48 protein-coding genes (1 of these 48 running past the window's edge) are annotated in these 50,410 nt (G+C 67.4%); 21 read left to right on the top strand and 27 right to left on the bottom strand.

The window, feature by feature from the left end; translation table 11 throughout:
• From ACW11F_RS05425 to ACW11F_RS05410, 4 genes are all read right to left on the bottom strand, one after another.
• Positions 1 to 226: DMT family transporter (locus tag ACW11F_RS05425; protein WP_456995841.1), on the bottom strand; the 226-nt coding region annotated here is incomplete at its 3' end.
• A 605-nt stretch (positions 227 to 831) separates the two neighbouring features.
• Positions 832 to 1,077: a hypothetical protein gene (locus ACW11F_RS05420; protein ID WP_456995840.1), complete on the bottom strand. Its 246-nt coding sequence runs from the start codon at positions 1,075 to 1,077 to the stop codon at positions 832 to 834.
• 22 nt (positions 1,078 to 1,099) lie between these two features.
• Positions 1,100 to 1,618 carry a hypothetical protein gene (locus ACW11F_RS05415; RefSeq protein WP_456995839.1) on the bottom strand — a complete coding sequence of 173 codons (519 nt, stop codon included), beginning with the start codon at positions 1,616 to 1,618 and terminating at the stop codon, positions 1,100 to 1,102.
• Between the two features lie 113 nt (positions 1,619 to 1,731).
• A complete protein-coding gene (locus tag ACW11F_RS05410) occupies positions 1,732 to 2,124 on the bottom strand; it encodes a hypothetical protein (RefSeq protein WP_146389488.1) in 393 nt (130 codons plus the stop codon).
• A 360-nt stretch (positions 2,125 to 2,484) separates the two neighbouring features.
• Between ACW11F_RS05410 and ACW11F_RS05405 the strand changes: the two genes are divergently transcribed.
• Positions 2,485 to 3,465: an integron integrase gene (locus tag ACW11F_RS05405; protein WP_456995838.1), complete on the top strand. Its 981-nt coding sequence runs from the start codon at positions 2,485 to 2,487 to the stop codon at positions 3,463 to 3,465.
• A gap of 24 nt (positions 3,466 to 3,489) precedes the next feature.
• Here the strand turns inward: ACW11F_RS05405 and mfd are convergent, their stop codons facing one another.
• From mfd to ACW11F_RS05385, 4 genes are all read right to left on the bottom strand, one after another.
• Positions 3,490 to 6,990, bottom strand: a complete 3,501-nt coding sequence (mfd, locus tag ACW11F_RS05400) for a transcription-repair coupling factor (RefSeq protein ID WP_456995837.1) — start codon at positions 6,988 to 6,990, stop codon at positions 3,490 to 3,492.
• Between the two features lie 32 nt (positions 6,991 to 7,022).
• A complete protein-coding gene (locus tag ACW11F_RS05395) occupies positions 7,023 to 7,580 on the bottom strand; it encodes an N-acetyltransferase family protein (RefSeq protein ID WP_456995836.1) in 558 nt (185 codons plus the stop codon).
• Positions 7,581 to 7,643: 63 nt separating this feature from the next.
• Positions 7,644 to 8,582: a DUF808 domain-containing protein gene (locus tag ACW11F_RS05390; protein WP_456995835.1), complete on the bottom strand. Its 939-nt coding sequence runs from the start codon at positions 8,580 to 8,582 to the stop codon at positions 7,644 to 7,646.
• An 80-nt stretch (positions 8,583 to 8,662) separates the two neighbouring features.
• Positions 8,663 to 9,517: a 23S rRNA (adenine(2030)-N(6))-methyltransferase RlmJ gene (locus ACW11F_RS05385; RefSeq protein WP_456995834.1), complete on the bottom strand. Its 855-nt coding sequence runs from the start codon at positions 9,515 to 9,517 to the stop codon at positions 8,663 to 8,665.
• A gap of 125 nt (positions 9,518 to 9,642) precedes the next feature.
• Here ACW11F_RS05385 and creB point away from each other — a divergent pair, with 125 nt between their 5' ends.
• From creB to ACW11F_RS05355, 6 genes are all read left to right on the top strand, one after another.
• Positions 9,643 to 10,323, top strand: a complete 681-nt coding sequence (gene creB, locus ACW11F_RS05380) for a two-component system response regulator CreB (protein ID WP_456995833.1) — start codon at positions 9,643 to 9,645, stop codon at positions 10,321 to 10,323.
• Positions 10,324 to 10,326: 3 nt separating this feature from the next.
• On the top strand, positions 10,327 to 11,763 hold the full coding sequence (creC, locus tag ACW11F_RS05375; protein WP_456995832.1) for a two-component system sensor histidine kinase CreC: 1,437 nt from the start codon (positions 10,327 to 10,329) through the stop codon (positions 11,761 to 11,763).
• 93 nt (positions 11,764 to 11,856) lie between these two features.
• Entirely contained in the window at positions 11,857 to 13,170 is a 1,314-nt protein-coding gene (creD, locus tag ACW11F_RS05370; RefSeq protein WP_456995831.1) for a cell envelope integrity protein CreD, read from the top strand.
• A 53-nt stretch (positions 13,171 to 13,223) separates the two neighbouring features.
• On the top strand, positions 13,224 to 13,826 hold the full coding sequence (locus tag ACW11F_RS05365; RefSeq protein WP_456995830.1) for a GNAT family N-acetyltransferase: 603 nt from the start codon (positions 13,224 to 13,226) through the stop codon (positions 13,824 to 13,826).
• The gene (locus tag ACW11F_RS05360) at positions 13,823 to 14,731 is read left to right on the top strand and encodes a carbon-nitrogen hydrolase family protein (protein WP_456995829.1); all 909 of its coding nucleotides are present in this window, start codon (positions 13,823 to 13,825) and stop codon (positions 14,729 to 14,731) included. Before ACW11F_RS05365 ends, ACW11F_RS05360 begins: the two co-directional genes overlap by 4 nt.
• Before the next feature lie 114 nt (positions 14,732 to 14,845).
• Positions 14,846 to 16,492: a M20/M25/M40 family metallo-hydrolase gene (locus ACW11F_RS05355; protein ID WP_456995828.1), complete on the top strand. Its 1,647-nt coding sequence runs from the start codon at positions 14,846 to 14,848 to the stop codon at positions 16,490 to 16,492.
• Between the two features lie 44 nt (positions 16,493 to 16,536).
• Here the strand turns inward: ACW11F_RS05355 and ACW11F_RS05350 are convergent, their stop codons facing one another.
• Positions 16,537 to 17,718, bottom strand: coding sequence for an NAD(P)/FAD-dependent oxidoreductase (locus tag ACW11F_RS05350; RefSeq protein ID WP_456995827.1), 1,182 nt, complete (start codon positions 17,716 to 17,718; stop codon positions 16,537 to 16,539).
• A 112-nt stretch (positions 17,719 to 17,830) separates the two neighbouring features.
• Here ACW11F_RS05350 and ACW11F_RS05345 point away from each other — a divergent pair, with 112 nt between their 5' ends.
• On the top strand, positions 17,831 to 19,921 hold the full coding sequence (locus ACW11F_RS05345) for a prolyl oligopeptidase family serine peptidase (RefSeq protein ID WP_456995826.1): 2,091 nt from the start codon (positions 17,831 to 17,833) through the stop codon (positions 19,919 to 19,921).
• A gap of 113 nt (positions 19,922 to 20,034) precedes the next feature.
• Here ACW11F_RS05345 and ACW11F_RS05340 read toward each other — a convergent pair whose 3' ends face one another.
• The gene (locus ACW11F_RS05340; RefSeq protein WP_456995825.1) at positions 20,035 to 21,921 is read right to left on the bottom strand and encodes a DEAD/DEAH box helicase; all 1,887 of its coding nucleotides are present in this window, start codon (positions 21,919 to 21,921) and stop codon (positions 20,035 to 20,037) included.
• Between the two features lie 83 nt (positions 21,922 to 22,004).
• Between ACW11F_RS05340 and ACW11F_RS05335 the strand changes: the two genes are divergently transcribed.
• The 3 genes from ACW11F_RS05335 to ACW11F_RS05325 all read left to right on the top strand — a co-directional run bounded on the left by ACW11F_RS05335 (position 22,005) and on the right by ACW11F_RS05325 (position 26,335).
• Entirely contained in the window at positions 22,005 to 23,561 is a 1,557-nt protein-coding gene (locus ACW11F_RS05335) for a protein adenylyltransferase SelO (protein WP_456995824.1), read from the top strand.
• A 31-nt stretch (positions 23,562 to 23,592) separates the two neighbouring features.
• Positions 23,593 to 25,485, top strand: a complete 1,893-nt coding sequence (locus ACW11F_RS05330; protein ID WP_456995823.1) for an ATP-binding cassette domain-containing protein — start codon at positions 23,593 to 23,595, stop codon at positions 25,483 to 25,485.
• Positions 25,486 to 25,606: 121 nt separating this feature from the next.
• The gene (locus ACW11F_RS05325) at positions 25,607 to 26,335 is read left to right on the top strand and encodes a DUF5666 domain-containing protein (protein WP_456995822.1); all 729 of its coding nucleotides are present in this window, start codon (positions 25,607 to 25,609) and stop codon (positions 26,333 to 26,335) included.
• Between the two features lie 18 nt (positions 26,336 to 26,353).
• Here ACW11F_RS05325 and ACW11F_RS05320 read toward each other — a convergent pair whose 3' ends face one another.
• The 4 genes from ACW11F_RS05320 to ACW11F_RS05305 all read right to left on the bottom strand — a co-directional run bounded on the left by ACW11F_RS05320 (position 26,354) and on the right by ACW11F_RS05305 (position 29,411).
• The gene (locus ACW11F_RS05320; RefSeq protein ID WP_456995821.1) at positions 26,354 to 26,800 is read right to left on the bottom strand and encodes a barstar family protein; all 447 of its coding nucleotides are present in this window, start codon (positions 26,798 to 26,800) and stop codon (positions 26,354 to 26,356) included.
• Complete coding sequence (locus tag ACW11F_RS05315; protein ID WP_456995820.1) at positions 26,797 to 27,225, bottom strand: ribonuclease domain-containing protein; 429 nt, start codon at positions 27,223 to 27,225, stop codon at positions 26,797 to 26,799. The genes ACW11F_RS05320 and ACW11F_RS05315 overlap by 4 nt, the downstream gene beginning before the upstream one ends.
• Before the next feature lie 40 nt (positions 27,226 to 27,265).
• Positions 27,266 to 27,448, bottom strand: coding sequence for a hypothetical protein (locus ACW11F_RS05310; protein WP_456995819.1), 183 nt, complete (start codon positions 27,446 to 27,448; stop codon positions 27,266 to 27,268).
• A gap of 172 nt (positions 27,449 to 27,620) precedes the next feature.
• Entirely contained in the window at positions 27,621 to 29,411 is a 1,791-nt protein-coding gene (locus ACW11F_RS05305) for a M14 family metallopeptidase (RefSeq protein WP_456995818.1), read from the bottom strand.
• Between the two features lie 164 nt (positions 29,412 to 29,575).
• On the opposite strand from ACW11F_RS05305, the gene ACW11F_RS05300 reads away from it, so the two are divergent.
• Positions 29,576 to 30,181, top strand: coding sequence for a rhomboid family intramembrane serine protease (locus ACW11F_RS05300; protein ID WP_456995817.1), 606 nt, complete (start codon positions 29,576 to 29,578; stop codon positions 30,179 to 30,181).
• A 6-nt stretch (positions 30,182 to 30,187) separates the two neighbouring features.
• Here the strand turns inward: ACW11F_RS05300 and ACW11F_RS05295 are convergent, their stop codons facing one another.
• The gene (locus ACW11F_RS05295) at positions 30,188 to 30,442 is read right to left on the bottom strand and encodes a hypothetical protein (RefSeq protein WP_456995816.1); all 255 of its coding nucleotides are present in this window, start codon (positions 30,440 to 30,442) and stop codon (positions 30,188 to 30,190) included.
• Positions 30,443 to 30,623: 181 nt separating this feature from the next.
• On the opposite strand from ACW11F_RS05295, the gene ACW11F_RS05290 reads away from it, so the two are divergent.
• The 4 genes from ACW11F_RS05290 (at position 30,624) to ACW11F_RS05275 (ending at position 32,836) form a co-directional block, all read left to right on the top strand.
• Positions 30,624 to 30,899, top strand: a complete 276-nt coding sequence (locus ACW11F_RS05290; protein ID WP_456995815.1) for a GNAT family N-acetyltransferase — start codon at positions 30,624 to 30,626, stop codon at positions 30,897 to 30,899.
• A 215-nt stretch (positions 30,900 to 31,114) separates the two neighbouring features.
• On the top strand, positions 31,115 to 31,324 hold the full coding sequence (locus ACW11F_RS05285; RefSeq protein WP_456995814.1) for a cold-shock protein: 210 nt from the start codon (positions 31,115 to 31,117) through the stop codon (positions 31,322 to 31,324).
• Between the two features lie 244 nt (positions 31,325 to 31,568).
• Positions 31,569 to 32,309: an RsiV family protein gene (locus tag ACW11F_RS05280; protein ID WP_456995813.1), complete on the top strand. Its 741-nt coding sequence runs from the start codon at positions 31,569 to 31,571 to the stop codon at positions 32,307 to 32,309.
• 95 nt (positions 32,310 to 32,404) lie between these two features.
• Positions 32,405 to 32,836 (top strand): CBS domain-containing protein, encoded by a 432-nt coding sequence (locus ACW11F_RS05275; RefSeq protein ID WP_456995812.1) that lies wholly within the window; start codon positions 32,405 to 32,407, stop codon positions 32,834 to 32,836.
• A gap of 73 nt (positions 32,837 to 32,909) precedes the next feature.
• On the opposite strand, the gene ACW11F_RS05270 is transcribed toward ACW11F_RS05275, so the two are convergent.
• The 3 genes from ACW11F_RS05270 to ACW11F_RS05260 all read right to left on the bottom strand — a co-directional run bounded on the left by ACW11F_RS05270 (position 32,910) and on the right by ACW11F_RS05260 (position 36,588).
• A complete protein-coding gene (locus tag ACW11F_RS05270; protein ID WP_456995811.1) occupies positions 32,910 to 35,117 on the bottom strand; it encodes a M3 family metallopeptidase in 2,208 nt (735 codons plus the stop codon).
• Between the two features lie 66 nt (positions 35,118 to 35,183).
• Positions 35,184 to 35,996: a ferredoxin--NADP reductase gene (locus ACW11F_RS05265; RefSeq protein WP_456995810.1), complete on the bottom strand. Its 813-nt coding sequence runs from the start codon at positions 35,994 to 35,996 to the stop codon at positions 35,184 to 35,186.
• 70 nt (positions 35,997 to 36,066) lie between these two features.
• Positions 36,067 to 36,588 (bottom strand): N-acetyltransferase family protein, encoded by a 522-nt coding sequence (locus tag ACW11F_RS05260; protein WP_456995809.1) that lies wholly within the window; start codon positions 36,586 to 36,588, stop codon positions 36,067 to 36,069.
• Between the two features lie 71 nt (positions 36,589 to 36,659).
• Here ACW11F_RS05260 and ACW11F_RS05255 point away from each other — a divergent pair, with 71 nt between their 5' ends.
• A complete protein-coding gene (locus tag ACW11F_RS05255; RefSeq protein WP_456995808.1) occupies positions 36,660 to 37,220 on the top strand; it encodes a DUF488 domain-containing protein in 561 nt (186 codons plus the stop codon).
• A gap of 15 nt (positions 37,221 to 37,235) precedes the next feature.
• On the opposite strand, the gene ACW11F_RS05250 is transcribed toward ACW11F_RS05255, so the two are convergent.
• From ACW11F_RS05250 to ACW11F_RS05240, 3 genes are read right to left on the bottom strand one after another with little or no spacing between them, the layout of a single operon-like run.
• Positions 37,236 to 37,979 carry an NYN domain-containing protein gene (locus ACW11F_RS05250; RefSeq protein WP_456995807.1) on the bottom strand — a complete coding sequence of 248 codons (744 nt, stop codon included), beginning with the start codon at positions 37,977 to 37,979 and terminating at the stop codon, positions 37,236 to 37,238.
• Positions 37,980 to 38,004: 25 nt separating this feature from the next.
• Positions 38,005 to 39,855 (bottom strand): ABC transporter ATP-binding protein, encoded by a 1,851-nt coding sequence (locus tag ACW11F_RS05245; RefSeq protein WP_456995806.1) that lies wholly within the window; start codon positions 39,853 to 39,855, stop codon positions 38,005 to 38,007.
• 51 nt (positions 39,856 to 39,906) lie between these two features.
• Positions 39,907 to 42,015, bottom strand: coding sequence for a TonB-dependent receptor family protein (locus tag ACW11F_RS05240; RefSeq protein ID WP_456995805.1), 2,109 nt, complete (start codon positions 42,013 to 42,015; stop codon positions 39,907 to 39,909).
• A 130-nt stretch (positions 42,016 to 42,145) separates the two neighbouring features.
• Here ACW11F_RS05240 and ACW11F_RS05235 point away from each other — a divergent pair, with 130 nt between their 5' ends.
• Positions 42,146 to 42,388: a hypothetical protein gene (locus ACW11F_RS05235; protein ID WP_456995804.1), complete on the top strand. Its 243-nt coding sequence runs from the start codon at positions 42,146 to 42,148 to the stop codon at positions 42,386 to 42,388.
• 73 nt (positions 42,389 to 42,461) lie between these two features.
• Here the strand turns inward: ACW11F_RS05235 and ACW11F_RS05230 are convergent, their stop codons facing one another.
• Positions 42,462 to 43,076 carry a trimeric intracellular cation channel family protein gene (locus ACW11F_RS05230; protein ID WP_456995803.1) on the bottom strand — a complete coding sequence of 205 codons (615 nt, stop codon included), beginning with the start codon at positions 43,074 to 43,076 and terminating at the stop codon, positions 42,462 to 42,464.
• 78 nt (positions 43,077 to 43,154) lie between these two features.
• On the opposite strand from ACW11F_RS05230, the gene ACW11F_RS05225 reads away from it, so the two are divergent.
• The gene (locus tag ACW11F_RS05225) at positions 43,155 to 44,696 is read left to right on the top strand and encodes a fumarate hydratase (protein WP_456995802.1); all 1,542 of its coding nucleotides are present in this window, start codon (positions 43,155 to 43,157) and stop codon (positions 44,694 to 44,696) included.
• A 69-nt stretch (positions 44,697 to 44,765) separates the two neighbouring features.
• On the opposite strand, the gene ACW11F_RS05220 is transcribed toward ACW11F_RS05225, so the two are convergent.
• The 3 genes from ACW11F_RS05220 to ACW11F_RS05210 all read right to left on the bottom strand — a co-directional run bounded on the left by ACW11F_RS05220 (position 44,766) and on the right by ACW11F_RS05210 (position 48,091).
• Positions 44,766 to 46,163 (bottom strand): mechanosensitive ion channel domain-containing protein, encoded by a 1,398-nt coding sequence (locus ACW11F_RS05220; protein ID WP_456995801.1) that lies wholly within the window; start codon positions 46,161 to 46,163, stop codon positions 44,766 to 44,768.
• 50 nt (positions 46,164 to 46,213) lie between these two features.
• Positions 46,214 to 47,479, bottom strand: coding sequence for a phospholipase D-like domain-containing protein (locus tag ACW11F_RS05215; protein ID WP_456995893.1), 1,266 nt, complete (start codon positions 47,477 to 47,479; stop codon positions 46,214 to 46,216).
• A 108-nt stretch (positions 47,480 to 47,587) separates the two neighbouring features.
• Positions 47,588 to 48,091, bottom strand: coding sequence for a DUF456 domain-containing protein (locus tag ACW11F_RS05210; RefSeq protein ID WP_456995800.1), 504 nt, complete (start codon positions 48,089 to 48,091; stop codon positions 47,588 to 47,590).
• Positions 48,092 to 48,314: 223 nt separating this feature from the next.
• On the opposite strand from ACW11F_RS05210, the gene ACW11F_RS05205 reads away from it, so the two are divergent.
• Complete coding sequence (locus ACW11F_RS05205) at positions 48,315 to 48,524, top strand: cold-shock protein (protein ID WP_456995799.1); 210 nt, start codon at positions 48,315 to 48,317, stop codon at positions 48,522 to 48,524.
• A gap of 122 nt (positions 48,525 to 48,646) precedes the next feature.
• On the opposite strand, the gene ACW11F_RS05200 is transcribed toward ACW11F_RS05205, so the two are convergent.
• Together ACW11F_RS05200 and ACW11F_RS05195 are read right to left on the bottom strand one after the other, a co-directional pair.
• Positions 48,647 to 49,108 (bottom strand): glycine zipper 2TM domain-containing protein, encoded by a 462-nt coding sequence (locus ACW11F_RS05200; RefSeq protein ID WP_456995892.1) that lies wholly within the window; start codon positions 49,106 to 49,108, stop codon positions 48,647 to 48,649.
• A gap of 207 nt (positions 49,109 to 49,315) precedes the next feature.
• A complete protein-coding gene (locus ACW11F_RS05195) occupies positions 49,316 to 49,774 on the bottom strand; it encodes a hypothetical protein (RefSeq protein ID WP_456995798.1) in 459 nt (152 codons plus the stop codon).
• Positions 49,775 to 49,840: 66 nt separating this feature from the next.
• Between ACW11F_RS05195 and ACW11F_RS05190 the strand changes: the two genes are divergently transcribed.
• On the top strand, positions 49,841 to 50,410 hold the 5' portion of the coding sequence (locus ACW11F_RS05190) for a tRNA threonylcarbamoyladenosine dehydratase (RefSeq protein ID WP_456995797.1). Its footprint extends 228 nt past the window's final position; only the first 570 of its 798 coding nucleotides appear in the window; its start codon is at positions 49,841 to 49,843; the stop codon falls past the right edge of the window.

Here is a 50,410-nt window from a genome sequence, read left to right as displayed (position 1 = left end):
AAGCGATAGCTGCCACAAGTACGATGCCGAGGCCAGCCCAAACAGCATAAGCAATGCCGACCGGGATGGACTTGATTGCGAGAGAGAGGAAATAGAACGTAAGCCCGTAGCCAGCCACAACTACAACAGAAGGAACTAACTTGGTGAATCCATGGCTGGACTTCAGTGCGGAAGTTGCGACGACCTCACCAAATATTGCAATAGCCAGAAAGAGCCAGTTCTTCACGTGCAATCTCCTCTACGGTATGAAGGATAAATAGTGGTGGCTATGAGTTGCCAAAAACAGTCTTGCGGCTGTCGATTTTCTGTGAGCATACGCAACGCCAAATCTGGCATCTAACACCTAAGTTAAGCCGCGCCGCGTAGTGGAGCGAAGCACATGGCAAGCTGTACCTGCCATGTGCTTTGTGTAACGAAGCGGCGTCGGCTTGAACGCATTGTTAGGTTGCCATACCGGAACCCGGAGCAACCAATAAATGGTATGCCCCGTAGGCCAAGACGATAGCAACGGCCACAGATGCTGCCAGAGAACCCCAATAGTGCTTTGAACTCTCGGATCTACTGAACCGCGCAACCCAAGCGTGATCTAGCCCGTAGCCAGTAACCACCTGAATGGTTAGCGGCACTAGCCCCGCAATTACCATGAGTCCCACCCGAAATCTTGGCGTGAGGCCAATGGATTCACCCCACCAAGCCCCGCAGGTGAACAGGATAGTCACTAGCCAAAATGCCCAGCCGAAAGATTTATCCTTGAATTTCTGCATAGCTGCCATGGCAACCTAACGCTTGAATTAAGCCGCGCCGCGAAGCGGCGTCGGCTTGAATGAATTGTTAGGCCTGAAATCTCTCTATCGCGGATAGGATTGACTTTGCTTTTTCAGGGTCATTCACATAGGCGCCGCTGCTTGGGTCTTGCGCCATAACTAGAATGCCCGAGACGATTTCTTTGAGGTTTTCTTTCTCGAACTCAGAAAGATCATCTAGATCCTCAATGTTTACAGTGCTGATTATCAAATTTATTTGATCAGCGGGTATTTTTTGAGCTGTCAGGATTTGCTTTATCGTAGAAATTCTCATTTTTCTTCTCTAAATTGGGCCTCTAGAATTTCTGCGGCGTCTCGTCCGGGATCTTGCCTGGCTCGCAAGACCCATTAAAAATTTTGTTTACTCCAGTTACAATCCCCATTCTTCTGGTTTGCATTTCACCAGTTCTTCTATTAATGGTGGTGGATATTGTTTCCATGATGCTGCCGTTCTGGCTATTAATAAGATTTCCTGATTCAAAGATTACATCGGAGTCAACTGATGCTTGACATTCAGTGAATTGAAGGAAGCAGATGGATGGCACAAATCTCCTTTCTCTCCCGCTGTAGTACTCCAGGTGAGAGAGTCTCGGCCTGTCTTCGACTTTGATTAGGTAGCTGTAATTTTCTTTTCCTTCTATCTCGCCAATTAACTCATCGCTAAAGTATTGCCTTTTTAATGCATCAACTTCGGAAATTTCTTCGCCAGTGCACTGCATTACAATCGAGTTGCTTTTATGCGCTTCCGAACTTCCCTTATCCATCTGACATCCGGCGAGAAAGATTAGCAGTAGTGGTAGCGATGTTTTCTTCATTGGTACTCCTAGATGCAAGCTCTCGCGCACCGGGGTGGATGGGGCTTTTCAGGCCTAACGCCTGAATTAAGCCGCGCCGCGAAGCGGCGTCGGCTTGAATGAATTGTTAGGCTTCACGCCCGGCCACCCTGCACATGCTCTCGGAAGCCTTGCGTGGCCTCAGAGGTGAGAGATAAAAGTTCTGTCTCATGAACATGGACGGCGGTGATTCCGCGGCGCTTGGCCTCCGAGGGGAACGTAGTTTGGAATTGCCCCTTCGGGAGCAGAAGGGTGGCAGGGGTGCCACCGCTGCGCTCCAGGCATGAACTGAATAATTTACGCACTTCAAACACGGAAGGCTCGGCCTGCGCAACAGACACGAAAGCAGTGCCAAAGATGAAGCCGCTTGCAGCGTCCATGAGTGCGATGCAATTGAAATCTCCGTCTTGCTCGGTGCGAACGGGAGCATCATTGAGTTGGAACACAACCCAAGCCTCGTCTTCTTCAAATTGGTTGGGTTCTAGCATGAACTTTCCATGTGAAGCCTAACACTTAATAGCTTTCAAACGTCCCGGGTAGTCCGCTCTGATGGACAGATGGCAGACGCACGCTTGGGCAAAATCCGACCCTGAATCAAGGTGTTGCTGGATATGCATGGCATTGTCCCCGGGGCCATGCTCGATGTTACACAGCATGGAGCCGGTGTGGTGGAGAGGAAGCAGCAAAAATGCCGGGTAAGCCGGGGCAGAGGGGATGGCGAAGAGGCCGCTCAGCAGGGTGATTGTCAGGCAGGGGCGCAGGGTGTGACTGCTGCTGTCGACGCAAGTGCTGCACATCGCCGCCCCGGTGCACGCTTCGCAGGCAAGGCGGATCTTTCCGGGTCGGAATTGTACAAGGCCATCCGTGCGCGGTTGCAGGTGCGTCGTTACAGCAAGCGCACCGAGCGGGCGTACCTGGGTTGGATCACGCGTTTCATCGCCGCCAATGGCTATCGCCATCCGCGGCACATGGGCGGGGCGCAGGTCGAGGCGTTCCTGACCGTGCTCGCGACGCGGCGCAAGGTGTCGGCTTCCACGCAGAACCAGGCGCTGGCGGCCCTGCTGTTCCTTTACCGCGAGGTGTTGCGGCAGGAATTGCCGTGGATGGATTCGGTGGTGCGTGCCAAGCGCTCGCGGCGCATCCCGGTGGTGTTGTCGCATGACGAGGTGCGACGGCTGCTGGCAATGCTCGATGGCCGGTATTGGCTGATGGCGGCATTGCTGTATGGCACCGGCATGCGTGTGCTCGAGTGTGCGCGGCTGCGGCTCAAGGATGTTGATTTCGAGCGTGGCGAGATCGTGGTGCGCGATGGCAAAGGGGCGAAGGATCGTCGCGTGCCGTTGCCCAGACGCCTGCGCCCGCAACTGATGCACGCCGTCGAACATGTGCGGCTGTTGCACGAACAGGACCTGGCACGCGGTCTGGGGCGTGTGTGGCTGCCGGCGGCGTTGGCGCGCAAGTATGTCAATGCCGAGCGTGAACCCGGTTGGCAGTATCTGTTCCCGGCGGCGAATCCGTCGCGCGATCCGGCCAGCGGCATGTGGCGCCGTCACCATGTGGACGAGGGCAATCTGCAGCGCGCGGTGAAGGTGGCGCGGGTGAAGGCGGGCATCCTCAAGCCCGCCACCTGCCACACGCTGCGCCATTCGTTCGCCACGCATCTGCTTGAAGCCGGGCATGACATCCGCACGGTGCAGGAGCTGCTCGGGCACAAGGATCTGGCCACCACGCAGATCTATACCCACGTTCTCGGGCGTGGTGCCGGCGGCATCCTCAGTCCCTTGGACCGTGACGACATGGCGATGCAGGCGCCCGCGCCGCCGCCGTAGCGTCACCGCCCCAAGGTTGCCGGATCAACCGCCCGGCTTGAGCAGCGCCATCAGGCCACGTGCGGCCTTGATGCGCGCGGCCGCATCGGGCAGGTCGAGTTCGCTGATGCGCAGTTTTTCCGGGCCATCCATGCGGTAATGCCGTGGCTGGCCCTGGATCAGCTGGATCAGGGCCATCGGGTCGACGGCGGGCTGCTTGTTGAAGTGGATGCGACCGCCGTTCTCGCCCAGATCGAGCTTGCGCATGCCCAGCGCTTCGGCTTCGAGCTTGAGCTCGGCGATCGCGAACAGGTTCTTCGCCGGGTCCGGCAGCAGGCCGAAGCGGTCGATCATTTCCACCTGCAACTCGCGCAGCGTGGCGGCATCGCGCGCCGCGCTGATGCGCTTGTACAGGGTCAGACGGGTGTGCACGTCGGGCAGGTAGTCCTCGGGGATCAGCGCCGGCACGTGCAGTTCCACCTCGGCGCCGCGGGTCGCGTCGGCATCGGCATCGGGCAGCTTGCCCTGGCGAATGGACTTGACCGCGCGTTCGAGCAGTTCGGTGTAGAGGCTGAAGCCGATTTCGCTCATCTGCCCGCTCTGCTCCTCGCCCAGCAGTTCGCCGGCACCACGGATTTCGAGGTCGTGGGTGGCGAGGGTGAAGCCGGCGCCGAGTTCGTCCATCGAGGCGATGGCGTCCAGGCGCTTGCGTGCGTCGGCGGTGATCGAGCGGCGGTCGGGAATCACCAGGTAGGCATAGGCGCGATGGTGCGAGCGGCCAACGCGGCCGCGCAGCTGGTGCAACTGGGCCAGGCCGAACTTGTCGGCACGGTTGATGATGATGGTGTTGGCATTGGGGATATCGATGCCCGATTCGATGATGGTCGAGGCCAGCAGCACGTTGTGGCGCTGGCGCTGGAAGTCCAGCATCACCTGTTCCAGTTCGCGCTCGGCCATCTGCCCGTGGGCGATGCCGATGCGCGCCTCGGGCACCATTTCCTCCAGCTCGTGCTTCATGCGGCCGATGCTTTCCACGTCGTTGTGCAGGAAGTAGAGCTGGCCGCCGCGCGCCAGTTCGCGCTGGAACGCTTCGCGCAGCAGCGTGCTGTCCCACGGCGTGACAAAGGTCTGCACCGCGAGGCGGTTGGCCGGCGGGGTGGCGATGATCGACAGGTCGCGCAGCCCGGCCATGGCCATGTTCAGCGTGCGCGGGATCGGCGTCGCGGTGAGGGTGAGCAGGTGCACGTTGGCGCGCAGGGCCTTCAGCGCCTCCTTGTGGCGCACGCCGAAGCGCTGCTCCTCGTCGACGATGACGAGGCCCAGGTCCTTGAAGCGCACATCCGGCTGCAGCAGCTTGTGGGTGCCGACGATGACGTCGATCTCGCCGCGTGCCAGCCGTGCCAACGCGGCTTCGGTGTCCTTTTTCGACTTGAAGCGCGAGAGCACTTCGATGCGGATCGGCCAATCGGCGAAGCGGTCCTGGAAATTGCGGAAATGCTGCTCGGCGAGCAGCGTCGTCGGCACCAGCACCGCGACCTGGCGACCGGCGGTGGCGGCCACGAAGGCGGCGCGCACCGCGACCTCGGTCTTGCCGAAGCCGACATCGCCGCAGACCACGCGGTCCATCGGCTGGCTGGAGCCGAGGTCGCGGATCACCGCTTCGATCGCGGCATGCTGGTCCGGGGTTTCCTCGAACGGGAAGCTGGCGGCAAAGGGTTCGTACAGCGCGCGATCCACATCCAGTGCCAGTCCGGCGCGGGCCTGGCGGCGGGCCTGGATCTCGAGCAGCTCGGCGGCCACATCGCGCACCTTTTCCGCGGCCTTGCGCTTGGCCTTGCTCCACTGCTCACCGCCCAGCGAGTGCAGCGGTGCGGTCTCGGGCGAGGCGCCGGAATAGCGGTTCACCAGATGCAGCTGGGCCACCGGCACGTACAGGCGGTCGCCCTTGGCGTATTCGATGTCGAGGTATTCGCCGCGCTCGCCGCCGGTTTCGAGCACGATCAGGCCGCGGTAACGGCCGACGCCATGGTCCTCGTGCACGATCGGTGCGCCTTCGGCCAGTTCGCCAAGGTCGCGGATGATCGCCTCGGGCTCGCGCACGCCACGGCGACGCCGCCGCGGTTGCGCGCCGCGCTCGGGAAACAGCTGGCGTTCGGTCAGCACGGTGCGCGGCGGCAGCGTGGTGGCGAAGCCGTCCTCCAGCGGGGCGACGCAGATGGCGAAGCGGGCTTCAGCTTCCTGCGCGGCGAATGCGGGCGGCGGGCCGGGCAGCACCTGCGGGCGCAGTTCGGCCGCGGCGAGCACTTCCAGCAACGCTTCGCGGCGGCCCGGGGTATCGGCGGCGATCAGCACCTCGCCGGGATATGCCTTCAGGAACGACTTGAGTGCCGAGCCGGCCTCGCCCGCGGCATGTTCGGACAGCGGCAGGTCGGGCGCAGCCTGCACGCCGAGCTCGGTGGCATCGCCATGGCGTGGGTGGCCGCTGCCACAGACTTCGATCCGCGCGCCTTGGTTCAGCCGTTCGCGCAATGCGATCGGGGTGAGGTACAGCGCCTCGGGCGGCAGCAAGGGACGTTCCAGATCGTGGCGGCGCTGCTGGTAGCGCTCGCCGGTCTGTGCCCAGAAGCGCTCGGCGGCCTCGCCCACGCCTTCGGCCAGCAGCGGCAGGGTGTTCTGCGGCAGGTAATCGAACAGGGTCGAGCTGCGCTCGCCGTCACGTCCGCGGGCAAAGAACAGCGGCAGCCAGGCCTCGATGCCGGCCGGGGCGTGGCCATTCTTGAGATCCTGGTACAGCGCCGAGCGGCGCACGTCGATGCCCAGTTCCTCGCGCAGCGCATGCATCGCACGCTCGCGTGATTCCTCGTCCAGCGGCACCTCGCGCCCTGGCAGCAGTTGCACCGCGTCGAGCTTGTCGCCGGAGCGCTGGCTGTCGGGGTCGAAGCGGCGGATCGATTCGATTTCCTCGTCGAACAACTCCACCCGGCACGGTGCGGCAAGGCCCATCGGGAACACGTCGAGCAGGCCGCCACGCACAGCGAAGTCGCCCGGGTCGAGCACCTGCGGCACGTGGCGGTAGCCGGCCGATTCCAGCCGGCGCTTCTCGGCGTCGAGATCGAGCCGTGCGCCCACACGGTAATCGAAACTGCCGCCGACCACATGGGCGATCGGTGCCAGCCGTTGCAGCACGGTCTGCACCGGCACCACCACCAGCCCGCGCTCGAGGTTCGGCAGCCGGTGCAGGGTGGCCAGGCGCTGCGACACGATGTCCGGGTGCGGGCTGAAGCTGTCGTAGGGCAGGGTTTCCCAGTCCGGGAACGGCAGGACCGGCAGCGTGGAGTCGGCACCGAGCAGGGTGCGCAGGTCGGCTTCGAGCTGGTGCGCCTGCTGGTTGTCGGCGGCGATCAGCAGCAGCGGGGCGTCATGCGCCAGTGCGGTACCGGCGATCGCCCAAGCCAGGCCCGAGCGGCTGCCGGGCGCACGCCACCAGGCGCGGGCGTGGCCGGCGCGCGGCAGCAGGGAGCGGAAATCGGGGGCAGACGACGACATGCGGCGCGCATTTTAACGTGCGCGGGACGGGCTCATTCGTCGGGGTGCTGCTCGCGCAGGTCGAGCACGACGCGGAACAGGCCGGGCGTGTCGCCCTCGCGATGGCGGGTGAAGCCCAGCGATTCGCACAGTGCCAGCATCGGCAGGTTCTGGTCGAACACGTCGCCATACATGCGCTCGACCTTCTGCCCGCGCGCCCAGCGCACCAGGCGCAGCATCAGGTGCCGGCCCAGGCCCATGGCGCGGATGTACTTGCTGACCAGGATCGCGTATTCGGCATTGCGCGTGCCCGGAATCAGGAACACGCGACCGACCGCGCCGATCAGGGCTTCGCCCGGTGGATAGGGTTCGGCGGCGACCAGGGTGAACTCGGTACGCGGGTCGGGCCGGGTCAGGCGCTCGATGTCGGCATCCGACAATTCGCTGACATGGTGCAGGTAGCGGTTGCGCACCTCGTCCGGTTCGAGCAACGCGAACGACGCCTTGATCGGCGGCCCGTCCTCGGGACGGATCGGCCGGATCAGGATCTCCCGGCCATTGGCCAGGCGCAGTTCCTCGTGCCAGGGAGGGAGGCGGTTTCGGGCAACCATGCTTCCATCCTGCCATGAATCACGTGAAAGCGAAGTGGCACGGTGCCAGCGGGTGCCGCCTGTTCAGGCATGGCCTTTTCGCTGCCCCCGCAGCCGCTTCACCACGCCGACCACGGCCACCAGGATGACCCCGGCGACCACGCCGACCAGCGCATTGAACAGATTGCTCCACAGCCAGCCGGGCGGCAGGCCGCCAGCGGCTTCGCCGAGGCGACCCAGCGCGGGCAGGCCATGCACCAGGATGCCGCCGCCGACCAGGAACATCGCCGCGGTGCCGGCCCAGGACAGGAACTTCATCAGGCGTGGCGCCAATGCCATCAGCATGCGTCCCACGGCCAGGCGCAGGCCGCCGCCACCGCCACTCAGCAGGCGCAGGCCGATATCGTCGAGCTTGACGATCAGCGCCACCGCGCCATACACGCCCACGGTCATCACCAGCGCGATCACGCTCAGCACCGCGAACTGGGTCGGCAGCGCCTGCGCGGCCACGGTGCCGAGCGAGATCACGATGATTTCGGCGGAGAGGATGAAATCGGTGCGAATGGCGCCGCGAATCTTGTCGCGCTCGAAGGCGACCAGGTCGCTGGCCGCCTCGCGCAGGCGGCGCTCTTCCTGCGCCTGGCGTGCCGCCTCCTCGCCTTCGGGCATGAAACGGTGCACCAGTTTTTCCGCACCTTCATAGGCGAGGTAGCTGCCGCCGAGCATCAGCAGCGGGGTGATCAGCGCGATGCCGATGCCGCGCCCGCGCAGCCATGCCTCCAGCGCGGCGATGGCGAGCGCCGCAGGCACCAGGATCGCCTTGTTCTTCAACGAGCCCTTGGCCACCGCCCACACCACCGGCAGTTCGCGATCGGCACGCACCCCGGACACCTGCTCGGCATTCAATGCCAGGTCATCGCCAAGCACGCCCGCGGTCTTGCGCGTGGCGACCTTGGTCATCGCGCCGACATCGTCGAGCAAGGTGGCGATGTCGTCGAACAGGGCGAAGAAGCTGGAAGCCATGGCGCAGCGGAGTGAGGGAAGACGCGCAGTTTCGCAGGTCGATGTGAGCGTGTGGTGGTGCCGGCGGCGGAGGCGGAAGTTCAGTCCGGGTGGCGCAGCCAGTCGATGCGCGCGCCGGCATGCGCATCCTCGGCCAGCGCGGTGGCGAGCGCGGCCAGCGCCGGTTGCAGTCGCGCGTCCAGCTGCCACGGCGGATTGAACAGCCACAGGCCGCTGCCGTTCATGCGCAGCGGGGAATCGTCCGCGCGCACGCACAGCTCGACGCGCAGCAGCGACTTGGCCGGCAACGCCGCGGCGCGTCGATGCACCGCCGCCAGTGCACGCCCGAGCTTGATCGGATACCACAGCGCGAACACGCCCTGCGGCCAGCGGCCGAGTCCGTCGGCCAGCGCCTCGAGGGCGAGGTCGAACTCGCCGAGCTGTGCTTCGTAGGGCGGATCGATCAACACCAGCCCGCGTGCCAGGCGGTGCGTGCCGTCGCGGGGCGGCAGCAGGGCGCGCATCGCCGCGTAGCCATCACGCGTGTGTACGCCGAGCCGGGTTTCGTCGCGGAAGTGGGCGCGCAACGCCGCGGCTTCATCGGGTTGCAGTTCACAGGCGGCGATGCGGTCCTGCGCGCGCAGCGCGTGCGCCAGCAGCCAGGGCGAGCCGGGGTAGGCATCGTCGCCATGCTCGGCGCGGCAGGCGGCGATGGCGTCGAGGTAACGGTCGATCGCCGGGTCGAGGCCCGCACGCAGTCGCTTCACCCCGGCGTCGGCTTCACCGCTGCGCCGGGCTTCTTCGCCGTGCAGGCGATACAGCCCGCGCCCGGCATGGGTGTCCAGTGCGAAGCAGGCGGCCGGCTTGGCGGTCAGTGCATCGCACAGCGCCAGCAGCACCACGTGCTTGAGCACGTCGGCATGGTTGCCGGCATGGAAGGCATGGCGGTAGTTCATCGCGGGATCGGCCTTTTGCCGCTGCCGGGTGGGGAATGGAATACTAGGCGACACGCCGGCGCCGTTGCATTGCCTTGGCCTGGCACGGGCCGCGCGCCGGCCCCGTTCTTCCCGGAGCCCTGCGAATGCCCGCCATCCTGCTTGCCGAAGACGAGTCCGCCATCGCCCAGGCGGTGCTGTTCGCGCTGCGCGCGGAAGGCTGGCAGGCGGAGCATGTGATGCTCGGCGGCGAGGTGCTGCCGCGCCTGCGCCGCGGCGGGGTGGATCTGGTGATCCTCGACGTCGGCTTGCCCGACATCAACGGCTTCGATGTCTGCCGCGACCTGCGTGACGAATTCGACGTCCCCGTGATCTTCCTCACCGCACGCGATGGCGAGGTCGATCGCGTGCTCGGGCTGGAACTGGGTGGCGACGATTACATCGGCAAGCCGTTCTCGCCGCGCGAGCTGGTCGCGCGGGTGCGCGCGCGTCTGCGCCGGGCGATGCCGCCGGCCGCTGGCGGCTGGCGGCGGCATGGTCGCTTCGAGATCGACGAAGCCGGCCATCGCATCCGCTTCGACGGGCAGACGCTCGACCTGACGCGTTACGAATACGGCCTGCTGGCCGCGCTGCTGGCGCGCCCCGGCGCACTGCTGACCCGTGCGCAGCTGATGGACCGGGTCTGGGGCGATGCGCCCGAAAGCGGCGAGCGCACGGTGGATACCCACGTCAAGACGGTACGCGCCAAGCTGCGCGAGATCGCGCCCGATGCCGAGCCGGTGCGCACCCATCGCGGCATCGGCTACGCGCTGGAGGTCGCGGGCTGAGCCATGCGCATCGGCCTGCGCGTGCTGTTCGGCTATTTCCTGATCGTCGCCCTGGCGGCGGTGCTGATCGCGCAGGTGTTCGTCGAGCAGATCAAGCCCGGCGTGCGTCAGGCGATGGAAGATACGCTGATCGATACCGCCAACCTGCTGGCGGAGCTTGCCGCGGCCGACATGCAGGCCGGCGTGATCGCCGAGGGCGCCTTCGCGCAGGCGGTGCGCGCGCATCATGAACGCGAGGTCGGCGCCGAGTTCTTCGGTTTCGTCAAGGAGCGCAGTGCCTACCGCGTCACCATCACCGATGCGAGCGGCATCGTGGTGTTCGATTCGGAAGGGCGCGATCTCGGGCGCGACAACTCGCGCTGGAACGATGTCGCGCGCACCCTGCGCGGAGAATACGGTGCGCGCTCCAGCCCGGAATCGCCGGACAATCCGGGCGACACGGTGATGCATGTGGCCGCACCGATCCTGCATCAGGGCCGCATCATCGGCGTGCTCAGCGTGGCCAAGCCCAATCGCACCGTGGCGCCGTTCATCCAGCACAGCCAGCGCAAGGTGCGTGACGCCGGCATCGGCCTGTTGCTGGCCGCGTTGGTGGTGGGCGTCGTGGTGGCGTGGTGGATCGCCAGCCAGCTCTCGCGCCTGCGCCGCTATGCCGATGCGGTGACCCGCGGCGAGCGTGCGCTGCCGCCGCGCGCGCATGGCGAGTTCGGCGCGCTGGGCACCGCGCTGGCAACCATGCGCGAGAAGCTCGAGGGCAAGCAGTACGTGGAGGAGTACGTGCATGCGCTGACCCACGAGATGAAAAGCCCGCTGGCGGCGATCCGTGGCAGTGCCGAATTGCTCGAGGAGCAGGGCGAGCGCATGAGTGCGGCCGAACGCGCCGGTTTCGTCGCCGCGATCGGCGAGCAGGGCGCGCGCCTGGCGCAGATGGTGGACAAGCTGCTGGCGCTGGCCGCGGTGGAACATCGCCAGCGGATCGAGGCACCGCAGCCGGTGGCGATCGGCGATTTGCTGGAGGCGGCGCGGGCCGACGTCCTCGCGCAGGCGCAGGCGGGTGAGGTCGAAGTGCACATGGCGGCGGTCGAGCCCGGCCTTGCCGTCAGTGGCGACCGCTTCCTGCTGCGCCAGGCGCTGGGCAACCTGCTGGAAAACGCGATCGCCTTTTCCCCGGCAAACGCGCGGGTGGAGCTGTCGGCGCGCACGCAGGGGGCGCATGTGCGGCTCGAAGTGCGCGACCACGGCGCGGGCGTGCCCGACTATGCCGCCGGGCGGGTGTTCGAGCGCTTCTACTCGCTGCCGCGCCCGGATGGCGGGAGTCGCAGCAGCGGACTTGGCCTGCCGTTCGTGGCCGAGGTGGCGGCGCTGCATGGCGGCCGCGCCTGGTTGGAGAACGCCGTCGATGGGGGTGCCTGCGCGGTGATGGAGCTTGCCGCCGGCTGAGGAGCAGCGACTTCATCCCGGCTTCATCCTCGGCGCATCGTGCACGCACATCACGCCGGCATGCTGGCCCCGTCCCCGGATTGGAGCATGCCCATGCGCCTGTGGTTGAAGATCGGCATGGTGGCGGCGATGACGCTGGCCATCCTGATTCCCCTGCTGATGATTCGCGGCCTGATCTTCGAGCGCCAGCGGTATCGAGACGAAGCGGTGGCCGACATCGCCGCCAGCGTGGGGCAGGCCCAGGTGGTCGCCGGCCCGGTGCTGGTGGTGCCCTACAGCGAGCGGGTCGAGCGCGAGGTGCGCGACGCCAATGGCGTGACCCGCCAGGTCGGCGAGCGTCGCGAGCGGCAGTGGCAGGTATTCCCCGACACCCTCAAGGTGCAGGGCACGCTGGCTTCGGCGATCCGCAAGCGCGGCCTGCACCAGGTGCGCATCTATGACTGGCAGGGCGAACTGGATGCGGTGTTCGACTGGACCGTGCCCGATGATGCGCCGCCCGGCAGCGAGCGCCGCATCGGCCAGCCCTATCTGTCCTGGGGCATCAGCGACGTGCGCGGGCTGCAGGGCACGCCGCGTCTGAGCATCGACGGCCAGCCGGCATTGCCCGCGCAGGGCAGCGGCATCGAATCGCGTGGCGGGCTGCATGCGCCGTTGCCGGCCACGCCGCAGCCGGGGCAGCGTCTGCGCACGCACACGCAATTGGCGCTCACGTTGGGTGGCAGCGAGCGCTTTGCAATGATGCCGCTGGCGCGCAGCAATGATTTCAGCCTGAAGTCCGATTGGCCGCATCCGAGCTTCGCCGGGCTGTTGCCGCAGCACCGCATCGGTGCCGACGGCTTCCAGGCGCGTTGGCAGGTCGATGCCTTGGCCACCACCGCGCAGCAGCAATGGCAGGAGCATGGCTTCGCCGGCGACGCGCGCGACCTGGCGCGGGTCTCGCTGGTGGATCCGGTCAATCTTTACGTGCAGGCGGATCGCGCCAGCAAATACGGCCTGCTGTTCGTGCTGCTGACCTTCGCCGGATTCTTCATGTTCGAGCTGCTGCGCCAAGTGCGCCTGCATCCGATCCAGTACGCCCTGGTCGGGCTCGCCATCGCGATCTTCTTCCTGCTGCTGCTCAGCCTGTCCGAGCACATCGCCTTCGTCGGTGCATACGCACTGGCGGCACTGGCGTGCATCGGCCTGATCGGGGTCTATCTTGCTGCGGTGCTGCGCGGCTGGCGTCCCGCGCTGGTGTTCACCGGCATGCTCGGCCTGTTGTATGCCGCGCTCTACGGCCTGCTGGTGCTGGAGGACAATGCGCTGGCGGTGGGCTCGGGCCTGCTGTTCGTGATCCTCGCCGCGATCATGCTCGCCACCCGGCGCCTGGACTGGTATGCCCTGTCCGCCCAGCGGGGTGCGTCGTGAACGGTCCGGCCCTGGCTGCAGCCGCAGGCACGGCAGCCACTAGAATCGGCGGCATGAACACGGTTTCCCTGCAATGCGTGCATGGCGAGGGCATCGCGCCATGGCTGGCGGACATTGCCCGCCTGCGCATCATGGTGTTCGCCGAGTGGCCCTATCTGTATCAGGGTGACGCCGCCTACGAGGCCGGCTACCTGCGCGTGTACGCGCGCTCGCCACGCAGCATCGCGGTGCTGGCACTGGATGCCGACGGCGGTCTGGTCGGCGTGTCCACCGGGCTGCCGCTGGAAGACGAGGACGCCGCCTTCCATGCGCCGCTGCGCGAAGCGGGCATCGATCCGGCGCGGGTGTTCTATTGCGGCGAATCGGTGCTGTTGCCGCACTTCCGCGGGCGCGGGCTGGGGCATGCCTTCTTCGATGCGCGCGAAGCCCATGCGCGCGCCCTTGGCGGCTTCAGCCACACCGCGTTCGCCGCCGTCGAGCGTGCCGCGGACGACCCGCGCCGGCCTGCCGCACACCGTGGCAACGAGGCGTTCTGGCACAAGCGCGGGTATCGCAAGCAGGACATCCACATGCAACTGGACTGGCGCGAGCCCGGCCTTGGCGAGGTCAGCCATCGCCTCGCGTTCTGGTTGCGCCCGCTGGAGGAAGACCGATGAAGATCGCCGCCGCCAAGTACCCGGTCACCGCACCGCGGGACTTCACCGCCTTCGCCGAGAAGCAGGCCGCGCTGCTGGCCGAGGCACGTGCCGCCGGTGCCGAACTGGCGCTGCTGCCCGAATATCTCGCGCTGGAACTGGCCGCCGGTTTCGAACCGGCCACGCGCGCCGACCTGCACGCGTCGCTGGCCGCGTTGCAGCCGCTGCATGGCGAGTGGATGCGCTTGTATTCCGGCCTCGCGCAGGAGCTCGGCATGGACATCGTCGCCGGCACGTTCCTGCTCGATGTCGGTGGCGGACGTTATCGCAACCGCAGTTACCTGTTCGCTGCCACGGGCGGCCATCTGTGGCAGGACAAGCTGCGCCTGACCGGCTTCGAAAAGCAGGCCGGGGTGATCGAGTCGGGTGATGCGCTCAAGGTGTTCGGCCTCGGCGACGTGCGCGCGGGCATCGCGGTCTGCTACGACAGCGAGTTCCCGTTGCCGGTGCGTGCCCAGTGCGAGGCCGGCGCGCGCCTGCTGCTGGTGCCCAGTTGCACCGATACCGCCGCCGGTGCGACGCGCGTGCGCGTGGGTTGCCTGGCGCGGGCGCTGGAGAACCGCTGCTTCGTGGCGCAGGCGGTGACCACCGGCGAAGCGCCTTGGTCGCCGGCACTGGACAGCAATACCGGCGAGGCCGCGCTGATCGCGCCGATGGATGTCGGCCTGCCGCATGACGGCCTGCTGGCGGAAACCGCGGGCGCGGCCCATTGGGCGATCGCCGAGCTGGATTTCGCCGCGCTCGAGGCCAGCCGCGCGCAGGCCCAGGTGGCCAATGACCGCGATTGGGCGGCGCAGTACTTCCCCAGCATCGTGCGCGCGCGGCTCGATGCGCCGGAATCGGAGCCGTGCCGCGCGGTGGCCTGAGCCGGGCACGAACCGCGTCCGGCATGTCGCACCCGTGACTGATGGCATGGGTCGCCGCCGCTGTTGCCGGCTATGGTCAATCCTTTCACCTTGCTTGAGTGACGGGAGAGGATGATGAAGGTCATGGGGTTGCGGGCCGGGGTGCTGGCTCTGGCAGTGGGGGTCTGCGGCGTTGCAGTGCAGCCGCCGGCACTGGCGCAGGCGGCGCGCGCCCAATCGCTGGAACCGGTGGATGTGGCGATGGCCTCGCGCATCCGTCAGGAAGCGTTCCAGCGCTCGCAGGTGATGAACACCCTGACCCATCTGACCGAGAACATCGGCCCGCGTCTGACCAATTCGCCGGCCATGCACCGCGCCAACGAATGGACCGCCGACACCCTGCGTGGCTGGGGCCTGTCCAACGTGCATCAGGAAGAAGTGGAAGACCTTGGCCATGGCTGGGAATTCAGCCATGCCAGCGTCGAGATGCTGAGCCCGCGCCGCATGCCGCTGCATGCGCTGCCCAAGGCGTGGACACCCGGCACCGAGGGTCCGGTGGAGGGCGAGGCAATGGCGGTCAAGCTGGAAAATGCGGCCGACCTGGAGAAGCACAAGGGCCAGTTGCGCGGCAAGATCCTGTTCCTGTCCGACGCGCGCGAATACAAACCCGGCATCGAACCGGACTTCCATCGCCATGACGAGGCCGGTCTGGCCGAACTTCAACGTTTCGCCGTGCCCAAGGATCGCGCGCAAAGTGATCGTGCGGCCAACGTCCGCCGCTTCCGCGAACGCACCGAGTTCACCCGCAACCTCAACCGCTACCTTGTGGAAGAGGGCGTGCTGGCCACGGTTTCGATCAGCGGCTGGGACAACGGCATCATCCGCGTCGGTGGTGGCGGTTCGCGCAAGCCGGGCGAGCCGGTCGGGGTGCCGGATCTGGCGATGATCGCCGAGCACTACAACCCGGTGATGCGTGCGCTGGAGCGCAAGCAGCCGGTACGCCTGCGCATCGAGGTGGATGCGCGCTTCACCGGCACGGGCCACGAGCCGGGCTACAACACCATTGCCGAGTTGCCGGGAGGCAACAAGCGCGACGAGATCGTGATGCTCGGTGCGCACCTGGATTCCTGGCACACCGGTACCGGCGCTTCGGACAACGCCAGCGGCGTGGCGGTGATGATGGAGGTGATGCGCATCCTCAAGGCAGTCGGTGCCAAGCCGCGGCGCACCATCCGCTTGGCGCTGTGGACGGCAGAGGAGCAGGGCCTGATCGGCTCCAGCGCCTACGTCGCGCGCCACTTTGCCAGCCGTCCGCAACCGAGCGATCCCGCCGAAGCCGCGTTGCCGGCCAGCCTGCGCGCGCCGACCGGTCCGTTGCAGCGTCATCGTGATTACGACAAGTTCTCGGCCTACTTCAACATGGACAACGGCAGCGGGCGCATCCGCGGCATCTATGCGCAGGAAAACCTCGAGGCGATGCCGATCTTCGAAGCCTGGCTGCGGCCGTTCAACGACATCGGTGCCACCACCGTGGTCAGCCGCAACACCGGCAGCACCGATCACATCCCGTTCGACCGCGTCGGCCTGCCCGGCTTCCAGTTCGTGCAGGATCGGCTGGACTACTTCACCAACGTCCATCACAGCCACCTCGACACCCTCGACCATACCCAGCCCGACGACCTCAAGCAGGCGGCGGCGGTGATCGCGTTCTTCGTCTGGCAGGCGGCCAACCGCGAGCAGCGCATGCCGCGCAAGCTCCTCGTCGACGAAGCGGCGAACTGATCCGGGAATGCGAAACGCGATGGGCGCCACGTGCGCCCGTCGTCTTACAGGGCCAGGCCCGCGGCGTGGCCCGAAGCCCAGGCCCACTGGAAGTTGTAGCCACCGAGCCAGCCGGTGACATCGACCACCTCGCCGATGAAATACAGGCCGGGCACCGTTTTCGACATCATCGTGGCCGATGACAGGCCGGCGGTATCGACGCCGCCCAGGGTGACTTCCGCCGTGCGATAGCCTTCGGTGCCGCTGGCGGTGATCGGCCACTCCCGCAGTACCGCGGCAATCCCGGCCAGCGCCTTCGGCGTGTACTGGCGCATCGGTCGACTCGTTATCCAGTGCTCGCACAGGCGTTGCGCGAAGCGCCGCGGCAGGCGTTCGGCCAACAGGGTGTGCAGCTGGGCATCGCGCCGCGTGCGTTGCCAGGCCTGCAGCAGCGCGTTGGCATCCGCGCCCGGCAACAGGTCGATGGCGAGCGGCTCGCCGGGCTGCCAGTAGGAGGACACCTGCAGGATGGCCGGCCCGCTGAGGCCGCGATGGGTGAGCAGCATCGCCTTGCGAAAGGCGGCCGGTCCGCAGCGGGCCTCAACCGGCAGGGCTACGCCGCTCAAACCCTCCAGCCGCTGCAGGTGGGTGCCCGAGAGCGTCAGCGGCACCAGTCCGGCACGGGTCGGCAACACGCGGTGGCCGAACTGGCGTGCCAGTTCGTAGCCGAAGCCGGTCGCGCCCATGCGCGGGATCGACAAGCCGCCACTGGCCACCACCAGGGCCGGCGCATGCCGCTCGCCACGACTGGTGCGCAGGTGAAAGCCGGCATCGTCGCGGCGCACCTCCTCCACCGTGCAGCCGGTTTCGATGCGCACCCCGGCTGCCGCGCACTCGTCCAGCAGCATGCGCACGATCAGCTTGGAGGATTCATCACAGAACAGCTGGCCGAGTTCCTTCTCGTGCCAGGCGATGCCATGCCGCTCGACCATCCCGATGAAATCCGCGGGCGTGTAGCGGGCCAGTGCCGACTTGCAGAAATGCGGGTTGGCCGAGAGGTACTGCGCCGGGCTGGTGCCGAGATTGGTGAAATTGCAGCGGCCACCGCCGGACATCAGGATTTTCTTGCCGCAGCGATCGACGTGTTCGATCACCAGCACCTTGCGGCCGCGCTGGCCTGCGGTGATCGCGCACATCAGGCCGGCCGCGCCAGCGCCGATGATCAGGGCGTCGTAATGGTCTTGCATCGCGGCATTGTCGCCGCATGCGGGCGGGTGCTGCAGCGAGGATATGGATTGGGCATCATCGGGGTCTCAAGTCCACCCTCCATCTTCAGTTCGCATCCCCGGGGAGTTCCACATGAGTCGCCGTTTCATTCCGGCGGGCCGCATGGCCCGCGTCGCACTGGCCTTGCTGCTGCTTGCACCGATGGCGCAGCTGCTGGCACAGGCCAAGGTTCCGTTCAGTGCCGAGCGCAGCTGGCAGTTGCAGCGCATCGCCGCGCCGACCCTTTCGCCCGATGGCAGCACGGTGATCGCGCCGGTCACCCGCTACGACGTGGACAAGGACGAAGCACTGACCGACCTGTGGCTGTGGAGCCGCGATGGGCGTATCGAACGGCGTTTCACCGCTTCGGGAAAGGATCAGGCACCGTTGATCAGCCCGGATGGCAAATGGCTGGCGTTCACCTCCCGGCGCGGTGATGACAAGGCGCAGCAGCTGTACGTGATGCCGATGGATGGCGGCGAGGCGCGCCGCCTGACCGCAGTTGCCACCGGCGTGCACAGCGTCAAGTGGTTCGGCGACAGCCGCCGGCTGGCCTTCGTCTCGCGCGTGTTTGCTGATCTCGCGCTGGACGAGCAGGGCAAGCGCCTGGACGAGCGGCGCGAAGGCAAGATGACCGCGCGGGTATGGGACCAGGGCTCGATCAGTGCCTGGGACCAGTATCTCGACGAGCGCGAGCAGCACGTGTTCGCGGTTGCCATCGACAACACCGCCGACAATGCCGGCATCCGCGCGCTGACCCTGCCGCTGAAACGGCCGCTGCCGCGCAATGCCGTGCAGGGTGCCGCGCACCTTTACGACGTCGCCCCGGACGGGCGCGAGCTGGCCTTCGTCAGCAATTCCAGCGAACGTTCCAACCAATCCAACAGCGATCTGTTCAGCGTGGCTCTGGATGCCGCCGGTGCACCGACCGGCACCCCGCGCAACCTCACTGCGGACAACCCGGCCGGGGATTCCAGCCCGCTGTACAGCCCCGACGGACGCTGGCTGGCGTTCGTGCAGCAGCGGGTGCGCGGCTTCTATGCCGACCGCGGCCGGCTGATGCTGCGTGACCGCCGTGGCGGCGACAGTCGCGAGCTGTTCCCGGACTGGGACCGCAGCGCAGCGGGTCTGGTGTGGGCGGCGGACAGTCAGCGCCTGTATGGCGCCATCGACGATGCCGGCACCGTGCGTGCGCATGAGTTCCCGCTGCAGGGCGGCACGCCGCGGCCGATCACCGGCGAGGGTTCGTTCGGCCAGTTGGCGGTGGCCCGCGACGGCACCCTGGTCGGGCTGCGGCAGAGCTTCGTCGAGCCGCCGACGCTGGTGCGCATCGACCCGCGCAACGGCCAGGCGCAGAAGCTCTCGCGGATCAATGATGCACTGCTGGCCGGCACCGACATGGGCCGCTACGAATCGGTGACCTACACCGGCGCCGATGGCGTGCCGATCCAGATGTGGGTGAACTATCCGCCGGGCTTCGACCGCTCGCGCAAATACCCGCTGTTCCTGCTGATCCACGGCGGGCCGCACAGCGCGATCACCGATGGCATGAGCTTCCGCTGGAACGCGCAGGTGTTCTCCAGCTGGGGCTATGTCACCGCATGGCCGAACTTCCACGGCAGCTCCGGCTTCGGCCAGGCCTTCACCGATTCGATCAACCCCGAATGGGCGGAAAAGCCGTGGCAGGACGTGATCAAGGCCGCCGAATGGTTCGCCGCGCAGCCGTGGATCGACAGCAGCCGCATGGTCGCCGGCGGCGCCAGCTACGGCGGTTATCTGACCTCGGTGGTGCTGGGCCGGCCGCACCCGTTCAACGCGCTGATCAACCACGCCGGCGTGTACAACCTGTACACCCAGTACGCCGCCGACTTCAGTGCCGAGACACCGCGCTTCGGCGGGTTCTGGGAATCGGGCAACGACGAGGTGATGCGCCGCAATTCACCGCATTACGCCGCCGGCAACTTCAATACCCCGACCCTGGTGATCCACGGCCAGAACGACCTGCGGGTGCCGGTCAACCACGGCATCGAGCTGTACCACACGCTGCACAACCGTGGCGTGCCGACCCGCTTCGTCTACTTCCCGAACGAGAACCACTGGATCCTGAAACCGCAGAACTCGATCTTCTGGTACGGCGAAGTCAAGCGCTGGATCGAGCAGTACAACGTGCCGAAGCGGAATTGATCGAAGGGCCGCGCCTGCCCCGAGCCGGGCGGGCGCGGCGGCTCCCGCAGGATAATTATCCGACCGGCCCCGACCCTGTCCGCGTCCGCCCCGGCTTGGGCGGGCGCGGCGGCTCAGCCGTTCGGACGGCCCTTGGGCGGGCGGCCCTTGCCGAAGCCGGCGCGCTTGGCGAAACCGGGTTTGCGCGGGCGCTTGTCACCATCACGGTGGCCGGGACGTTCGCCGCGCTGTCCGTCGTCATGGCCGGAGCCGGGGCGCTCGCCGAAGCGGCGCGGGCGCATCGGCGTGTCGATGTCGGCGTCATCGGCCAGGCGCATGCGCAGCGGGCGCCCGGCCACGCGCACCTTCTGCAGATAGGTCAGCAGCTCCGGCGGCATGCCCTCGGGCAGATCCACCAGCGAGTAATCGTCGCGGATGTCGACGCGGCCGATGTAGCGCGATTCCAGCTCGGCCTCGTTGGCGATGGCGCCGACGATGTTGCCGGGTTTGACCCGGTGCGCATGGCCGACCTCGATGCGGTAGGTCTGCATGCCGACCTCGGCACCGGCCGCGGCGCGCGGCGGGCGCGGGCCGCGCTGCGCATCGCGGTCGCGCGGGGCGAAGTCGGGGTCACGCGCCGGCCGTTCACGGCGTTCACGCCGCTCGCGCGGCGGCGGCGCCGGCGGGTCGTCGGGCAGGAACATCGGCGCATCGCCCTGCAGCAGCTGTGCCAGCGCGGCGGCGATGTCGGCCATCGGCACGTCATGCTCGCGCTCGTAGTCTTCCAGCAGGCCGCGGAACAGTTCGCGGTCGGCGCCGTCCAGTGCCGCGCTGATGCGGTCGCGGAAGCGGCTGATGCGCTGCTGGTTGACATCGGCGGCGCTCGGCAACTGCATCGGTTCGATCGGCTGCCGCGTGGCGCGTTCGATCGCGCGCAGCATGCCGCGCTCGCGCGGGGTCACGAACAGGATCGCCTCGCCCTTGCGCCCGGCGCGGCCGGTGCGGCCGATGCGGTGCACATAGCTTTCGGTGTCGTAGGGGATGTCGTAATTGAGCACGTGGCTGATGCGGTCCACGTCCAGCCCGCGGGCGGCGACGTCGGTGGCGACCAGCACGTCCAGCTGGCCGTCCTTGAGCCGGGCGATGGTGCGCTCGCGCGCCTTCTGGTCCATGTCGCCATTGATCGCGGCGGCGGAAATGCCGCGTGCCGACAGCTTCTCGGCCAGTTCCTCGGTGCCGAGCTTGGTGCGCGCGAACACGATCATCGCGTCGAACGGCTCGGCCTCCAGGATCCGCGTGATCGCATCCAGCTTGTGCAGGCCGCTGACCAGCCAGTAGCGCTGGCGGATGTTCTCCCCGGTGGTGGTGGTCGATTTGATCGCCACTTCCACCGGCTCGCGCAGATAGGTCTGCGCGATGCGCCGGATCTGCGGCGGCATGGTCGCCGAGAACAGCGCGACCTGACGGCTGTCGGGGGTTTTCTTCAGCACCGCCTCGACATCGTCGATGAAGCCCATGCGCAGCATTTCGTCGGCTTCGTCCAGCACCAGCATGCGCAGCCGCGACAGGTCGAGGGTGCCGCGCTCCAGATGGTCGATCACCCGCCCCGGCGTGCCGACCACCACCTGCACCCCACGGCGCAGCGCGTGCAGCTGCGGCCCGTAGCCCTGGCCGCCGTAGATCGGCAGCACCTGGAAGCCACGCTGGTGCGCGGCATAGGTCTGGAACGCCTCGGCGACCTGGATCGCCAGTTCGCGGGTCGGGCACAGCACCAGCGTCTGCACGCCGGCCTGCGCCGCATCGAAGCGGGCCAGCGCCGGCAGCGCGAAGGCCGCGGTCTTGCCGGTGCCGGTCTGCGCCATGCCCAGCACGTCGCGGCCGGCCAGCAGCGGCGGGATAGTCTCGGCCTGGATCGGCGAGGGCGTTTCGTAGCCGACATCGACCAGTGCCCGCAACAGGTGGTCGGGCAGGCCGAGGGCGGCAAAGGCGGGCAACAGGGGAGGGGAATCGGCGGCGCTCATGGCGGGACTCCTGCGCATGGCGCGTGGGACGAGCGATCATTTTACGCTTGTTATCGGCCTGCGCTGGCCGCATCTGTGAAGGCATGCAGCTGGTATTCGACAATCGCCTGCCGCGCGCACTGCCCGGTGACCCCGAGCCACGCAACTTCGTGCGCCAGGTGGAGGCCGCGTGGTCGGCGGTGATGCCCACGCCGGTGGCCGCGCCGCGGTTGATTGCGGCATCGGCGGACATGCTGGCCGCGCTGGGTCTGGATGCCGATGACGCGGCCGCGCCCGAGTTCGCCGAGGTGTTCGCCGGCAATGCGCTGCTGCCGGGCATGCAGCCGCATGCCGGCAATTACGGCGGGCATCAATTCGGCAGCTGGGCCGGGCAACTCGGTGATGGCCGCGCGATCACGCTGGGCGAAGTGGTCGCACCCGATGGCCGGCATTGGGAGTTGCAACTCAAGGGCGCGGGGCCGACGCCGTATTCGCGGCATGCCGATGGCCGTGCGGTGTTGCGCTCGTCGATCCGCGAATTCATCTGCAGCGAGGCGATGCATCACCTCGGCATTCCGACCACCCGTGCGCTTGCGCTCCTCGCCACCGGCGAGTCGGTGGTGCGCGACATGTTCTACGACGGCCATCCGCGGCCCGAGCCCGGTGCCATCGTCTGTCGCGCCGCCCCCTCGTTCCTGCGCTTCGGCCATTTCGAGCTGCCCGCGGCGCGTGGTGACATCGAGTTGCTGCGCCGGCTGGTGGCGTTCTGCATCGAGCGCGACTTCCCGCACCTCGCCGCGCTGGACGGGCAGGCGCGGCTTGCCGCCTGGTTCGCTGAAATCGCCGAGCGCAGCGCGCGCATGGTCGCCGACTGGATGCGCGTGGGCTTCGTGCACGGGGTGATGAACACCGACAACATGAGCGTGCTCGGCCTGACCATCGATTACGGCCCCTATGGCTGGCTGGATGATTACGACCCGGACTTCACCCCCAACACCACCGATGCCCATGGCCGCCGTTACCGCTTCGGCTGGCAGCCGCGCATCGCGTTGTGGAATCTGCAGCAACTGGCCGCAGCGCTCTCGCCGTTGTTCCACGATGCCGAAGCACTGCATGCCGGCCTGCGCGCCTATGGCACGGAATTCGCCCGTGCCGACCGCGACAACATCGCGCGCAAGTTCGGGCTTGCCGCCTGCGATGCGGAGGCGATGGAACTGATGCGCGCCCTGCAGGCGTGGATGCAGCGGGCCGAGGTCGACATGACCGTGTTCTTCCGCATGCTTGGCGCTCACCCCGCCGACGCGCTGCGCCCGGAGCGGTTTGCCGATGCCTTTTACGATGACGCCAGGCGCGAAGCCCATGCCGCGGAGTTTGCCGAATGGTTGCAGCGTTATCGCCAGCGCGTGCGCGCCGATTCCCTTACCGCCGATCAGCGCCGCGCACGCATGCAGGCCGCCAACCCGGCGTTCATCCCGCGCAACTGGCTGCTGCAGCAGGCCATCGAGCGTGCCGAGGCGGGTGACGAAGGCGGCATCCATGAACTGCTCGCCGCCGTGCAAAGCCCGTATCGGGAACAGGCCGCATTCCCGTTCGTCACGAGCAAGCGCCCGGACTGGGCGCGCGACAAGGCCGGCTGCTCGATGCTTTCCTGCTCCTCGTGAGGGCGGGCAGGCCGCCCGCTAGAATCCACGCATGCCCCTGATCACCCTGAATGCCGTCGACTACAGCGTCGGTGGCCCGTTGTTGCTGCACGCGGTCGATCTCGCCATCGAGGCGGGCGAGCGCATCGCGCTGATCGGCCGCAATGGCGCCGGCAAGTCCACCCTGATGAAGCTGATCGCCGGCGAACTCAAGCCCGATGACGGCGTGATCCGCATCGAGTCCGGGCGCCGCATCGCGCGGCTCGAACAGGAAGTGCCACAGGACGCGCGCGGCAGCGTGTTCGACGTGGTGGCGCAGGGATTGGGCGAGGTCGGCGCGCTGCTGGCGCGCTACCACCAGCTGGTGCAGCAGCAGCCGGTGGATACCGACGCGCTGGCGCGGGTGCAGGGCGAGATCGAAGCCGTGCACGGCTGGTCGCTGGATCGCCGGGTCGAAGAACTCCTGCAACGGCTGGAGCTGGATGGCGAGGTGGACTTCGCACGCCTGTCCGGCGGGATGAAACGGCGCGTGCTGCTGGCGCGGGCGCTGGTGTGCGAGCCGGACCTGCTGCTGCTGGACGAGCCGACCAACCACCTCGACATCGCCGCGATCGACTGGCTGGAAGGGTTCCTGCGCCAGTGGAGCGGGGCATTGCTGTTCGTCACCCATGACCGCCGCTTCCTGCGCAGCCTGGCCACGCGCATCATCGAGATCGACCGTGGCCGGCTGACCAGTTGGCCGGGCGATTGGGACAACTACCTGCGCCGCCGCGAGGAGCGGCTGCATGCCGAGCAGCAGGCGCATGCGCGCTTCGACAAGCTGCTGGCGCAGGAGGAAGCGTGGATCCGGCAAGGCATCAAGGCGCGTCGCACCCGCGACGAGGGCCGCGTGCGACGGCTCAAGCAGATGCGCGTGGAGCGTGCGCAGCGGCGCGAGCAGGCCGGCAAGGTGCGCATGGAGCTGGCCGGCGCACAGGCATCCGGGCGCAAGGTGATCGAGGCGCAGGGCGTGTGCTTCGCGCATGAGGGCGGCGCACTGCTGGTGCGCGATTTCGACACCCTGATCATGCGTGGCGACCGCATCGGCCTGATCGGCCCCAACGGCAGCGGCAAGACCACCCTGCTCAAGTTGCTGCTGGGCGAGTTGCAGCCCGATCGCGGCGAAATCCGCCAGGGCACGCAATTGCAGATCGCCTATTTCGACCAGTACCGCGCGCGGTTGCGCGAGGACTGGAACGCGATGGAGAACGTGGCCGAGGGCAGCGACAGTGTGGAGATCGGTGGCCGCCGCAAGCACGTGTTGAGCTATCTGCAGGACTTCCTGTTCACCGCCGAACGCGCGCGAGCACCGATCACCCGCCTCTCCGGCGGCGAGCGCAACCGCCTGCTGCTGGCCAAGCTGTTCGCACAGCCGTCCAACCTGCTGGTGATGGACGAGCCGACCAATGACCTCGACGTGGAGACCCTCGAGCTGCTGGAAGAATTGCTGGCCGACTATCCCGGCACCCTGCTGCTGGTCAGCCATGACCGCGACTTCCTCGACAACGTGGTCACCTCCACCCTGGTGATGGAGGGCGAGGGGCGGGTGGGCGAGTACGTCGGCGGTTACAGCGACTGGCTGCGGCAGCGGCCGGCACCGCGCGTGGCGGCGCCGGCACCCGCCGCCGCGGCGGCGACCGCACCCGAGCCGGCCGCCCCGGCGGCGAAACCGGCCCCGGCGACGAGGAAAAAGCTGGGCTACCGCGAGACGCGTGAACTCGAGGCCCTGCCGGGTCGCATCGAGGCACTGGAGGCGCAGATCGCCGAACACGGCGAGCGCATGAACCAGCCGGCATATTTCCAGCGCGAGGCGGCGCTGGTGCAGGCCGACACCGCCGCATTGGCGCAGTTGCAGGCCGAGCTGGATGCCGCCTACCTGCGTTGGGAGGAACTGGAGGGCGGCTGAGCCGGGCTGTCCGCGCGCCGGCGGCGGCAGCTGAACCGCGGCCATCGGTGGTTCGCGGATGACTCCGCCTTCACCCCGGTCAGTGCATTGATGGGCTTGGTTCTGATCCCGGAATGCCGCCATGAACGTCAAGACGCTCGTTTCCTCCGCCAGCATGATCGCTGCCAGCCTGCTGCTTGCCGGCTGTGTCGGCATGGGTGGCGGCTACCCCGGATCGGGCTACCCGGGCCCGGGTTATCCCGATGGCAGCGGTTATCCCGGCCAGGGCTATCCGCCACCGACCGGTCAGGGCCAGGCCATCGTCGGCGACGTCGATGGCGTGGATCATGCCAATGGCCGCTTCATGCTGCGCAGCGACGGCGGCTACGGCGGTTACGGCCAGCGCGTCGAAATCAACTACGACCGCAACACCGTGCTGTATTACCAGGGGCAGCAGCTTTCGCCGAGCGGGCTGGAGAACGGTGACCGCATCCAGGTGCAGGCGGTGCAGTCCGGCGGGCGCTGGTGGGCGCGCAGCATCGAGGTGCTGCGTGATGTGCGCAGCGGTGGCGTGCCGGGCGGCGGTTACGGCTATCCAAGTGGCCCATCGGGCGCGATCACCGCGATGTCCGGTGCGGTCAGCTTCATCGATGCGCGCAACCGCCTGCTGCACTTCACCTCCGGCGGCTACAGCGGCAGCACGCAACGGGTGCGCTATGACGAACGCACCTGGGTCGACTATCGCGGTCAGCGTTGGAGCGTGGACAGCTTGCAGCGTGGTGACACCGTCCGCATCGATGCCCGTGCCATGGGCAACGGCGAATACCTCGCCGAGCGCATCATGCTCGACGTGCGCGCACGCGATCGCTGATCGCCGGGATTGCCGGCGTCAGGTGCACCCGTCGGCGGGCGTGGGCAGCCGCGGGCCGCAGCGCTGCATCGACAGCAATGCCCACAGCGCGATGCCCTCGCGCGCCCATTCCTTGCAGGCGTCGTGCAGCACCTCGCACAGCACCGTTTCGCTGCGTGGCGATTCGCGGTGCAGCCGATCCAGGCCGCACAGCAGCAGCACTCGCGGTCGTGGCGGACCGAGCCAGGAAAGGTCGCCCAGGGCATCGTCCAGCGCGTCCCAGTTGCGGCCCCAGTCCGCTGGAAACTCCAGCGCCGCGGCGATGGCATCGAGTACCCCGGCCTTGTCGCCGACATCGGCAAGCTCGATCCGGTGCACCGCGAGGTCGGCCTCGTCGGCCAGCGCCTGCAGCGCCGGCACGTCCGCATGCATCAGCCGGTACACCCCGGCGCGGCTCGGGTCACGCAGGTCGGGCGACGTGCTCATGGCTGCACCTGGATGCGTCGGAAACTGCGGTAATGATCGTCGGTGTAATACCACTCGCGCGGCGGCTGGCCGCCGGTGACGATGCGCCGCGTGCCCCGGTGCGAGAGGCCGGGCGTTGCCACCGTGTATTCGCGGTACCAGCCGCGCGGTTGCCGCGGCAGATGGCCTTCGCGATTGGCGAACACGGTGCCGTCCTGGCGGTGCGGGAACGGCCCGCCGCGGCGGATCAGCTCCAGCGTGGCGTGCGCTTCGGCGGGCAGGTCCGGGTCGCCGCGCCGGCTCGCGGCCGGCACGTCCCCGGCCACGGTTGCGGACGCCACGGGCGCGCGCTCGGCTGCGGTTGGCGCCGGATCTGCCTGCCAACGCCAGAACAGCATGATCGCCGCCAGCACCAGCAGCGGCCACAACCAGGTGAGCTTGCGCATCGCCACAGTATGCCGTGCGATGGGTTCGGAATCAGGTCGCTCAGGCCGCGCGATCGTCGAGCAGGCCGTTTTCCAGGATGATCGCGTGGTCGTTTCCGCAGGGGCTGCGCACCGCGGCATGATGGCCGCCATGCTCAAGCCGCGAGATCGCGTGCAGCGACCAGCCGAACTGCTGCAGCTCCTGCAGGGTGGAGTGCTGGTGCTCGGTGAGGAACTCGGTCATTGCGTGGGTGTGGCTGAAGTGAGCGCGGGCTCACGATACGCTTGAACGCGCCATGAATGAAAGAGACGTCGATCGCAATTCCGGGATCGATCGCTGCATCGAATCGCGCTCGCGTGCCGCGGGCAAGCCGCGCACTGGAAGTGCGCGCTGACGCTGCCGGGGACGCCGTTGCTCAGTTCGGGGCGCGTTGCAGGCGCAGCACCGGGTAGTGGTTGAAACCGCTGTCCCAGGCCGGGTGGCGGCGGTAGAAGAACTCGAGCCGTTGCGCAGGCGATGCGGCGAATTCGGCATCTTCGGCCAGGCGACGCTCGAACTCCGCCTTGAGCGCGGCATCACTGGCCAGCATGCGCTCGGCCTCGGCTTCGGCCACGTAAGACTCCATGTATTCCTTGCGCTCGAACGCGTTGTGGAAGTCGCCCCAGGCGGCGAGGCTGTCCGGTGCCTGCGGCTCCAGCAGGCCCATCAGCAGGCGTGACCGGGGCTGCGCGATCGGCACGAACAGTGCGCCGGCACCGATGTCACGGGTCTCCGCCTGCCATTCGCCGTGCAGGCTGATGCGCTGCCGGCCTTCCATGCTGCGCGGGGCGAACTCGCTCCGCTGCACGCGGAACACCTCCGCCGCCAGCCCGCTGCGTGGTGCCTCCAGGCGCCGGTAATCGATGCCGTGCAGGTCGAGTTTTTCCGCCACCCTTGCGGCCCAGGCGGCCGGCACCAGATAGCCGGCATCGGGGGCGCGCACCTCAAGCGCCGGCGCCACGCGATTGCGCAACGGCACGCGCCAGACCTCGGGCACGGATTCGTCATAGCGGGTCATCAGCGCGCCGGAGATCGGCGAGGCGCTGCGGGTATAGGCATGGCCCTGGAACTCGATCGTGCGCGGCTCGTCCAGCACTTTCCACTCCAACGGGTGCATGCGTCCGGCAAGCTTGGCGCCGCGGCGGTCGGCGGCATGTGCCTCGGCCTGCCAGCGCGCACCGTTGCGCGCGACGAGCTCGAGCAGGTGCTGCAGGGTGCGGCGGGTGCTCTGCACGCGCTCGACATAGGGACGCCAGCTGTGGGTTTCGACCAGGATGCCGACGCGGTTGCGCAGCTGGAAATAGCCGTGCGAGAAGCGCGGCGTGGGCACGTTTTCGGAAAAACCCGAGGCCGGGTTGTCGTATTCGACGAAGCTCGGATAGAAATCCAGTGGCAGGTGGCCCTCGCCGCGCAAGCCTTCGATGATGCCGTCGCGCAGTGCGCGGCCGACCTTGCGCATGCCTTCGTCACCGGCATTCACCGGCTCGGCGGTGATCGAGATGTCGTGCTGGAACTGCGCGCCGTTGGTGGCATGCAGATCGATCTCGACCAGCGGGTCCCAAGCCTCGACCAGGCGCAGCATCGCCTGCATCTCCGGGCTGTCGGCCTTCATGTAGTCGCGGTTGAGGTTGTAGCGCTGTGCGGTGGTGCGAAAGCCCATCTGCGCGGGGCCACGCTGATTGGGCCGGTTCCAGGCGCGGAAGTTCTCGTGTCCGTCGACATTGAACACCGGCACGAACAACAGCACCTGGCGCTCCAGCACGCCCGGCAGCGTGCGCCCGGCAAGCAGGTCGCGCAGCAGCCAGAAGCCGGCATCCTTGCCGTCGATTTCACCGGCATGGATGCCGCCCTGTGCCAGCACCACCGGCAGCCCGGCCTTGCGCGCGGCGGCGGCATCCAGTGCACCACTGCGCGAGATGGCCAGCGCCTTCATCGGCCGGCCTTCGGGCGTGGTGCCGAAGTCGAAACAACGCACCGCATCCGGGTGCGCGCGGGCGAAGGCATCGCACAGCGCGATGACTTCATCGTAGCGCCCGGTTTCGACAAAGCCGCTGCGCTCGGCGTGGGTGGTCAATGCCCTTTCGTCGGCCTCGACGGCGGCGCCATGCGCGGGAGTGGCGGGCAGCGCCAGCAGGCTGGCGGCGAGGGCGAGGGGCAACAGGCGCATGTGCGATGTCCGTGGGCGGGAAACGCCGATGGTAACCGCCACTGTCGCCGCGCAGGGGCGGTTTGCTAGGCTGACCCGGTTTTGGTCGAGGCCGAGGAGCCCATGCTGAGTCCATTGTCTGAAGTGCCGTCACTGGACGGAGCTGCGGTGCCGGGAGTGGGCACATGGTGACCCTGGTGGTCATCGCCGTCACCGTGCTGGTGTCCTGGCGTGCCTTCAACGACCCGCGCCTGGCCGAGCGGCTGATCCTGTGGCCGCCGGCGATCAAGCGTCAGCGCCAGTACGAGCGCCTGCTGACCCACGGCTTCATCCACGCCGACGGCATGCACCTGCTGTTCAACATGGTCACCCTGTTCTTTTTCGGGCGGATGGTGGAAGCGCTGTTCGGTGGTGGCGTGGCCGGTGCGGCCGGCTTCCTGTTTTTCTATCTGTCGGCGATCGTGATGGCGATCCTGCCGACCTACATGCGGCACCGCGATGATCCCCGTTATCGCAGTCTCGGCGCGTCGGGCGGCACCTCGGCGGTGCTGTTCGCCTACATCCTGTACGCGCCGTGGTCGAAGCTGGTGATCCTGCCGATCCCGATCCCGATCCCCGCGATCGTGTTCGCCGTGCTCTACACCGCCTATTCGATCTGGATGGAGCGCCGGGGCGGCGACAACGTCAACCACAGCGCGCACCTGTTCGGCGCGGCCTACGGCGTGCTGTTCATGCTGGTGACGCGGCCCGGCCTGCTGCCGCATTTCCTGCGACAGATCGGCCTGGGCTGAGGCGCATCACACCGCCAGCGACAGGTCTTCGCGCATGAAGTCGTGGTCAACGCGCAGGCGCGGCTTGGGGGCGGGGGCTGCGGCGACGGCCTGCATCGGTGGCATGGCGGCGATGCTGGCTTCGAGGCGCTCGTCCTCGGCATAGGTTTCCATCAGGCCGCGATAAACCATTTCATCGATGCGCGCGGCCTCCTGGCTGCCGCGCTCGTCGTTGGCGCTGAAGGCGAACAGTTGATCGACGAGGCGTTGCTGGCTGGACATTTCTGATTTCCTTCGCACGGGACGGGTTGTGTGCATGAGGGATAAAGCAGGAACCGTGCCAAGTCTGCGCCCCGCTTTTTTGCGCATCCAATCACGTCCTGGCGATGCGCGGCGCGGTATACCGTCCGGGCAATGGGCGGGAACTGACCCGCAACGGCAACTGCGGCCAACGGAGGAAACCATGAGCCACGACATCCAGCACGATCCCGCGCAGCAGCGCTTCCAGCTCGACGTGGATGGCCATGCCGCCCACCTCGACTATGTCGAGCGCGATGGCGTGATCGCGATCACGCATACCATCGTGCCGGCGGCCATCGGCGGGCGCGGCATCGCCGGAAAACTGGTGCAGGCGGCGCTGGAGCATGCGCGTGCAGCAGGGCTGAAGGTCGACCCGCAATGCTCGTATGCCGACGCCTGGATCCGCCGTCATCCGGACTACGAGCCGCTGCGAGCCTGAACGCCGGCTTCGCGGCGCCTGCCACCGCGCGCTGTTGACGCACTTTGTCTCCGGATTGGTGTATGGTGCGCGTACTGTTTAGGCGGGATCACGGGACATCGTGATCCGATGTGGTTGATCGCGTGGTCGCTCCATCGTTTGCGTGTTGCCCCTTGCTCGACAGTCCGGCGTTCGCGCCGTGTTTCCATCCACTGTTTGTTTCAAGGAGTTGCAACATGTCTGATCGTCAGACCGGTACCGTCAAATGGTTCAATGACGCCAAGGGTTACGGTTTCATCACCCCCGAGAGCGGCGCCGACCTGTTCGTTCACTTCCGTTCCATCGTGGGCAACGGCTTCAAGTCGCTGCAGGAAGGCCAGCAGGTGAGCTTCAAGGTGGTGCAGGGCCAGAAGGGCCTGCAGGCCGACGAAGTCCAGCCGCTGTAAGGACGCGCGCCCGCGCCATCACGCGCGACGCGAAATGCAAGCCCGGCTCATGCCGGGCTTGTTCGTTTTTCCGCCATGAAAACGTCCCGTGCCGTGATGACCGGGCACTCACGCCGCGCTGGCTATGCTGGCCGCCAGTCCAACTCCAACGGTGTCACCCGCCTCCATGCGCCACATCCTGCCCACGTTCGTCTTCTGCTCGTTTTTGCTGGTGGCATGCAAGCCGCAGCAGGAGCACGCGGCTGTGCCCGCGCCCGATCCGGTTGCGGCGAGCAGTGCGGAAGCCGCCCCGGAACCGCTGACCGATGTGGTCGAGCGCAGTTCGCGCTATCTGGTCGGCATCACCTTCCCGGAAGTGGCCAATGCGCATCCGCCGCTGGCGGCGGCCCTGCGCGAATATGCCGATCAGGCGCGCAATGATCTGGACACCGCAGTCAGCGGCGCGGCCGACATCGTGCAAAGCGGGCTGCCGTACGACCTCAGCCTCAACTTCACCGACATCAGCCCGCGTGGCGGGGAAGCGGTGGTGATCGCCGCAGATGGCAGCCTGTACACCGGCGGCGCGCACGGCATTCCGCTGATCGCCCGCTTCACCTACCTGCCGGGCAGCAAGCGCATCCTGTCCGCACGCGATCTGGTGAGCGCGAACGAAGGCTGGCAGGCGATTTCCGACTATGTGCGCGCGCAATTGCGCGAAGGCGTCGCCGAGCGTCTTGAAGAAGACGGCGTGGCGCCGGATGAGCGTGCCGACATCAGCAAGCGCGCGTCCGCGATGATCGACGAAGGCACCTTGCCCGACGCGGCGAACTTCGACCAGTTCGAACCGATTCCGGCGGCCAGCGGCAAGTGGTTCGGCCTGCGCTTCGTGTTCCCGCCCTATCAGGTCGGCCCGTATTCGGACGGCACGCAAAGCGTCGAGGTGCCGGCCCGCATCCTGCTGCCCCATCTGGCACCGGAGTATCGGGAACTGTTCGAGGGCAGCTGAGGCGCCGACTGCCGGCTGAACCGCGCGCCGCGCGTTTCACGTGATGGCGATTGCGCCGCCTCGACACTGGGCGCTCCCCACCAAGGAGTACCCCGATGAGCGACATCACCAGCGTCATGAGCGCCAATCCCGCCAGCTGCCGCCAGGACACGCCGCTGCGTGAAGTGGCGCAACTGATGATCGACAACGACTGCGGCATGATCCCGGTGGTCGACGAGCAGAACCGCCCGGTCGGCGCGGTCACCGATCGCGACATCACCACCCGCATCGTCGCCTGCGGCAAGGATGCGGGCAGCGCCTGTGCCGCCGACGCGATGACCGCGCCGGTCACCACCATCACCAGCAACACCAGCCTGCACGATGCCACTTGCGCGATGGAGGCGGAGAAAATCCGCCGCGTGATCGTGGTCGATGGCGCCGGCGCGCTGGCCGGGGTGGCGGCATTGGCCGACCTAGCCCGCGCCGGCAAGGACGAGGCCACCGCACACGTGGTCAAGCACGTTTCGCAGCCGGGCAGCGCCGGCTGAGCCGTGGTTCCGATTCGGCCATGAAAAACGCCGCCCATCGAGGGCGGCGTTTTCGTGTGCGCGGAGGGCAGTCTCAGTTCGAGGTTCCGCCGGTCAGACCACGCCGCTCCAGCAGCGGTTCGATGCGCGGCTCGCCGCCACCGGTGAAGTCGCGGAACAGCTGCATCGCGTCCTTGCTGCCGCCCTGCGAGAGCAGACGATCGCGCAGGCGATCGCCATTGCCGCGGGTCAGGCCGCCATTGTCGCGGATCCACTGCACGGTGTTGGCGTCCAGCACTTCGGCCCAGATGTAGGCGTAATAGCCGGCCGCATAGCCACCCATGATGTGGCTGAAGTACGGCGTGCGGTAGCGCGGCGGCACCGCGGCGTAATCCAGACCCACGTCCTTGAGCGCCTTGGCCTCGAAGTCCATCACGCCCGCGGCCGCCGGCAGTTGATCGACCGGCAACTGGTGCCATTTCTGGTCGAGCAGGGCGGCACCGAGATATTCAGTGGTGCGGAAGCCTTCGTTGAACCTGGAGGCGGCCTCGACCTTGTCCAGCAGCGCCTGCGGCATCGGCGCGCCGGTCTGGTGATGCTTGGCGTAGTTGCTCAGGATCGACGGCCAATCGGCCCACATTTCGTTGACCTGGGAGGGGAACTCGACGAAGTCGCGCGGCACCGAGGTACCGGAGAAGTACGGGTAGTTCACGTTCGAGAACATGCCGTGCAGGGCATGGCCGAACTCGTGGAACATGGTGGTGACTTCGTCCCAGGTCAGCAGGGTGGGTTCCCCCGCCGGCGGCTTGGTGATGTTCTGGTGGTTGGCCACCACCGGCTTGGTGCCGAGCAGGCGCGACTGGCTCACGTAGCTGTTCATCCATGCGCCACCGCGCTTGGAGTCACGCGCGTACGGGTCGAAGATGAAGATCGCGAGCTTGGAGCCGTCGCGGTCGAACACGTCGTAGATCCAGGTATCCGGGTGGTACTTGGGCAGGTCGGTGCGCGGCTTGAAGCTGAGGCCGTAGAACTGGTTGGCGGCGAAGAACACGCCGTTTTCCAGCACGTTGATCATCTCCAGGTACGGCTTGAGCTCGGCTTCGTCGAAGTCGAACTTGTCCTTGCGCACCTTCTCGCTGTAATAGGCCCAGTCCCACGGCTCGAGCTTGAAGCTCGGCTGGCCCTTGGCCTTCTGCTCGGCGTCGATCATCTTCTGCAGCTCGGCGCCTTCCAGACGCGCATTGGCAACCGCCGCCGGGGCCAGCTGGGCGAGCATGGCGTTCACCGCCTGCTTGGTGCCGGCGGTCTGGTTGGCCAGCGAGAAGGCGGCGTAATCCGGATAGCCCAGCAACTTGGCACGCTCGGCACGCAGGCGGGTCACCTCGGCCACGATGCCGGTGGTGTCCCACTGGTTGCCGCGGCTGCCACGGTTGACCGAAGCCTTGTGGATGCGCTCGCGCAGGGCACGGTTTTCCAGCTGCGACAGCGGCGGCTGACCGGTGGTGTTGAGCAGGGTGATGACGTACTTGCCGTCCAGACCACGCGCCTTGGCGGCGGTCGCGGCGGCGTCGATCTGCGCCGGGGTGAGACCGGCCAGTTCCTCGCGGCTGTCCACCACCACCGCCGAATCGTTGACCTCGGCCAGCACGTCCTGGCTGAAGCGGGTGCCCAGTTCGGCCAGGCGCGAATTGAGCTGCTTCATGCGCGCTTTCTGCGTCTCGTCGAGGGCGGCGCCGGCACGCACGAAATCATCGTGGTAGCGCTCGACCAGACGCAGGCTTTCCGCGTCCAGCCCCAGCGAGGCGCGCTGGTCGTACAGGGCCTTGATGCGCGCGAACAGCTTCGGGTTCAGCGTGATCGCGTCGCGGTGCGCGCTGAACTTCGGCGCATAGTCCGATTGCAGCTTCTTGCGCGCATCGTTGGTATCGGTGCCGTTGAGGTTGGCGAACACCGCCATGGTGCGCGAGAAGCTGAGTCCGGCGCGCTCCATCGCGACGATGGTGTTGTCGAAGGTCGGCGCCTCGGGGTTGTCGGCGATGGCCTGGTACTCGGCCTCGGCCTCGGCCATGCCGTGGTCGAATGCCGGCGCGAAGTCGCTGTCCTTGATGCGGTCGAACTGCGGGTAGCCGAACTCCAGCGGGCTGGCCTCCAGCAGCGGATTGCCGGCCGGTGCCGGACGCGCTGTGCTGCTGCCGGCGGCAACCCCGTCAGCGGAGGGTGTGGTGGCGCAGGCGGACAAGGCGGTGGCGATACCCAGCGCAAGCGCGCTGGCCAGCGGGCGACGGAGCGAAATCGGCTTCATGCGGATAAAACCTCGATGGGCGGTACAAACCCCCACGATAACCGATTGCGCCGCGGGCCGCAGGGGCTATTTCTCGACGAAGGCGCGCTCGAACACGTATTCGCCGGGGCTGCCGATGCGTGGCGACGCAGTGAAGCCGCGCGCATCGAGCAGGGCACGGAAATCGGCCAGCATCGCCGGGCTGCCGCAGATCATCGCGCGGTCATGCGCCGGGTCGATCGGCGCGATGTCGAGGTACCGGCACAGCCGGCCATCGTCCAGCATGTCGGTGATGCGGCCCTGGTGGTCGTGGCCGGCGTACTCGAACGACTCGCGCGATACCGCCGGGAAGTAATGCAAGCGCCCGCGCACCAGTTCGCCGAGGAATTCGTGCTCGGGCAGTCCGCGCTCGAAAAACTCGCGGTAGGCGAGGTCCTTCTCGGTGCGCACGCCATGGCAGACGATGACGTTCTCGAAGCGCTCGTAGGTTTCCGGATCCTGCACGATCGACAGCCATGGCGCGAGGCCAGTGCCGGTGCCGAGCAGGAACAGGTTGCGCCCCGGATGCAGGTCGGAGATCAGCAGGGTGCCGGTCGGCTTGCGGCTGACCAGCAGGGTATCGCCGGGCTTGAGATGCTGCAGGCGCGAGGTCAACGGGCCGTCCTGCACCTTGATGCTGAAGAAGTGCAGGGTTTCCGCCCAGTTCGCGCTGGCCACCGAATAGGCGCGCAGCAGCGGCTTGCGCCGGCCATCGGGCTGCTCGACCTCCAGTCCGATCATCACGAACTGGCCATTGTCGAAGCGCATGCCGGGGTTGCGGGTGGTGGTGAAGCTGAAATAGTCCTCGGTCCAGTGGTGGACGTCGAGCACCGTTTCGCTGAAGTACGGGGATTCGGACATGTCGTCGGGACGGGCGCAATCCGCCCATTCTAGCCGGGTGGCGCACCCGGAGCAGCGGAGCGGGTGCGGCTCAGTCCAGCTCGAGGGTGTAGAACACCTGGGTCGAGTCCTCGGGGTCGGGCCGCGAACGGAAGCCGTGTTGCGAGGCGAAGTCACGCATGTAGCGGTTGTCCGCGCTTTCCAGCGTGAACAGGCGGCGCAGTCCCTGGCGCGCGGCGATCGAGGTGAGCTGCTGCAGCAACTCGCGCTTGAGGCCGCTCTCGCGCCAGTCATCGAGCACCACCAGCGCCATTTCGCCGCTTTCAGGCTCATGGCTGCGGGCGAAGCGGGTGACGCCGACGAACTGCCCGGCGTGCTCGCCATCCTCGGCCACCGCGACCAGCGCCACGTGATCCTTGTGGTCGACGTGGGTCAGCGTCCTGAGCATGGCATCGCTCGGCTCGCCGATCTGCTCGAGGAAGCGATAGCGGCGCAGGCCAGGCGAGAGCGCCATGATGAAGGCGCGCTCGGCCTCGATGTCATCCGGCCCGATCGGACGAATCCGCACCTTGCGGCCATCGTCCAGGGTCATATTGCAGGGCATGGTGGGCATGACGTGGTTCTCCGGCGGCTTGGCTTATTGTCATCGGAATGCATGACCATTCATTGATTGAACTCAAATCCATGGTCGCGGGCGACGCCGGCGACATGCCGCCACGGCTGTGGACGATCGGTCATTCCACCCGCGAGTGGCCGCTGTTCGTGGCCATGCTGCAGGAAGCGGGCATCGAGGTGCTGGGTGATGTGCGGCGCTATGCCGGTTCGCGGCGCAACCCGCAGTTCGCCCCGGCGGCGATGCAGCCCGCGCTGGCCGACGCCGGCATCCGCTACTGGCCGCTGCCGGGGATGGGCGGGCGTCGCCAGGCACTGCCCGATTCGCCCAATCGCGCGTGGCGCGTGGAGGCCTTCCGCGCCTATGCGGATCATCTGGCCAGCACCGAATACATCCACGCGCGCGAGGCACTGATGCGCGAGGCGCGCACGCACCGTTGCTGCGTGATGTGTGCGGAAGCGGTGTGGTGGCGCTGTCACCGACGCCTCATTTCCGACGATTTCACCGCCCGTGGCTGGCAGGTGATCCACCTGATGGCGCCGGGGCGCAGCGAAATCCACCGGCTGAACGAAGACGCGGTGATGCAGGACGGCGTGCTGCGTTACCCCGGCGCGCAGGCCTCGCTGCTGTGAACGCCGACGCGTGGTTCAGTCCGCCGAGCGCACGTGCAGGCTGTTGCCGCGGCCATCGGCGCCCTTGTGTGCTTCCAGCACGAACTTGGGATGCGCCGCGATCAGGTCCTTGAGCTTGCGGAAACCCCAGCTGCGGGTATCGAAATCCGAGGCCAGGCGCGAGAGGTTGCTGCCGACCGCGCTCAGCGAAGCCCAGCCATCCTCGTCGGCGGCGGCGTCCACCGCCTCGTCCAGCAGGCGGTCGAGCACCTTGTCGCGCTTGAGCGTGCGCCGGCCCTTGCCGGCCGCGGCGGGTTCTTCCTCGGCGTCGAGGTTCTCGGTGTAGATGAACTTGTCGCAGGCGGCGACGAAGGCCTGCGGCGTCTTGCGCTCGCCGAAGCCGTACACGGTCAGGCCCTGCTCGCGGATGCGCGCGGCCAGGCGGGTGAAGTCGCTGTCGCTGGAGACGATGCAGAAGCCGTCCAGATGACCGGCGTAGAGCAGGTCCATGGCATCGATGATCAACGCGCTGTCGGTCGCGTTCTTGCCCACGGTGTAGTTGAACTGCTGGATCGGCTGCACCGAGTGGTCGAGCAGGGTCTTCTTCCAGCCGCCCAGGTGCTGCGAGGTCCAGTTGCCGTAGGCGCGGCGCACGATGGCCTGGCCGTACTTGGCGATCTCCTGCAACAGGCGCGGCAGGCGCTCGGCACTTGCGTTGTCGGCATCGATCAGCAGGGCCAGGCGTGGCACCTGCGCCGGAAGGGGCGGGGAAGCGGACATGGCGGACATCGGCAACGGACAGGCCTCAACGATACCCCGCCGCCTGCAGTTCGAACAGTTCCGCGTAGCGGCCGCCTTCGGCCATCAGCTCGTCGTGGGTGCCGCTGGCTTCGACCGTGCCGTCGGCCAGCACCAGGATACGGTCGGCCATGCGCACCGAGGAGAAGCGGTGGCTGATCAGCACCGCGGTCTTGCCGGCGGACAGGTCCTTGAAGCGGCGGAACACCTCGTATTCGGCGCGCGCATCCAGCGCCGCGGTCGGCTCGTCGAGGATCATCACCTGTGCATCGCGCATGTAGGCGCGGGCGATGGCGATCTTCTGCCACTGCCCGCCGGACAGGTCCACGCCTTCCTTGAAGCGGCGGCCGATGATCTGCTCGTAGCCATTGGGCAGCCCGGCGATGACCTCGTCGGCCATGCCCTTGTGTGCTGCGCGTTCGATCCGCGCGCGGTCGTCCATCGCCTCGATCCAGCCCACGCCGATGTTCTCGGCCGCGCTCATGTGATAGCGCACGAAGTCCTGGAAGATCACCCCGATGTTGGCGCGCAACTGGTCGATGTCGTAATCGCGCAGGTCGCGGCCATCCAGCAGCACGCGGCCCTCGTCGGGGTCGTACAGCCGTGCCAGCAGCTTGACCAGGGTGGTCTTGCCGGCACCGTTTTCACCGACCAGCGCCAGCACTTCGCCGGCATGCAGTTCGAAGGACAGATGCCGCAGTGCCCAGCGTTCGCTGCCGGGATAGCGGAAGCCCACGTCCTCGAAGACGAAGCCCTGGCGGATCGGCTGCGGCACCGGCAGCGCATCGGGCCTGGAGATGATCTCCGGCTGGATTTCGAAGAACGAATACAGATCGTCCAGATACAGCGCCTGGCTGGCCACCTGCGAGAAACCCGAGAGCAGGCTTTCCAGCAGCTGGCGCAGGCGGCGGAAGCTGCCGGCGAGGAAGGTCAGGTCACCGATCGAGAAATCGCCGCGCACCGTGCGCCAGGCGATGTAGGCATAGGCGATGTAGTAGCCGAGGGTGCCCAGCGTCGCCAGCAGCGTGCCCCAGAACGCGCGCTGCCCGGCCAGGCGCCGGTTGGCGGCGTAGAACTGCTCGGACAGCAGGCGGAAGCGTTCGATGAAGAAGCGGTTGAGGCCGAAGATCTTCACTTCCTTGGCCGTCTCCACGCTGGCGCCCATCTGGCGCACGTATTCCAGCTGCCGCCGCTCCGGCGTCCACATGAAGTTGAGCGAATAGTTCAGCGCATTGAAGTGCGATTCGCCGATGAACGCCGGGATCAGCGCCACCGCCAGCAGCAGCATCAGCCACGGCGCGTATACCACCAGGCCCGCGGCAAAGCTGATCACCGTGATCACGTCCTGCGCCTGGCCGAACAGCTGGCCCATCAGGTTCATCCGGCCCATGGTCTGGCGCCGGGCGCGATCCAGCTTGTCCTGCAGCTCCGGGTCTTCGAAGTCCTCCAGGTCCAGCGTCGCCGCGTGCTCCATCAGGCGGATGCTGATGGCATTGGTGAAGCGCTCCGAAAGCAGGGTATCGACGTAACTGGTCAGCCGTCCGAGCAGGTCGGAGACGATCGCCAGCGAAAACTCCGCCACCAGCAGCCACAGCAGGTGGTTCAGCAGCCCGGCCTGCCACGCCTGCTGCAACTGCGCCGGCACGTCCAGCGCCACCAGCCGTACCGCCTCGTCGATGATCAGCTTGCCCAGGTACAGCATGGCGATGGGCAGGAACGCACGCACCGTGCGGATCGCCACGGTGGCGAGGGTCAATGGCTTGCTGGTGGCCCAGATCTCGCGCAGGAACGGCGGGATGTTGCGCATCGCGCCAAAGCGTTCGCGGAAGTTCAGTTGGCGCGGGGGTGGCGGTGGCATCGGCGCAGCTTAGGGCGGGCCCGGTGTGCGCGGCGTGAGACGGTCGCCGCCTCAGCGCTGGCCGGTGCGAAGTCCGATGCCGAGCGTGAAGGTTCGGCCCGGTGCCGGCTCGAAGCTGCGGCCATTGGACTCGTTGACGATCACCGAACCCACGTGGTCGCCATCGAACAGGTTGTCCACGCGCAGGAAGGCATGCCAGCCGGGCGTATCCGGGTGCCGCCAGCGCAGGGCCAGCGCAGTGCGCACATGCCCGGGCGCCATTTCTCGGTTGCGGTCATCCACCGGGATCGCGCTGCGTGTGGTGGCTTCCAGCGAAGCGGCCAGCGAATGGTCGGCGCGGTGCCAGTCGAGCGCCGCGAAGCCGCTGGCGCGCGGAATCCCCGGAATGCGGTTGCCGGCCGGAATCGTCCGCCCTTCGATCTGCCCGCCACGCACCACCTGCGAGTTCCAGCCCTGGCGGAAGCGGGCGTCGATCAGGTTGGCGGCGAGTCGCCATGACAGGTTGCGATGCGCACGAGCGTGCATGCCGGCTTCCAGCCCGTCGCGCCGCGTCCGCGCGGCGTTGGCGAAACTGGTGCGGCCGCCGCTGGAGGCGGCCTGCACGATTTCATCTTCCACCTCGATGCGGAACAGCGCGATGCTGCCTTCCAGTCGCGGGCCACGCCAACGCATGCCGGCTTCGATGCCGGCATGGCGTGCGGCGCGCAGGTCGCGGTTGAAGCCGCCGCTGCCATCGGGCCGGTAGGCCAGTTCGGTCACGGTCGGGGTTTCGTAGCCACGACCGAGGCTGGCGAAGGCTTCGCCGTGCGCGCCGAGGCGCCGCAGCAGGCCGGCGGAAAACGCGGTTTCGCGGTAGCGCAGGCGGCCGCTGTCGTCGCCGTTGCCGGGTGCGATGTAGCGGTCATGCGAGGAGAAGCGCAACTGGCCGTGGCGCGCCGCGGCGAGCATCGACCAGTCATCGCCGAAGCGACGTTCCACGCTTGCCCACAGGTCGCGCACGTCGATCCGGTTGCGTTCATCGCGGCGCAGGCGGCCGCGCACGCCGGGGTGGCCGTCGACATGGTTCTCGAAGCCGCGCCGGTCCTCATCCAGTCGGCCGGCCTCCAGGCCAACCGCCCACGCGCCGTCGGCCAGCGCGCGCTGGTGCGCCAGCGACACGCCAGTGCTGGCGCGGTCCATGTCGATCACGCCGCCGGCATGGCTCGGTGCAAGCTGGGCAGCGGCGGGGATGGCGAGGAACTGCACGATGTCGCGGCGGACATGCCACAACGAGGCGCGGGTTTCCGCGCCATCGCCATGTGCGGCGCGCCAATGCAGGCCGCCTTGCCGGTTGTCGATGCGCTTGCGCGTGTCATGCATGATGGCCGCGGCATCGGTCGCGTTCGGATTCTGCCGCCATTGCGCGGGCGTCAGGCCCAGCGGATCGTCGGTGTCGGGCTGCCGCAACAGGTCCAGTCCGACTCGCACTTCGTGGCCCGATGCCGGTTCCCAGCGGGCGAGGAAATGGGCTTCGTCGCGCCGCGCGGCGGAATGGGCACGATGCCCGCGGGTGCGGAATCGCGACAGCCCGGCACGCGCCTGCACCTGGCCCACCCGTTGATCCACGCGGAGGCTGCCGCGATGGCTGCCATGGCCGCCGATCCAGGCCGAAAGACGCACGGAATCCTCATCGGTCAGCAGGCTTTCGCCGACGATCGCGCCACCGGCCGCATTGCCGTGGGGCAGGGCCAGCGGGCCGCGCAGCACCTCGATCCGGTCCAGCATCGAAAGCGCGAAGGCGGACGCCTGCCCCTGTCCATCGAGCGCGCTGGCGGGGATCCCGTCGACCACCAGTGCCAGTCCGCGGATGCCGAAGGTGCTGCGCGCGCCGAAGCCGCGGCTCTGCAGTTGCAGGTCCTGCGCGTGGTTGTGGCGCTCGAGCGCGAGAACGCCGGGAACCGACTGCAGGCTTTCGGCAAGGCTGACCTGGCGCTGGCCATCGCGCAGCTGGCGCCCCGCGACGACGGTGACGGCACCCGGAAAATCCGCAAGCGGTACGCGGTGGCCGGCCACCTGGATGCGATCGAGGGCGGCTTTCGGGTCGGAGTCGCGGGCGAGTGCCGGCGGCACGGGTGCCGCGCATGCGAGTAGCACGGTCACGAGGAAGGCGGAAACGCGCATGCGTCCATGGTAGGGCGTGACTGCGGGAGATGGCGCAGGCATGACCGGGGTCAAGGCGCGCGACGGCCGGCGGTCCGAGGATGGCGTTCCACGGGCAGCATGCCCGATTCCGTCCGACAGGAGAGTGTCCATGCTTTTCGATGTTTCCACGCTGCGCGACCAGTCCGTTGCCGATGCGCTCGGCCGAGCCATCCTCGCCCGCGACCCCGAGGCGCGGATCTCGGTGCAACTGGACAACCGCAGGATCCTGGTCGAAGGCAGGCTCGGTGAAGAAGAATTGATCGAAGCCATGCACGGTGCCGGCCACATTGCCCAGCTCGCACCACCGCATACCGGCGAAGGCAGCACCTGTTGCGGTGGCTGCGGCGGCTGAGTCGGGCTGCAGGCTGGTCGTGGAAGGCCGCTGACCGGGACATCGCGTTCACGCGCGGTGTCCCGATGGCGGCTCAACGTCCCTGCAGCGCACGCGGCAGGTGCCAGCCGTAGCGCAGCGCGGCGATCCTCAGCGCGAAGCAGAGCAGGGCGCCGCCGACCATCGTGGCCTGCGGCGGCCAGCCCAGCACATGCCCGAGTGCGACCACGCTGGCACCCGCGAGCGCGGCCACGGCATACAGTTCCGAGCGCAGTACCAGCGGCACCTGGTTCAACAGCATGTCGCGCAGCATGCCGCCGCCGATGCCGCTGAGCATGCCGAGTGCGGGCGCCATCCACGGATCGATGCCGGCATCCAGCGCCTTGCCGGTGCCGGCCACCGCGAACACCGCCAGGCCCATGGCGTCGAGAATGCGCACCGGCTGGTCGAACTTCTCCAGGCGCGTGCTGAAAGCAAAGCCCAGGCCGCCGGCCAGCAGCCAGATCGCGGCATAGCGCCAGTTGCTCAGTGCCGCAGGCGGGGTCGCGCCGATCAGCACGTCGCGCATGATGCCGCCGGCGCTGGCGGTGGCGAAGGCCAGCACCAGCACGCCGAACAGATCGAGCCGGTGGCGCACCGCCAGCATCGCCCCGGACAGGGCGAAGACGAAGGTGCCGATCAGGTCGAGCCAGAGGAACAGGAAGTCCATGCCGCCATTGTCGGCGAAAGCCGCAGCAGGCGTGGATCGCTAGAATGAGGGGTTTCCGTCATCTGCATGCCGCCCGCCATGAGCCAGCCGGTCACCCGTTCCTCCGTCGCCATCCGCCAGGAAGACTTCATCCAGTCCGTCGCCGACGCCCTGCAGTACATCAGCTACTACCACCCGGTCGATTACATCCGGAACCTCGCCGCGGCCTGGGAGCGGGAGGAATCGCCGGCGGCAAAGGACGCGATGGCGCAGATCCTGATCAATTCGCGCATGTGCGCCGAAGGCCATCGGCCGATCTGCCAGGACACCGGCATCGTCACCGTGTTCCTGGAAGTGGGCATGGACGTGAGCTGGCCGGACGCGACCATGGGCATCGAGGACATGGTCAACGAGGGCGTGCGCCGCGCCTATGCGCACCCGGACAACAAGCTGCGTGCCAGCGTGCTGGCCGATCCGGCCGGCAAGCGCCGCAACACCGGCGACAACACCCCGGCGGTGGTGAACACGAAGATCGTGCCCGGCGGCAAGGTCGACGTGATCGTCGCCGCCAAGGGCGGGGGCTCCGAGGCCAAGAGCAAGTTCGCCATGCTCAACCCGTCCGACTCCATTGTCGACTGGGTGCTGAAGACGGTGCCGACCATGGGTGCCGGCTGGTGCCCGCCGGGGATGCTCGGCATCGGCATCGGCGGCACCGCGGAGAAGGCGATGCTGCTGGCCAAGGAAGCGCTGATGGAGCCGATCGACATCACCGACCTCAAGGCCCGCGGTGCGTCCAACCGCGCCGAGGAGCTGCGCCTGGAGCTGTTCGACAAGGTCAATGCGCTGGGCATCGGTGCGCAGGGCCTGGGCGGGCTGACCACGGTGCTGGACATCAAGGTCAAGGACTGTCCGACCCATGCCGCCAACCTGCCGGTGGCGATGATCCCCAACTGCGCGGCCACCCGCCATGCGCATTTCACCCTGGATGGCTCGGGCCCGGTGATGCTGGATCCGCCGTCGCTGGCCGACTGGCCCGAGCTGACCTATGACGCCTCCAAGGGCCGGCGCGTGGATCTGGATACGGTGACCCGCGAGGACATCGCCAGCTGGCAGCCGGGCGAAGTGCTGCTGCTCAGCGGCAAGCTGCTGACCGGGCGCGACGCCGCGCACAAGCGCATGACCGAGATGCTGGATCGCGGTGAGCGCCTGCCGGTCGATCTGAACGGCCGCTTCATCTATTACGTCGGCCCGGTCGATCCGGTGGCCGGCGAAGTGGTCGGCCCGGCCGGCCCGACCACCGCCACGCGGATGGACAAGTTCACCCGGCAGATGCTGGAGCAGACTGGCCTGGCCGGCATGATCGGCAAGGCCGAGCGCGGCCCGGCCGCAATCGACGCGATCCGCGACAACCAAGCCGCCTACCTGATGGCGGTCGGCGGCAGCGCCTATCTGGTGTCCAAGGCGATCAAGGCGGCCAAGGTGGTCGCGTTCGAGGATCTGGGCATGGAAGCGATCTACGAATTCGAGGTCGCGGACATGCCGGTGACGGTGGCGGTGGATGCACGCGGCAGCTCGGTGCACGAAACCGGCCCGAAGCAGTGGGCGGCGAAGATCGCCGGGATCCCCGTCATCGTCGAGTGATCGTCGAACAACCGGCGGGCAATTGTCCGCCGTGTTGCAGGCGCGTCGCTGCGCGGGCCCGGGGCAGGGCTATTCGGTGCGCTGCTCGTCGCTGAGCAGGTTCTGTTCGGCCTGCTCGCGCTGCGCCTTTTCCAGTTGTGGTTCGATCTCGCGGCTGGGCGCGGTATCGGCGCTGCTGTGTGCGGATTCGCCATGGCGCACGCGCGCGGATTCGGCATCGCCATCGCGCAGCCACTGCACGCTGCGCGGGGCCTCGATGCCAGCCTCATCGAACGCCGACTTCACCGCATGGATCGCCGCGCTGCGCGCCTTGCCGAAGTCGGTATGGGTCTGGTCGATCCAGCCCTGGAATTGCAGGCGGCTGCCCTCCGGCCCGTAGCTTTGCAACTGCCAGCGTGGCGCCGGGTCCTCGAGCACGCCGTCGATGCCGCAGATCGCCCGCAGCGCCAGCGCCTGCGCCTGATGGATCGATTCATCGCCATCGATCAGCATCTCGAAGCCGAAACGGCGCAGCGGATTGTGCGTGTAATTGAGGATGATCGATTTGAACACCAGCGAGTTGGGCAGGCGCAGATGGTTGCCGTCCAGCGTCATCAGGATGGTCGAGCGCGCCGACAGCGACACCACGCGGCCCTCGTTGCCGTCGATCAGCACATGGTCGCCGGGCGCGAACGGGCGGCGCAGGCTGAGCATGATGCCGGCGATGTAGTTCTCGGCGATGTCGCGGAAGGCAAAGCCCAGCGCCAGGCCGACCACGCCGGCCGAGCCGAGCACCGCACCGACCAGCGCGGTGGCGCCCAGCAGATCCAGCGCCAGCAGCAGGCCGCCAAGCAGGATCAGCAGTCGCAAAGCGCGCCGCGCCAGCCCTTCGGCATAGGGGTTGCGCGCCTGGCGGCGGAACCAGCGCAGGTTGGCGGCGGCAAAGCGGCCGAGCCAGGCCGAGCCGAGCACGATCAGCAGGGCCAGCAGCAACAGCGGCGTGCTGGCCAGCAGGCGCGTGGCCTTGAGCTTGATCTCGCGCAGCGCCGCCTGCATCCGCGTCGACAGGTCGGTGCTGATCTGCAGCTGGTTGTCGACTTCGGCCACGCCCTGCACACCTTTCGCGAGGCGCTCGGCGCGTTCGCGCTGGCGCTCGTCGATGACACTGCCCGAGAGCGTGACCACGCTGGAATTGACGTCCACGCCGACATCGGGAATCGCTGGTGCACGCGCCAGCGCGACGCTGACCGCAGCAGCGATGCGCGCGTCGTTCTGCGCACTGGTGCGCGCGGCCTGCTCGATGTCCTCGCGATCGGGCTGGCTGTCGGCGGCACTGCGCGCGACCGCGCGGCTGATCGCCTCATCGTCGGTGGCGGTGACGCCGCTGGCATCGGCCACCGGCGGCGGTTCCGGCTGCGGTTGCTGCGGCTGGGCGAATGCCGGCAGGGCGAACAGGCAGGCGCCGAGCAGCAGACTTCGCCATGCCATCGGCCAGACGGCTGCGGGCCGGCGTGCGCTGGCGGCGGCGCGGTCCATGCTCACAGCTGCGACTTCAGCGGCAGCACGAACTTCTCGGCGAACTTTTCCTTCCACGGTCGCTTCAGCCACATGTCATAGTCGTAGGCTACGGTCGGTTCCAGATCACGCTCGAACACTTCTGTCATGCGCAGCGCGAAGCCGCTGTCATAGACATTGAGGCTGGCCTCGTCATTGAGCCGGAAGCTGCGCACGTCGAAGTTGGTCGAGCCGACCGAGACCAGCAATTCGTCCACGATCAGCAGCTTGTTGTGCATCATCGTCGGCTGGTATTCGTACACCTCGACCCCGGCCTTGAGCAGTTCGCCCCAGTGCGCCTTGGACGCCAGGCGCACGGTTTCCGAATCGATGTGCTTGCCGGGCACCACCACCCGCACCTGCACGCCGCGATGGCGTGCCTCGATCAGCGCGCGGATGATCAATTCGTCCGGCACGAAATAGGCGGCCTGCAGGTCGATGCGTCGCTGCGCGGCGGCGATCGCCATCAGGTAGAACAGGTGCATGCTCTCGCTGCCGCCCGAGGGCGAGGCGATGAACAGGTGCGCGTCCATCTCGCCAGCTTTCTGCAGCGGCGGGAAATACGCCGCGCCGTTGAGCAGCTCGCCGCTGGTCTTGATCCAGTTGTCGTTGAATGCGGCCTGCAGCTGCGCCACCACCGGCCCCTCGATGCGGAAATGCAGGTCGCGCCAGTGGTCCGGGTCCTGCGCATGGCCCTGCCAGTTGTCGGCGATGCCGACGCCGCCGGTGAAGCCGATGCGGCCATCCACCACCAACAGCTTGCGGTGGGTGCGGTTGTTGAGCCGGCCGATGTTGTACCAGTGCAGCGGTCGGTACAGCTCGACCTGGGCACCGGCCTGCTTGATGCGATCAAGCAGTTCCTGCTCCATCTTCAGCCCGCCGACCCAGTCGATCAGCACCTTGACCTCGACCCCGGCGCGCGCACGTTCGGCCAGCGCATCGGCGAACTCGCGGCCGATCTCGCCCGACCAGTAGATGTAGGTTTCGAAAGTGATGGTGTGCTCGGCGTCGCGGATCGCCTGCAGCATCGCCGGGAAGATCTCGTCGCCGTTGTGCAGGTCCTGGACATGGTTGCCGGGCAGGATCGACGGGCCGAGCAGCACCGACATCTCGCGGCGGAACTGCGCATCGGCGATGTCGTAACGATGGCCGATGCGGCGCTCGATCTTCTTTTCCGGCGGCGCGAAGTTCAGCGCGATGAAGGTCAGCAGCACGGCGGCCAGCGCGGTCAGCAGCAGGGTCCAGAACATCCGGCGACGACTCCAGTGTTTGCGCATCATCAGGGGCGGGAGGATCAATCGGGGCAGGATGTCGCCACCGCTGCGATTTCCGGGTGAAGAAGGACTGCGCCGCTGCGGTCAACCGATCAGCCAGGCCAGCGCGAACAGGCCGAGCATGGTGAAGGCGAGCGCGAGCTTGAGCACCATGCCCAGCACGATGCCGAGCCAGGTGCCGGCACCGACCTTGAGCGCCTGGCGCAGGTGCACGCCCTTGGGGCTGCGCAGGAAGGCGAGCTCGCCGATCAGTGCGCCGAGGAACGGGCCGACGAGGATGCCGAATGGCATGAAGAACAAGCCCGCCAGGGTGCCGAGCACCGCGCCGAGCAGGGCCAGGCGGCTGGCACCGACGCGCTTGGCGCCCATCGCCGTGGCCCAGAAATCGACCACCAGCGACAGCGCGGTCAGCACGCCCAGCGGAATCATCCAGCCCCAGTGCACCTGCTGGAAGCCGTCCGCCCACGCCGCCAGCAGCAGGCCGGCGAACACCAGCGGCAGGCCCGGCAGGGCGGGCAGGATGATGCCGGCGATGCCGACCAGGACCAGCAATCCGGCCAGCAGATAAAGCAGGGTGGTGGTGTCCATCGCGGCTCCGCGCCAAGGCGCATTTTTCCTGCGCCGATCCGATTGCAATTTAACAAACGCGGCGCTAAGTTGAAGCCGCTGAGTTTCAGGGCTGTCGGGGTTTTCGGCTTGGCGTGGCGGCTGGTTCCGGTCGTTGCATCGACGCACCACTCCCGCGCCTTGCGGCCAGCATCGCTCGCCGCGGGGTGGGCGGTATTCCAGTCATGTTCCAGGAGCAAGTTCGATGTCGAACCGTGAAACCGGCACAGTGAAGTGGTTCAACGATGCCAAGGGCTTCGGCTTCATCAGCCGCGAAAACGGCGAGGATGTGTTCGTGCACTTCCGCGCCATCCAGGTCCAGGGCTTCAAGACCCTGAAGGAAGGCCAGAAGGTCAGCTTCACCGTGGTCGAAGGCCAGAAGGGTCTGCAGGCCGACGCTGTCGAGCCGATGTGATACGCCGGTTTCCGGCGCAACTGGATTCGCTCATCGAATCGAAAACCCCGGGCAGGTGCCCGGGGTTTTTTCATGCCGTGAACGTGAACGGATGCCCGGCCAGCATGGCGGGCAGCGGGGCATCAGCGTGCCCACACGCGGCCGTTGTACACGCGCACGTAGGAGCCCTGGCGGATGCCGCTGATGTCGTTCTGCGTGACCACGGTTTCGCGCCCGTCACTCATGCGCACGTAGACGTTGTACTGGCTGCCGGTACGGTTCTGGATGGCATGGCCGGCCGCGGCGCCCGCGGCGGCGCCGGCCACGGTGGCGGTGTTCTGGCGACCCTTGCTGTCGGTCTGGTGCTTGGCGATCTCGCGCCCGGCCACCGCGCCGACGATGCCGCCGACCACCGCGCCGGTGCCGGCAGGCGCAGCCGAAGAACCCTGGATCATCTCGATGCGGGTGACGGTGCCGCAGTCGTAGCAATTGGCGCCGCTGCTCGGCGGCGGCGCGCCGTAGCCGCTGTTGTAGCCGGGGCTGGTGGCGCAGGCGCCCAGGGCCAGGGTGGAAGCGGCCAGCGTGGCCATCGCGAGCTTGTGCATGTTCATGCCGTTCTCCAGTGATGCCCGGGATCGGGCGCTGGAATCCACGCTAGGCAGCGGTGACTGAATCGATCGCCAATCCGGGCCTGCACAAGCCGTTCGCCATCAGTCGCGGTTCATCGATATCCGCATGCGGTGAATGGAGCGCATCGCGGCAACAAAAACGCCCGGCGTTGGCCGGGCGTCGCGAAGGGAAATCCTGCCTGTTCAGGACTTGCGGAAATTGTCGTGGCAGGCCTTGCACTGGGTGCCGATGTCGCTGGCGGTCTGCTTCAGGCTTTCGCATGACAGTGGCGGGCTGGCCTGCGCCGCATCGAGCACGTGACGGAACTCCGAGGCGTTCTTCACGAACAGCTCTTCCCTGGCCAGATCCGGGAATGCCGGCTCCAGATCGTCGGCCATGCGCCGCAGCGTCTGCAGGTGCGGCACCACGTCATTGGGATTGCAGCGGTTGGTTTCGATGCTCTTCTTGAGCTGCCCGTTGTGCACCGCGATCACGTTCATCACCGCGCCATGCCACTTGTCCATCGGCGTCTTGCGTGCTTCCAGCGAGCGCAGCAGCATCACCGTGGCGACCGCGCCCAGCACCAGGCCGAGGACGAGCATCATCAGGTAGCGGCTGGCGGCGGACGACTTGCGGGGAGCGGAATCGCTGGGCGTGGACATGGCGGCCTCATGTGGCGGATGAATGGCAGCACCTTAGCACGCGGCAGGCGACGGTAAAATCCGCGCATGGATACAGGCATGCAGGCGCGTTTCGGCGGCATCGACCGGCTGTACGGGGCTGGCGCGCTGGCGCGGCTGGCCACGAAGCGGGTCAGCGTGGTCGGCATCGGCGGGGTGGGCTCGTGGGCGGTGGAGGCCTTGGCGCGCAGCGGCGTGGGGCACCTGCGCCTGATCGATGCCGATGACCTGTGCGTATCCAATACCAATCGCCAGCTGCCGGCGCTGGAGGGCCAGTACGGCCGTGCCAAGGTCGAGGCGATGGCCGAGCGCTGCCGCCTGATCAATCCGGCGATCGAGGTCGTCGCGGTGCCGGATTTCCTTACCGCGGGCAATCTCGCCGAGTTGCTGGAGACGCCCGACGACCTGGTGCTGGATGCCTGCGACAGCTTTCGCAGCAAGGTCGAGATGATCGCCTTCTGCCGTCGTCGCAAGCAGCCGATCATCACCGTCGGTGCGGCCGGCGGGCGCAGCGACGTGACCCAGATCCGCGTGCGCGACCTCTCGCGTACCGAGCATGACGCGATGCTTTCGCTGATCCGCAAGAAATTGCGTGCCGAGTTCGGCTTTCCGAAGAAC

This window comes from Luteimonas sp. e5 (assembly GCF_054031035.1).
The sequence above is the reverse complement of the archived record's forward strand: the minus strand, read 5'-3'. Positions and strand labels throughout refer to the sequence as shown.

What these genes read in the sequence shown, in the direction of transcription:
- ACW11F_RS05255 (WP_456995808.1), top strand. Translation starts at nt 36,660, where the DNA reads ATGGTCGCGGGCGACGCCGGCGACATGCCGCCACGGCTGTGGACGATC.
- ACW11F_RS05325 (WP_456995822.1), top strand. Translation starts at nt 25,607, where the DNA reads ATGAACGTCAAGACGCTCGTTTCCTCCGCCAGCATGATCGCTGCCAGC.
- ACW11F_RS05295 (WP_456995816.1), bottom strand. Translation starts at nt 30,442, where the DNA reads ATGTCCAGCCAGCAACGCCTCGTCGATCAACTGTTCGCCTTCAGCGCC.
- ACW11F_RS05345 (WP_456995826.1), top strand. Translation starts at nt 17,831, where the DNA reads ATGAGTCGCCGTTTCATTCCGGCGGGCCGCATGGCCCGCGTCGCACTG.
- ACW11F_RS05250 (WP_456995807.1), bottom strand. Translation starts at nt 37,979, where the DNA reads ATGTCCGCTTCCCCGCCCCTTCCGGCGCAGGTGCCACGCCTGGCCCTG.
- ACW11F_RS05260 (WP_456995809.1), bottom strand. Translation starts at nt 36,588, where the DNA reads ATGCCCACCATGCCCTGCAATATGACCCTGGACGATGGCCGCAAGGTG.
- ACW11F_RS05335 (WP_456995824.1), top strand. Translation starts at nt 22,005, where the DNA reads ATGCAGCTGGTATTCGACAATCGCCTGCCGCGCGCACTGCCCGGTGAC.
- ACW11F_RS05355 (WP_456995828.1), top strand. Translation starts at nt 14,846, where the DNA reads ATGAAGGTCATGGGGTTGCGGGCCGGGGTGCTGGCTCTGGCAGTGGGG.
- ACW11F_RS05350 (WP_456995827.1), bottom strand. Translation starts at nt 17,718, where the DNA reads ATGCAAGACCATTACGACGCCCTGATCATCGGCGCTGGCGCGGCCGGC.
- ACW11F_RS05265 (WP_456995810.1), bottom strand. Translation starts at nt 35,996, where the DNA reads ATGTCCGAATCCCCGTACTTCAGCGAAACGGTGCTCGACGTCCACCAC.
- ACW11F_RS05360 (WP_456995829.1), top strand. Translation starts at nt 13,823, where the DNA reads ATGAAGATCGCCGCCGCCAAGTACCCGGTCACCGCACCGCGGGACTTC.
- ACW11F_RS05385 (WP_456995834.1), bottom strand. Translation starts at nt 9,517, where the DNA reads ATGAACTACCGCCATGCCTTCCATGCCGGCAACCATGCCGACGTGCTC.
- ACW11F_RS05365 (WP_456995830.1), top strand. Translation starts at nt 13,224, where the DNA reads ATGAACACGGTTTCCCTGCAATGCGTGCATGGCGAGGGCATCGCGCCA.
- ACW11F_RS05415 (WP_456995839.1), bottom strand. Translation starts at nt 1,618, where the DNA reads ATGAAGAAAACATCGCTACCACTACTGCTAATCTTTCTCGCCGGATGT.
- ACW11F_RS05225 (WP_456995802.1), top strand. Translation starts at nt 43,155, where the DNA reads ATGAGCCAGCCGGTCACCCGTTCCTCCGTCGCCATCCGCCAGGAAGAC.
- ACW11F_RS05290 (WP_456995815.1), top strand. Translation starts at nt 30,624, where the DNA reads ATGAGCCACGACATCCAGCACGATCCCGCGCAGCAGCGCTTCCAGCTC.
- creB (WP_456995833.1), top strand. Translation starts at nt 9,643, where the DNA reads ATGCCCGCCATCCTGCTTGCCGAAGACGAGTCCGCCATCGCCCAGGCG.
- creC (WP_456995832.1), top strand. Translation starts at nt 10,327, where the DNA reads ATGCGCATCGGCCTGCGCGTGCTGTTCGGCTATTTCCTGATCGTCGCC.
- creD (WP_456995831.1), top strand. Translation starts at nt 11,857, where the DNA reads ATGCGCCTGTGGTTGAAGATCGGCATGGTGGCGGCGATGACGCTGGCC.
- mfd (WP_456995837.1), bottom strand. Translation starts at nt 6,990, where the DNA reads ATGTCGTCGTCTGCCCCCGATTTCCGCTCCCTGCTGCCGCGCGCCGGC.
- ACW11F_RS05230 (WP_456995803.1), bottom strand. Translation starts at nt 43,076, where the DNA reads ATGGACTTCCTGTTCCTCTGGCTCGACCTGATCGGCACCTTCGTCTTC.
- ACW11F_RS05270 (WP_456995811.1), bottom strand. Translation starts at nt 35,117, where the DNA reads ATGAAGCCGATTTCGCTCCGTCGCCCGCTGGCCAGCGCGCTTGCGCTG.
- ACW11F_RS05235 (WP_456995804.1), top strand. Translation starts at nt 42,146, where the DNA reads ATGCTTTTCGATGTTTCCACGCTGCGCGACCAGTCCGTTGCCGATGCG.
- ACW11F_RS05300 (WP_456995817.1), top strand. Translation starts at nt 29,576, where the DNA reads ATGGTGACCCTGGTGGTCATCGCCGTCACCGTGCTGGTGTCCTGGCGT.
- ACW11F_RS05200 (WP_456995892.1), bottom strand. Translation starts at nt 49,108, where the DNA reads ATGCACAAGCTCGCGATGGCCACGCTGGCCGCTTCCACCCTGGCCCTG.
- ACW11F_RS05320 (WP_456995821.1), bottom strand. Translation starts at nt 26,800, where the DNA reads ATGAGCACGTCGCCCGACCTGCGTGACCCGAGCCGCGCCGGGGTGTAC.
- ACW11F_RS05215 (WP_456995893.1), bottom strand. Translation starts at nt 47,479, where the DNA reads ATGTTCTGGACCCTGCTGCTGACCGCGCTGGCCGCCGTGCTGCTGACC.
- ACW11F_RS05240 (WP_456995805.1), bottom strand. Translation starts at nt 42,015, where the DNA reads ATGCGCGTTTCCGCCTTCCTCGTGACCGTGCTACTCGCATGCGCGGCA.
- ACW11F_RS05310 (WP_456995819.1), bottom strand. Translation starts at nt 27,448, where the DNA reads ATGACCGAGTTCCTCACCGAGCACCAGCACTCCACCCTGCAGGAGCTG.
- ACW11F_RS05285 (WP_456995814.1), top strand. Translation starts at nt 31,115, where the DNA reads ATGTCTGATCGTCAGACCGGTACCGTCAAATGGTTCAATGACGCCAAG.
- ACW11F_RS05410 (WP_146389488.1), bottom strand. Translation starts at nt 2,124, where the DNA reads ATGCTAGAACCCAACCAATTTGAAGAAGACGAGGCTTGGGTTGTGTTC.
- ACW11F_RS05395 (WP_456995836.1), bottom strand. Translation starts at nt 7,580, where the DNA reads ATGGTTGCCCGAAACCGCCTCCCTCCCTGGCACGAGGAACTGCGCCTG.
- ACW11F_RS05275 (WP_456995812.1), top strand. Translation starts at nt 32,405, where the DNA reads ATGAGCGACATCACCAGCGTCATGAGCGCCAATCCCGCCAGCTGCCGC.
- ACW11F_RS05220 (WP_456995801.1), bottom strand. Translation starts at nt 46,163, where the DNA reads ATGGCATGGCGAAGTCTGCTGCTCGGCGCCTGCCTGTTCGCCCTGCCG.
- ACW11F_RS05195 (WP_456995798.1), bottom strand. Translation starts at nt 49,774, where the DNA reads ATGTCCACGCCCAGCGATTCCGCTCCCCGCAAGTCGTCCGCCGCCAGC.
- ACW11F_RS05390 (WP_456995835.1), bottom strand. Translation starts at nt 8,582, where the DNA reads ATGGCTTCCAGCTTCTTCGCCCTGTTCGACGACATCGCCACCTTGCTC.
- ACW11F_RS05330 (WP_456995823.1), top strand. Translation starts at nt 23,593, where the DNA reads ATGCCCCTGATCACCCTGAATGCCGTCGACTACAGCGTCGGTGGCCCG.
- ACW11F_RS05315 (WP_456995820.1), bottom strand. Translation starts at nt 27,225, where the DNA reads ATGCGCAAGCTCACCTGGTTGTGGCCGCTGCTGGTGCTGGCGGCGATC.
- ACW11F_RS05420 (WP_456995840.1), bottom strand. Translation starts at nt 1,077, where the DNA reads ATGAGAATTTCTACGATAAAGCAAATCCTGACAGCTCAAAAAATACCC.
- ACW11F_RS05210 (WP_456995800.1), bottom strand. Translation starts at nt 48,091, where the DNA reads ATGGACACCACCACCCTGCTTTATCTGCTGGCCGGATTGCTGGTCCTG.
- ACW11F_RS05205 (WP_456995799.1), top strand. Translation starts at nt 48,315, where the DNA reads ATGTCGAACCGTGAAACCGGCACAGTGAAGTGGTTCAACGATGCCAAG.
- ACW11F_RS05340 (WP_456995825.1), bottom strand. Translation starts at nt 21,921, where the DNA reads ATGAGCGCCGCCGATTCCCCTCCCCTGTTGCCCGCCTTTGCCGCCCTC.
- ACW11F_RS05305 (WP_456995818.1), bottom strand. Translation starts at nt 29,411, where the DNA reads ATGCGCCTGTTGCCCCTCGCCCTCGCCGCCAGCCTGCTGGCGCTGCCC.
- ACW11F_RS05245 (WP_456995806.1), bottom strand. Translation starts at nt 39,855, where the DNA reads ATGCCACCGCCACCCCCGCGCCAACTGAACTTCCGCGAACGCTTTGGC.